The 53,935-nt window shown below is 66.3% G+C and carries 49 protein-coding genes; 25 read left to right on the top strand and 24 right to left on the bottom strand.

All coding sequences use genetic code 11. The annotated features are described in order from the left end of the window. The 4 genes from VSR71_RS32465 to VSR71_RS32480 form a co-directional block, all read left to right on the top strand. Positions 1–180, top strand: a 180-nt coding sequence (locus VSR71_RS32465) for a hypothetical protein (protein WP_342917662.1), incomplete at its 5' end; no start/stop codon positions are given. A gap of 434 nt (positions 181–614) precedes the next feature. Further along, the gene (locus tag VSR71_RS32470) at positions 615–1,076 is read left to right on the top strand and encodes a tripartite tricarboxylate transporter TctB family protein (RefSeq protein WP_209755666.1); all 462 of its coding nucleotides are present in this window, start codon (positions 615–617) and stop codon (positions 1,074–1,076) included. 11 nt (positions 1,077–1,087) lie between these two features. Further along, positions 1,088–2,590 carry a tripartite tricarboxylate transporter permease gene (locus VSR71_RS32475; protein WP_342917663.1) on the top strand — a complete coding sequence of 501 codons (1,503 nt, stop codon included), beginning with the start codon at positions 1,088–1,090 and terminating at the stop codon, positions 2,588–2,590. Positions 2,591–2,807: 217 nt separating this feature from the next. Continuing rightward, positions 2,808–3,116: a transcriptional regulator gene (locus VSR71_RS32480; protein WP_342917664.1), complete on the top strand. Its 309-nt coding sequence runs from the start codon at positions 2,808–2,810 to the stop codon at positions 3,114–3,116. Positions 3,117–3,119: 3 nt separating this feature from the next. On the opposite strand, the gene VSR71_RS32485 is transcribed toward VSR71_RS32480, so the two are convergent. From VSR71_RS32485 to VSR71_RS32525, 9 genes are all read right to left on the bottom strand, one after another. Then, a complete protein-coding gene (locus VSR71_RS32485) occupies positions 3,120–3,488 on the bottom strand; it encodes a VOC family protein (RefSeq protein ID WP_342917665.1) in 369 nt (122 codons plus the stop codon). 202 nt (positions 3,489–3,690) lie between these two features. Further along, positions 3,691–4,470 carry a DUF4397 domain-containing protein gene (locus tag VSR71_RS32490; RefSeq protein WP_342917666.1) on the bottom strand — a complete coding sequence of 260 codons (780 nt, stop codon included), beginning with the start codon at positions 4,468–4,470 and terminating at the stop codon, positions 3,691–3,693. A gap of 379 nt (positions 4,471–4,849) precedes the next feature. Then, positions 4,850–5,866, bottom strand: a complete 1,017-nt coding sequence (locus VSR71_RS32495) for a diguanylate cyclase (protein ID WP_342917667.1) — start codon at positions 5,864–5,866, stop codon at positions 4,850–4,852. 67 nt (positions 5,867–5,933) lie between these two features. Further along, on the bottom strand, positions 5,934–6,965 hold the full coding sequence (locus VSR71_RS32500) for a chemotaxis response regulator protein-glutamate methylesterase (RefSeq protein WP_342917668.1): 1,032 nt from the start codon (positions 6,963–6,965) through the stop codon (positions 5,934–5,936). Next, positions 6,962–9,277 carry a hybrid sensor histidine kinase/response regulator gene (locus VSR71_RS32505; protein ID WP_342917669.1) on the bottom strand — a complete coding sequence of 772 codons (2,316 nt, stop codon included), beginning with the start codon at positions 9,275–9,277 and terminating at the stop codon, positions 6,962–6,964. Before VSR71_RS32505 ends, VSR71_RS32500 begins: the two co-directional genes overlap by 4 nt. Further along, a complete protein-coding gene (locus tag VSR71_RS32510) occupies positions 9,274–10,020 on the bottom strand; it encodes a chemotaxis protein CheW (protein WP_342917670.1) in 747 nt (248 codons plus the stop codon). The genes VSR71_RS32505 and VSR71_RS32510 overlap by 4 nt, the downstream gene beginning before the upstream one ends. Then, positions 10,013–11,287 (bottom strand): CheR family methyltransferase, encoded by a 1,275-nt coding sequence (locus VSR71_RS32515; RefSeq protein ID WP_342917671.1) that lies wholly within the window; start codon positions 11,285–11,287, stop codon positions 10,013–10,015. The genes VSR71_RS32510 and VSR71_RS32515 overlap by 8 nt, the downstream gene beginning before the upstream one ends. Next, positions 11,284–11,757, bottom strand: coding sequence for a chemotaxis protein CheW (locus VSR71_RS32520; RefSeq protein WP_342917672.1), 474 nt, complete (start codon positions 11,755–11,757; stop codon positions 11,284–11,286). Before VSR71_RS32520 ends, VSR71_RS32515 begins: the two co-directional genes overlap by 4 nt. A gap of 65 nt (positions 11,758–11,822) precedes the next feature. Next, positions 11,823–13,439, bottom strand: coding sequence for a methyl-accepting chemotaxis protein (locus VSR71_RS32525; RefSeq protein ID WP_342917673.1), 1,617 nt, complete (start codon positions 13,437–13,439; stop codon positions 11,823–11,825). 331 nt (positions 13,440–13,770) lie between these two features. On the opposite strand from VSR71_RS32525, the gene VSR71_RS32530 reads away from it, so the two are divergent. From VSR71_RS32530 to VSR71_RS32540, 3 genes are all read left to right on the top strand, one after another. Then, on the top strand, positions 13,771–15,099 hold the full coding sequence (locus VSR71_RS32530; protein WP_342917705.1) for a bifunctional diguanylate cyclase/phosphodiesterase: 1,329 nt from the start codon (positions 13,771–13,773) through the stop codon (positions 15,097–15,099). Positions 15,100–15,387: 288 nt separating this feature from the next. Next, the gene (locus tag VSR71_RS32535) at positions 15,388–18,327 is read left to right on the top strand and encodes a DUF6600 domain-containing protein (RefSeq protein WP_342917674.1); all 2,940 of its coding nucleotides are present in this window, start codon (positions 15,388–15,390) and stop codon (positions 18,325–18,327) included. Positions 18,328–18,397: 70 nt separating this feature from the next. Next, positions 18,398–18,994, top strand: a complete 597-nt coding sequence (locus VSR71_RS32540; RefSeq protein ID WP_342917675.1) for a J domain-containing protein — start codon at positions 18,398–18,400, stop codon at positions 18,992–18,994. 17 nt (positions 18,995–19,011) lie between these two features. Here the strand turns inward: VSR71_RS32540 and VSR71_RS32545 are convergent, their stop codons facing one another. From VSR71_RS32545 to VSR71_RS32605, 13 genes are all read right to left on the bottom strand, one after another. Continuing rightward, positions 19,012–19,482 carry a DUF1801 domain-containing protein gene (locus VSR71_RS32545; protein WP_342917676.1) on the bottom strand — a complete coding sequence of 157 codons (471 nt, stop codon included), beginning with the start codon at positions 19,480–19,482 and terminating at the stop codon, positions 19,012–19,014. A gap of 116 nt (positions 19,483–19,598) precedes the next feature. Then, on the bottom strand, positions 19,599–20,771 hold the full coding sequence (locus VSR71_RS32550; RefSeq protein WP_342917677.1) for an ABC transporter substrate-binding protein: 1,173 nt from the start codon (positions 20,769–20,771) through the stop codon (positions 19,599–19,601). Between the two features lie 219 nt (positions 20,772–20,990). Further along, on the bottom strand, positions 20,991–21,698 hold the full coding sequence (locus tag VSR71_RS32555; RefSeq protein WP_342917678.1) for an ABC transporter ATP-binding protein: 708 nt from the start codon (positions 21,696–21,698) through the stop codon (positions 20,991–20,993). Further along, entirely contained in the window at positions 21,685–22,449 is a 765-nt protein-coding gene (locus tag VSR71_RS32560; RefSeq protein WP_342917679.1) for an ABC transporter ATP-binding protein, read from the bottom strand. The genes VSR71_RS32555 and VSR71_RS32560 overlap by 14 nt, the downstream gene beginning before the upstream one ends. After that, the gene (locus VSR71_RS32565) at positions 22,442–23,473 is read right to left on the bottom strand and encodes a branched-chain amino acid ABC transporter permease (protein ID WP_342917680.1); all 1,032 of its coding nucleotides are present in this window, start codon (positions 23,471–23,473) and stop codon (positions 22,442–22,444) included. Before VSR71_RS32565 ends, VSR71_RS32560 begins: the two co-directional genes overlap by 8 nt. A 10-nt stretch (positions 23,474–23,483) precedes the next feature. Beyond that, entirely contained in the window at positions 23,484–24,347 is an 864-nt protein-coding gene (locus tag VSR71_RS32570) for a branched-chain amino acid ABC transporter permease (protein ID WP_209755638.1), read from the bottom strand. A 118-nt stretch (positions 24,348–24,465) separates the two neighbouring features. After that, entirely contained in the window at positions 24,466–24,594 is a 129-nt protein-coding gene (locus tag VSR71_RS32575) for a hypothetical protein (RefSeq protein WP_342917681.1), read from the bottom strand. Positions 24,595–25,051: 457 nt separating this feature from the next. After that, positions 25,052–26,044, bottom strand: a complete 993-nt coding sequence (locus tag VSR71_RS32580) for a tripartite tricarboxylate transporter substrate binding protein (RefSeq protein WP_342917706.1) — start codon at positions 26,042–26,044, stop codon at positions 25,052–25,054. A gap of 109 nt (positions 26,045–26,153) precedes the next feature. After that, positions 26,154–29,759: an indolepyruvate ferredoxin oxidoreductase family protein gene (locus tag VSR71_RS32585; RefSeq protein WP_342917682.1), complete on the bottom strand. Its 3,606-nt coding sequence runs from the start codon at positions 29,757–29,759 to the stop codon at positions 26,154–26,156. Positions 29,760–29,849: 90 nt separating this feature from the next. Beyond that, entirely contained in the window at positions 29,850–30,893 is a 1,044-nt protein-coding gene (locus VSR71_RS32590) for an Ldh family oxidoreductase (protein ID WP_342917683.1), read from the bottom strand. Continuing rightward, positions 30,890–31,594 carry a GntR family transcriptional regulator gene (locus VSR71_RS32595; protein ID WP_342917684.1) on the bottom strand — a complete coding sequence of 235 codons (705 nt, stop codon included), beginning with the start codon at positions 31,592–31,594 and terminating at the stop codon, positions 30,890–30,892. The genes VSR71_RS32590 and VSR71_RS32595 overlap by 4 nt, the downstream gene beginning before the upstream one ends. Positions 31,595–31,600: 6 nt before the next feature. Then, positions 31,601–32,755: a UxaA family hydrolase gene (locus tag VSR71_RS32600; protein WP_342917685.1), complete on the bottom strand. Its 1,155-nt coding sequence runs from the start codon at positions 32,753–32,755 to the stop codon at positions 31,601–31,603. Positions 32,756–32,760: 5 nt separating this feature from the next. Then, a complete protein-coding gene (locus VSR71_RS32605) occupies positions 32,761–33,051 on the bottom strand; it encodes a UxaA family hydrolase (protein ID WP_342917686.1) in 291 nt (96 codons plus the stop codon). 218 nt (positions 33,052–33,269) lie between these two features. Here VSR71_RS32605 and VSR71_RS32610 point away from each other — a divergent pair, with 218 nt between their 5' ends. From VSR71_RS32610 to VSR71_RS32670, 13 genes are all read left to right on the top strand, one after another. Beyond that, positions 33,270–33,731 carry a hypothetical protein gene (locus VSR71_RS32610; protein WP_342917687.1) on the top strand — a complete coding sequence of 154 codons (462 nt, stop codon included), beginning with the start codon at positions 33,270–33,272 and terminating at the stop codon, positions 33,729–33,731. Next, the gene (locus VSR71_RS32615) at positions 33,721–34,086 is read left to right on the top strand and encodes a hypothetical protein (protein WP_342917688.1); all 366 of its coding nucleotides are present in this window, start codon (positions 33,721–33,723) and stop codon (positions 34,084–34,086) included. Before VSR71_RS32610 ends, VSR71_RS32615 begins: the two co-directional genes overlap by 11 nt. Before the next feature lie 79 nt (positions 34,087–34,165). Further along, the gene (locus tag VSR71_RS32620; RefSeq protein ID WP_342917689.1) at positions 34,166–35,137 is read left to right on the top strand and encodes a zinc-binding dehydrogenase; all 972 of its coding nucleotides are present in this window, start codon (positions 34,166–34,168) and stop codon (positions 35,135–35,137) included. 26 nt (positions 35,138–35,163) lie between these two features. Further along, positions 35,164–35,958, top strand: a complete 795-nt coding sequence (locus tag VSR71_RS32625) for a TauD/TfdA family dioxygenase (protein ID WP_342917690.1) — start codon at positions 35,164–35,166, stop codon at positions 35,956–35,958. 92 nt (positions 35,959–36,050) lie between these two features. After that, the gene (locus tag VSR71_RS32630; protein ID WP_342917707.1) at positions 36,051–37,169 is read left to right on the top strand and encodes a Re/Si-specific NAD(P)(+) transhydrogenase subunit alpha; all 1,119 of its coding nucleotides are present in this window, start codon (positions 36,051–36,053) and stop codon (positions 37,167–37,169) included. A 15-nt stretch (positions 37,170–37,184) separates the two neighbouring features. Next, positions 37,185–37,535 carry an NAD(P) transhydrogenase subunit alpha gene (locus tag VSR71_RS32635; RefSeq protein WP_342917691.1) on the top strand — a complete coding sequence of 117 codons (351 nt, stop codon included), beginning with the start codon at positions 37,185–37,187 and terminating at the stop codon, positions 37,533–37,535. After that, entirely contained in the window at positions 37,532–39,001 is a 1,470-nt protein-coding gene (locus VSR71_RS32640; protein ID WP_342917692.1) for an NAD(P)(+) transhydrogenase (Re/Si-specific) subunit beta, read from the top strand. The genes VSR71_RS32635 and VSR71_RS32640 overlap by 4 nt, the downstream gene beginning before the upstream one ends. A gap of 65 nt (positions 39,002–39,066) precedes the next feature. Then, complete coding sequence (locus VSR71_RS32645; protein ID WP_342917693.1) at positions 39,067–40,128, top strand: phosphotransferase family protein; 1,062 nt, start codon at positions 39,067–39,069, stop codon at positions 40,126–40,128. A 759-nt stretch (positions 40,129–40,887) separates the two neighbouring features. After that, positions 40,888–41,868 carry a quinone oxidoreductase gene (locus VSR71_RS32650; protein WP_342917694.1) on the top strand — a complete coding sequence of 327 codons (981 nt, stop codon included), beginning with the start codon at positions 40,888–40,890 and terminating at the stop codon, positions 41,866–41,868. Positions 41,869–41,942: 74 nt separating this feature from the next. After that, positions 41,943–43,010, top strand: a complete 1,068-nt coding sequence (locus VSR71_RS32655; protein ID WP_342917695.1) for a 3-keto-5-aminohexanoate cleavage protein — start codon at positions 41,943–41,945, stop codon at positions 43,008–43,010. A 231-nt stretch (positions 43,011–43,241) separates the two neighbouring features. Further along, the gene (locus VSR71_RS32660) at positions 43,242–44,234 is read left to right on the top strand and encodes a tripartite tricarboxylate transporter substrate binding protein (protein ID WP_342917696.1); all 993 of its coding nucleotides are present in this window, start codon (positions 43,242–43,244) and stop codon (positions 44,232–44,234) included. Positions 44,235–44,607: 373 nt separating this feature from the next. Then, on the top strand, positions 44,608–45,765 hold the full coding sequence (locus VSR71_RS32665; protein WP_342917697.1) for a porin: 1,158 nt from the start codon (positions 44,608–44,610) through the stop codon (positions 45,763–45,765). 289 nt (positions 45,766–46,054) lie between these two features. Then, entirely contained in the window at positions 46,055–47,209 is a 1,155-nt protein-coding gene (locus VSR71_RS32670; RefSeq protein ID WP_342917698.1) for a CoA transferase, read from the top strand. Between the two features lie 128 nt (positions 47,210–47,337). Here the strand turns inward: VSR71_RS32670 and VSR71_RS32675 are convergent, their stop codons facing one another. After that, a complete protein-coding gene (locus VSR71_RS32675) occupies positions 47,338–48,084 on the bottom strand; it encodes a glucose 1-dehydrogenase (protein WP_342917699.1) in 747 nt (248 codons plus the stop codon). A 41-nt stretch (positions 48,085–48,125) separates the two neighbouring features. After that, entirely contained in the window at positions 48,126–49,061 is a 936-nt protein-coding gene (locus VSR71_RS32680) for a 3-keto-5-aminohexanoate cleavage protein (protein ID WP_342917700.1), read from the bottom strand. Between the two features lie 215 nt (positions 49,062–49,276). On the opposite strand from VSR71_RS32680, the gene VSR71_RS32685 reads away from it, so the two are divergent. From VSR71_RS32685 to VSR71_RS32705, 5 genes are all read left to right on the top strand, one after another. Next, complete coding sequence (locus tag VSR71_RS32685) at positions 49,277–50,122, top strand: TauD/TfdA dioxygenase family protein (protein ID WP_342917701.1); 846 nt, start codon at positions 49,277–49,279, stop codon at positions 50,120–50,122. Between the two features lie 56 nt (positions 50,123–50,178). Beyond that, positions 50,179–51,174, top strand: a complete 996-nt coding sequence (locus VSR71_RS32690) for an NADPH:quinone reductase (RefSeq protein ID WP_342917702.1) — start codon at positions 50,179–50,181, stop codon at positions 51,172–51,174. 180 nt (positions 51,175–51,354) lie between these two features. Further along, positions 51,355–51,945 (top strand): RBBP9/YdeN family alpha/beta hydrolase, encoded by a 591-nt coding sequence (locus VSR71_RS32695; RefSeq protein ID WP_342917703.1) that lies wholly within the window; start codon positions 51,355–51,357, stop codon positions 51,943–51,945. Between the two features lie 139 nt (positions 51,946–52,084). Beyond that, the gene (locus VSR71_RS32700; protein WP_342917704.1) at positions 52,085–52,843 is read left to right on the top strand and encodes an SDR family oxidoreductase; all 759 of its coding nucleotides are present in this window, start codon (positions 52,085–52,087) and stop codon (positions 52,841–52,843) included. 417 nt (positions 52,844–53,260) lie between these two features. Next, positions 53,261–53,935: AraC family transcriptional regulator (locus tag VSR71_RS32705; protein ID WP_342917708.1), on the top strand; the 675-nt coding region annotated here is incomplete at its 3' end.

Consider the following 53,935-nt stretch of genomic DNA (forward strand, 5'->3'; position numbering starts at 1 on the left):
AAGCAAAGCCCCGTACGAAAACCCCGGCACACTACGATAAGAGTGGCCGCCCGCAGGGCCGTAAACGCGCTTTTTGGTGACTTTTTGTCGCTCGGACAAAAAGTTACCCGCCCTTCAGGGCGGAACCCGGGCATATCAAATATCCGCCAGATGCCAAGCCGCAACGCCAAAAGAAAATAATCCCCTTGAAAGCCATTCGAAAGATCACCCTGTCATCCTGCCACCGCTGGCACTCCCTCCCAGCACACGCGCTCGCACAATCAAGCGCGTCTTAACGGCCGCGCCTTGCCCTGACGCAAGCGCGCGCGCCGTCTTATTCGCCAGGCCAAAAGCACCCTCATACCGCCTGCGCCAGCCACAATTTCCCATGTGAACAGCAATGCGAACAAATACATCACATCATGATGTATTGAACAACTCATTCCGTCAAAAAACCCCTTATTTCAAGCCACATCGGTAAATACCCGTAAACCAGGACAGATGAAAGGCCGCTGAAAGATCACCTCTTTAAGGTTCGATCCAACCGTCGGGAACATGCCCCTGGCATGCCACGTTGCACCAGAGCCAGCGCAACCTCCCGGCCTCGCATTTCATGAACTTCGAGGAGAATCGTTTTGCGCATACGCAGCCAAAAGGACTTTGCCTCCGGCCTGATGTTTATCCTGGTCGGTCTGGGCTTTTCCTGGGTCGCACGCGGCTATTCCATGGGAACGGCGGCGAAGATGGGACCCGGATATTTCCCCTTCCTGCTGGGCCTGGTGCTCGCCGTGCTGGGCGCGGTAGTGCTGCTGGGCTCGCTCTCGTCCAGGGGCGAGGAAGACCACCTTGCCCGTTGGGACCTGAAGACCCTGCTGTGGATCCTGGGTTCGGTCGTGCTGTTCGGCCTGCTGCTCAAGCCGCTCGGCATGGTGCTGTCGGTGTTCGTGCTGGTGCTGGTGTCGTCGATGGCTAGCCATGAGTTCAGCTGGAAGGGCGCCTTGCTCAACGGCGTAGTGCTGGTGCTGATCAGCCTCGGTGCCTTCGTCTACGGCATCAACCTGCAGATGCCGGTGTGGCCGGCTTTCCTGGCTACCTGAGGAGTCACACCATGGAATTGTTTGACCATCTTGCGCTGGGCTTTTCCACGGCCCTGTCGCTGCAGAACCTGGCCTACGCCTTCCTCGGCTGCGTGCTGGGTACGCTGATCGGCGTGCTGCCGGGCCTGGGGCCGCTGGCCACCATCGCGATGCTGCTGCCGATCACCTACACGCTGCCGCCGGTGGCCGCGCTGATCATGCTGGCCGGCATCTACTACGGCGCCCAGTACGGCGGTTCGACCACCGCCATCCTGGTTAACCTGCCGGGCGAATCGTCGTCGGTGGTGACAACCATTGACGGCTACCAGATGGCAAGACGAGGACGAGCGGGGGTGGCCCTGGCCACCGCCGGCCTGGGTTCGTTCTTCGCCGGTTGCGTGGCCACGCTGATCCTGGCCGCGTTTGCCACGCCGCTGTCGGAAATCGCATTCAAGTTCGGTCCCGCCGAGTACTTCTCGCTGATGGTGCTGGGCCTGATCGGTGCCGTGGTGCTGGCTTCGGGCTCGCTGCCCAAGGCGATCTCGATGATCGTGCTGGGCCTGCTGCTGGGCCTGATCGGTACCGACGTGAATTCGGGCGCCGCACGCTTTTCGTTCGACGTGCCGGAGCTGACCGACGGCATCGACTTCGTGGCACTGGCCATGGGCATGTTCGGCTTCGCGGAAATCATTGCCAACCTGGAACAGAAGGAAGCCCGCGAAACCTTCACCAACAAGGTCACCAACCTGTTCCCGACCAGGGACGACTTCAGGCGCATGATTCCCGCGGTGCTGCGCGGCACGGCGCTGGGCTCGGCGCTGGGCATCCTGCCTGGCGGCGGTGCGGCGCTGGCATCGTTCGCGGCCTACTCGCTGGAGAAGAAGACCTCCAAGTTTGCGCACGAGTTCGGCAAGGGCGCGATCGAAGGCGTGGCCGGTCCGGAATCGGCCAACAACGCCGCGGCGCAGACCTCGTTCATCCCGCTGCTGACGCTGGGCATCCCGCCCAACGCGGTGATGGCGCTGATGGTGGGCGCGATGACGATCCACAACATCCAGCCCGGTCCGCAGGTGATGACCAGCAACCCGGCGCTGTTCTGGGGCCTGATCGCCTCGATGTGGATCGGCAACCTGATGCTGATCATCCTGAATCTGCCGATGATCGGTATCTGGGTGAAGCTGCTGACCGTGCCGTATCGCTTCCTGTACCCGGCTATCCTGACGTTCTGCTGCATCGGCGTCTACTCGGTCAACAACCAGACCTTCGACGTGTTCATGGCTGCCGGCTTCGGCATCATCGGCTACCTGTTCCTGAAGCTCAAGTGCGAGCCCGCGCCGCTGCTGCTGGGCTTCGTGCTGGGGCCGATGATGGAAGAGAACTTCCGCCGCTCGCTGCTGCTGTCGCGTGGTGACTTCACCGTGTTCGTGACGCGCCCGCTGTCGGTCGGGCTGCTGATCGCGGCTGCCGCACTGGTGGCAGTGGTGGCGCTGCCGTCGATCAAGGCCAAGCGCGAAGAGGCCTTCCAGGAAGAATAGCGCCGCGGGTGCTCCCCGGGAATGCGCCGTCGGAACGGTTCACCCCCGGCGGCGCATCACAACGCAAGCGTTCGGGGTGCCTCTGTGCACCCCGTTTTTCTTTGGCCCTTGCCGCACGGCCCGTCATCACGACAAGAGAGTGCCCGACTGCGGCAGCAGTCATGGGCCGCGCATGATGATCAGGATTCCCGCACCATCGGGTGCGCCGACAGCGCCCATGAAACCGCCAACCCTTGACCGTTTTTTTTCACGTATCTACGTCCTCAAGCTGGTGCAGTCGAGTCCGTCGACGGTGCTGAGCCTGGTCGAACGCCTGCGCGAACGGGGCATCGACAAGAACATCCGCTCGCTGCGGCCGGTGCTGCGCAGCCTGATGATGGCGCGTGCCATTACCGCCGAACTGGTCGAAGGCAGCGGCCGCGTGTACTGCATCACGGAGCGCGGGCGAGCCGAACTGGAGCAGTACATCTCGCACCTTGCGGTGCTGAAGGCGGAGTTGGCGCCGGACGAGGGCGAGCAGGCCTGAGGGTCATTCCCTGGTAAAGATCTCCAGGAAATGCTTGCTCGGGTCCTCGAAATAGACCCGGCGGCCGCCATCGTCGGTGTTGACCTCTTCCGGCCGGCGGCGGTATGGGTCAGCCCAGTACATCAGGTTGCGCGCACGGATGCGGGCAAAGCTCTGGTCGAACTCGGCGTCGCTCAGCAGGAAGGCATAGTGCTGCAGGGCAACATCGCCCTCGGCGTCCATGAAGTCCAGGGTGACGCTGTTGTCTAGCCGGACGGCGAGAAATGGCCCGAACGGCACTGCCGCGGGACGCCCCAGGATCTCGCAGAGAAAGTCCGCCGAGACCTTCTTGTCATGGGAAAACACGATGGTGTGATTGAGCTGGATAGCCATGTCCGCAATCTCCCAAAGCTGTGTGCAGGGACCAGCGCGTTGGCATGCCGCGACGGACATGCTCGCGATGCGCTTGCCACACCGGTAGCGTACAGGTTTTGGCGGCTGAACGTCGCCTGAAAGAAAAACAGGCCGGTCCAGTGGACCGGCCTGCGGCGCCCGCCCGTGCGCCTGGCACGGCAGGATCTCATGCTTGTTCGCGTTATTGCGATACCAGCTCCAGGCCGGCCTGCGATTCGTCATCGCCGCGTGCCACCAGCACCTTGATCTTGTTCGGCACGGTCGCGCCGATGCCGTCAGTCGGAATGGTGGTGATCAGCCAGTCGGCGTTGTTGGCCAGCGTCAGCGTGCCCGAATCAAAGATCACGGTCTTGGTACCCGCCGTGGTAATACGCAGGCGATAGGTGCCGCCGTCCATGTCGACCGAGTCGGATCCGGAAGCCGGCGAGGCCTGCTTGTAGCCCACGTTGCTGAAGTTCGGGCTGACCGAATTGATGTCGATCGCCGGCATGGTCAGGTAGAAGTCGACGTTCTGCGCATTGAACGAAGCGTTCAGCGTGCGCACGCGCGCCTTGTTCGACAGCAGGCCCTTTTCGAACGGATCGTCAATCTGCAGCACTTCGGCACCGGTCGAGCCCGGCAGTGCGACCACGGTGTACTTGTGGCCGGTGGCGGCCACAATGGTGGCGCGGCCGAGTTCGGTCTGCGTGCCGGCAGTGTTGAACGAGATCAGCTGGTTGCCGGTCTCGACGTTGAAGTAGGTCGAGACAAATTTGTACGGCTTGTTGGTGAAGCTGGTCAGCACGCCGTTCTGACGGATGTCGACGTTGGGGCCGCCGGTGATCGCATGGATCGCGCGGATGCTCGGCTTGCTCAGGCCGATGCGATCATCGATACCGTCATCGCCGCCGCCACAGGCCGACAGGACTGCCGTTGCGGCCAGCATGAGGCCGAGAATAAGACTGGTCTTGGATCGGAACATGGGTCACCTCTTACCGTTGGAATCAGAGACGAGCTGGCCCATGCCGCGCGGCGGGTGTGCCGCTGGCGTGGCCAGTTGGCTTTCTGCATGGTTGCAGGCGCGGCGGGCGCGCGTGCCGGGATGCAACCGCCGTGATGCAACGATAGGTATGAAGGGTGGTGCGAGACAGGCGCGCGGTTCCGAATTCCCTGTCGGAGGAATCCGACAAGACACGGTGCCCACAATGCGTCCGAAATCCGGTAAAGCGTGACCGGGTATAGGTTGGCGGCGGCCGGCCGGTGTGCGAGCCAGCGGCAATTACTGTGTAACCGGTTGTTGCAGCCGGCGTGTCGCCGCCATTGACGCCGTTACTAAGGCAATGGTTTTGGCGCGATCGGGCTCATCCCTGCGGCAACGACATCATGACCTGGTTGCGCCCGTTGCGCTTGGCCTGGTACAGCCCCGCATCGGCGACTTCCACCAGCCGGCTCGCCGGCTCGCCGGCCTGCGGCACCAGCAGTGCGCCGCCGATGCTGACGGTCACGCAGCTGCTGGTGGGCGAGCCGCTGTGGGCGATGGCAAGGTCCTGCACCGCGCGCCGCACTTTCTCGGCCAGCAGCCGCACGCCGCCGGGCGACGTTCCCGGCAGCACCATCGCAAACTCTTCGCCGCCGAAGCGCGCGGGCAGGTCCGACGCCCGCGTGCAGTTGTCCTTGAGTACCGCGGCCACGCGCCGCAGCACATCGTCGCCGGCGACGTGGCCGTAGGTATCGTTGTAGGCCTTGAAGGCGTCGACATCGATCATCACCAGCGCCAGCTGCGTCTGCTCGCGCTGCGCGCGGCGCCATTCCGCGCCAAGGTATTCGTCGAAGTAGCGGCGGTTGGACAGCCCGGTGAGCCCGTCCGAGTTGGTTAGCCGCTGCAGCTCCAGGTTGGTCTCGAGCAGCTGCTGCTGGCTTTGCCGCAGCGCACGGTAGGCTTCGTCGCGCTGCAGCAGGTTCAGGTACGAGCGCGAGTGGTAGCGGATGCGCGCGATCAGCTCGATGGTGTCGGGCAGCTTGACCAGGTAGTCGTTGGCGCCGGCGGCAAAAGCCGCGCTCTTCATCGAGGCCTCTTCCTTGGTCGACAGCACGATGATCGGGATATCGCGCGTGGCGGCATTCTCGCGGTAATGGCGGACCAGCGTCAGGCCGTCGACGCCCGGCATGACCAGGTCCTGCAGGATCACCGTGGGCCTGGTGCGCTGCGCCACGGCGACGGCTTCGTCGGGCAGCGAGCAATAGTGGAAATCGATGTCGGGCTCGGTGGACAGCGCACGGCGTACCGCTTCGCCGACCATGGCCTGGTCGTCCACCAGCAGCACCATGACCTGGTATTCCGGTGTGTTAGAGGCGAGGGCAGGGTGTTGGGAGTTCATGCTGTGATCCTGGGGGTGTTGCGCTTCCGGGCACTGGCCCGGACGTGTTCTCTCAGTATGGCGGTGCTCACGGCAGCGGCGCGGCCAGGCCGGTGCGCCCGCACGCCTGCACCAGCCGCGGCGCGATGCGGCCCAGCGGCAGGATCTCGGCGGCCGCGCCGAGCGCGGCCGCCGCCTTCGGCATGCCGTACACGGCGCTGGTGGCGCGGTCCTGTGCGATCGTCAGGAAGCCGCGGTCGTGCATCGCCTTCAGGCCGAGCGCGCCGTCGCGGCCCATGCCGGTCAGCAGCACGCCGACCACGTCGCCGCGCCAGTGTTCGACCACGCTTTCAAAAAAAACGTCGATGGAGGGCCGGTACAGGTAGTCGCACGGTTGTTCGGTATAGACCATGCGCGTCGGGCTGGCCAGGCGCAGGTGGTCATTGGTGCCGGCCAGCAGCACCGTGCCGGCATGCGGCGTGTCGCCGGCGCGGGCGATGCGCACCGGCAGCGCGCATTGTCCGGCGAGCCAGTCGGCCATGCCGGCGGCAAAGGCCTCGTCGACATGCTGCACGGCCACCACTGCCGCGCCGAAGTCGGCCGGCAGCGCGCCCAGCAGCGCCGCCAGCGCAGCCGGGCCGCCGGCGGAGGCGCCGATCGCCACCAGGCGCGGCGCTGCGACGGCGCGCGGCGCGGCTTGCAGCTTGTGCTGCGGGGCCACGCGGCCAGCCAGCAGCCGGCCGATATTGCGCATCTTGCGCAGCAGCGGTCCGGCAGCGAGCTGTGCATCGGCTTCTGTCAGCGTGGGCGTATCGACCGCGTCGATGGCGCCGTGTCCCATCGCGTCGAAGACCTGCGCGGCATTGCGGCCGAGATCCATGGTGACCACCACGATCGCGCAGGGCGTGGCCGCCATGATCCGGCGCGTGGCTTCCACGCCGTCCATCACCGGCATCAGCAGGTCCATCAGGATCAGGTCCGGCGTGCGGGCCGCGGCCATCTGCACGGCCTGTTCGCCGTCGACGGCAACCCAGTCGAGCTCGAAGGCCGGGTCCAGCGCGATGGCCCGCCGCAGCGCGGCGACCGCGAGCGGGGAGTCGTTGACAATGCCGACTTTCATGAGCGTGCCTCGCCGATCAGGTCCTGCACCGCGTCGAGCAGCGCGGCGTCGTGGAAACTGCCTTTCGCCAGATAGTAGTCCGCGCCGGCTTCCAGGCCGCGCTGGCGGTCCTGCTCGCGGTCCTTGTACGAGACCACCATCACCGGCAGCTGGCGCAGCGCGGCGTCATGGCGGATCCTGCTCACCAGCTCGATGCCGTCCATGCGCGGCATGTCGATATCGGTGATGACCAGGTCGAAGGGCTCGGCGCGCAGCACGTTCCAGCCGTCCATGCCATCGACCGCCACCGCGACATCGTAGCCGCGCCCGGCCAGCAGCTTGCGCTGCAGCTCGCGCACGGTGAGCGAGTCGTCGACCACCAGCACGCGTCGCGCGCGCGCTTGCACGCTGGCTTCGGCGGCGTGGCGCACGACTTCGATGCGGCCTTCGGAGACCAGCTTCTCGACCGAGCGCAGCAGGTCCTCCACGTCGAAGATCAGCACCGGCGTGCCGTCGTCGGTCAGGCTGCCGGCGGCGATGTCCTTCACCTTGCCCAGCGCCGCGGGCAAGGGCTGCACCACCAGCAGCCGCTCGCCCAGCATGCGGTCGACCGCGATGCCGTAGGTGCGCTCGCCCTCGCCGACGATGATCACCTGCACGTCGTCGCGCTCGTGCGCATGGCTCTCCGGCCGCTGCATCACCTGCGCCGCGCTGACCAGTCCGATGGCACGGCCCTCATGGCGGAAATGCTGGTGGCCTTCGGTCTGCTCGATCTGCGCGCGCCCGACCGCGGCGGCGCGCAGCACGTGTCCGAGCGGGAAGGCATAGGCCTCGCCCGCGACTTCCACCAGCAGCGTGCGCACCACCGACAGCGTCAGCGGCAGCTCGAGGTGGAAGTGCAGGCCCTGCCCGCGCTGCTGCGTCAGGCGCAGGCTGCCGCGCACGCGCCGCACCATTTCCTGGACCGCGTCGAGGCCTACGCCGCGGCCGGACACTTCCGATACCTTGTCGCGCATGCTGAAGCCGGGCAGCAGCAGGAAATCGAGCAGCTCCGCCTGCGACAGCCGCGTCGCGGTCTCTTCCGAGGCCAGGTTGCGCCGCACGATCGCGTGGCGCAATGCGTCCAGGTCGACTCCGGCGCCGTCGTCGAAGATCTCGATCACTAGCCGGCCGGCGTTGTGGCGGGCCTGCAGCGTGACCCGGCCTTCGGCGGGCTTGCCCTGTGCCTGGCGCACCGCGGGCGGCTCGATGCCGTGGTCCACCGCGTTGCGCAGCAAGTGGGCGAGCGGGGCATCGAGCGCTTCCAGGATGTCGCGGTCGACCTGCGTGCCGGCGCCGACCAGTTCCAGGTGCACGGACTTGCCGAGCGTGCGCCCCAGGTCGCGGACCATGCGCGCGTAGCCGGTCAGGCCATCCGCGAGCGGGCGCATGCGCGAGCCCAGCGCGCTGTCGTAGAGCCGGCGCGCAAGGCGCGTGGCGCGGTGGTCGTACTGGTCGAATTCATCGGCCCGCCGCGACAGCGCGCCATGGCCGTCGTCGAGCAGCTGGCGCAATTCGGCCAGCGCCGTGCGCGCGCCGGCGTTGTCCGCGAGGGCGTCCTGCAGCGCGTCCTGCAGCGCATCGGCGGCGCGCAGCGCGCGCGCCTGCTGGCGCCTGGCCTTCTGCAGCGACTGGCCGAATGGCCGCAGCCAGTGCGACTCGACCATGGCCTCGCCGGAAAGGGCCAGCAGCTGGTCGAGGGCATCGGCGCTGACGCGCAGCATGCGCTCCTGCGGCTCGCCGGCAGCGGTTGGCTGTGGTGCCGCTGCCTGCGGCTGCGGGACGGGCGCGGCTGGTGCTGGCGGTACGGCGGGCGCATCGTCTGCCAGCCCTGCCGGGAGCGCGGCCAGCGGAGCCGCCGGCGCAGCCGCGGAGGGCGGCGAGGCCGGACCGCCATCCAGCGTGCCCAGCCGCTGCACCACCGCGTCGATCTCGGCGCGGCCGGCACCGTCGGCCCAGCCCGGATCGCCGCCGGGCGGATGGCCGATGCGCAGCAGCAGGTCGGTGCCCTGCAGCAGCGCGTCGATATGCGCGGCCGTCAGCGGCATGCCGCCTTGCGCTGCGACCAGGCAGTCTTCCATCGCGTGCGCCATGCGCACGCCGGCATCGAGCCCGACAATGCGCGCCGCGCCCTTGAGCGAATGCGCCGCGCGCATGCACGCCTCCAGGTGCTCGGCGGCGGCCGGGTTGCGCTCCAGCGCCAGCAGCCCGGCGTTGAGGATCTCGGCCTGCGACTCGGCCTCGAGCGCGAACAGCTCGAGCAGCGAGGCGTCGCGCAACTGTTCGGGGTTCATGCCAGGCTCCGCGCCAGCGCCTGGCGCAGCAGGGCCGCGTCGAGCAGGCCGATGCTGCGGCCATGGTCCAGGAACAGCGCTTGCGTGTAGCGTGCCGACGCGCGGCCCAGCGTGGCCGGCAGCGGCTGCAGCGCGGGTCCCGGTACGCGCACCACGCCGGAGACTTCGGCCACCGGCAGCGCGAGCGCGGCGCGGCCCTGGCCGAGGATCAGGAAGCGGCTTCCGGCCGCCTCGCCGGCGTCGCCCTTGTTGGGCAGCGTGGGCGGCGTGGGCGGCGCGGGCGTGGAGCCGCCAGTGCCGAACAGCCGTGCCAGCGACAGGCACACCAGCAGGTTGCCGCGCACGGCCGCCAGGCCCAGCACGGCGGCATCGCGACGGTGCGGCAGCGTATGCACCGGACACGGAGCGGTGACTTCGCCCAGCGCAGCGGTCGGCAGCGCCAGCCATTCCTCGCCGACGCGGAAGACCAGGCACGACAGCGCCGTGCCGCCCCCGGCATAAGGGTTGTCTGCTTCCGCGGCAAGGGTTGCCGCATCGGGCAGTGCATCGGCGAGCTGGTCCAGCTGCTGCGCGTCCAGCAGCATGGCCGCGGCTTGCGCGTACGTCGGACAGTTGCGGCAGTGCGCATGCTCGGCCAGCGCCGGGCAGGAGCCGTCGCCGCGCACGCCGATGCGGCGCCAGCAGTCGTCCACCGCCACCGTGGGCGCGGAGATGCCGTGGAAGATGCCTTGCGGTTCAGCCATGGTGCTTGCGGGTGTGGCGCTGTGCGCGCTGGCGCAGGCGCATGGCGCCGTCGTGGTCGCCTTCGGTGTCGAGCAGCGCGGCCAGGTGGTACAGGCTCTCCTGGTGCGCCGGGTCCAGGTACAGCGCCTTGCGGTAGGCGGCGTGCGCCTGCGCGGTGCGGCCGGCGGCGTCGTGCAGCACGCCGTGCATGCACCAGGCGCCGGCGGCGCCGGCATCGGTGCCGATACGGTCGAGCAGTGCCTGGCAGGCGGCGGCAGCGGCCTCCAGTTCGCCACGGTCGGCCATGCCGGCGATGCGGGCCAGTTCGCCGGCGTGCGCATGGCCGGGCATGACGGCAGCGGCCGGCGCGCCGGCCGCGGGGGCTGGCCTCGCGGGCACTGGCCTGGCCGGCACCGGCGAGCGTGGCAGGCGCGGCGGCGCAGCCATCCTTGCCACCTGCGGCGGGTGCGCGATCGCTGCCGGTGCGGCGCGCGGCGAGGGTTTGCGGAAGGCAAAGGTCAGCGGCAGGCCGACCGGCACCAGCCCCTGCGCGCTCATCACGCTGGCCTCGGCCGGGCCGACGAAAAGCAGGCCGTCGGCCATCGTCAGCCGCGCCAGCGTCTGCACCGCGCGCCGCTGGTCGGGAGCATCGAAATAGATCAGCAGATTGCGGCAGAACACGAAGTCATAGGGCGGTTCGCCGGCGAGCAGGTTGGGATCGACCAGGTTGCCCTGCAGCAGCCGCACCTGCGCGCGCACACGCGGGTCCAGCGCGTAGCCGGCGGGGCCGGCCGTGAAATAGCGGTCGCGGAAATCCAGCGGGCCGCCGCGGAAGGCATTGGCGCCATACTCGCCCTGGCGCGCGCGCGCCAGCGCACGGGCGCTGATGTCGACGGCGTCGATGCGGAAGCGCGCCGCCGGCATGCCGGCATCGAGCAGGGCCATGGCGATCGAATAGGGTTCTTCGCCGGTGGAGCACGGCAGGCTGAGCACGCGCAGCATGCGCGTGCCGTCGGCAAAGACGCGCTCGGCGGCAAAGCGGCCCAGCGCCAGCAGCGCTTCGCGATGCCGGAAGAACCAGGTCTCGGGCACCACCACGGCCTCGATCAGCGCCTGGAACTCGCCGGCGGTGCCGTGCAGCAGGTTCCAGTACGCCTGCGTATCCGCCGCCTGCACCGCCTGGCTGCGCTCGCGCACCGCGCGTTCCACCGCGCCGCTGCCGATGGCATCGGCGTCCAGGCCAATGCGGGCCTTGAGCAGGGCCTCGATGTGCGTGGCAGTGCTCATGCGGGGTCTCCGGACGTGTCGGCGAACAGCATCGCATGGATTTCATCTGGCAGCAGGGCGTCGATGCGCACCCACTGCACCAGGCCGCGCGCGTCCTGGCGCACCGGCCCCAGGTAGCGCGGGCTGGCGCCCGCGATGCCGCCATCGACGAAGGATTCGGCCGGGCAGCGCAGCATCTGCGTGGCGGACTCGAGCCGCAGGCCGAGCAGCCGCGGCGCCCCGGTGCCGCGATGGCGGTAATGGACCAGCACCGTGCGCGTGCTGGTGCGCAGCGCCGCCGGCACGCCGGTCGCAAGCGCGGGCAGGTCTATCACCGGCACCGGCTGGCCGCGGCGCTCCATCATGCCGGCCACCCATGCGGGCGCGCCGGGTACCTGCTTCAGGCGCGTCAGCGGCAGCACCTCGGCGACCTCGGCCGCATCCAGGGCGTAGTGGTCGGCGCCAAGGCGGAACAGCAGGAATAGCTTCATGGGCGCGAGGCGAAGCATGGCAAAGGCAGCATGGCAAAGGCCGCGTGGCCGTCCGACGCGGCCGCCTAGACCTTGAAGCGCGAGACGCCGCTGCGCAGGTCGTTGGCGACCAGCGTCAGCTCGTCGATGGCCTGGCCTGACTGGCGCAGCGATTCGACCGTCTGCTGGGCGGCTTCCGACAGCTGCATCAGCGCCTGGTTGATCTGCTCGGCGCCGCCGGCCTGCGCCTGCATGCCCTCGCTGACCATCACCACGCGTGGCGCCAGCGATTGCACCTGCGCGATGATCTGCGACAGCTGGTCGCCCACCTGCGTCACCTCCGACATGCCGCGGCGCACTTCCTCCGAGAACTTGTCCATGCCCATCACGCCGGCGGCAACGGCCGACTGGATCTCGCGCACCATCTGCTCGATGTCGTAGGTGGCCACCGCGGTCTGGTCGGCCAGGCGGCGGATCTCGGTGGCCACCACCGAGAAGCCGCGGCCGTACTCGCCGGCCTTCTCGGCTTCGATCGCGGCATTGAGCGACAGCAGGTTGGTCTGGTCGGCCACCTTGGCGATGGTGGTCACCACCTGGTTGATGTTGCCGGCCTTTTCATTCAGCGTGGCGAGCTTGCCGTTGACCGAGCCTGCGGCTTCCATCACGTGCTGCATGGTTCCTTCCATGCGCGACAGGCCCACCTGTCCGGTACCGGCCAGCCCGGCCGCCTGCTCGGCGGCGCTGGACACCTCATGGATGGTGCGCACCAGGTCGCGCGCGGTGGCCGAGATCTCGCGCGAGGTGGCGCCGATCTGCGTGGTGGTGGCGGCGGTCTCGGTGGCGGTGGCCTGCTGCTGGCGCGCGGTGGCGGCGATCTCGTTGACCGAGGTGGTGACCTGGATCGCGGTGCGCTGGGCCTGGCCCACCAGCGAGGTCAGCTCGCCGGTCATCTGGTTGAAACCTTCCTCGACCTCCTGGAACTCGTCCTTGCGGCGCAGCGCCATGCGCAGGCGCAGGTCGCCCCCGCGGATGCCGGTGAGCAGGCCGACGATCGACTGCATCGGCACGGTGATCGCGCGCAGCAACAGGTAGCCGCACACCACGGCCACCAGCAGCGCGACGATCAGCGCGGCCTCGATGCCGATCTTGGCGGCGTTGACGGCGTCGTCGATGCCGCGCGCGGCGCGCGAATTGACCGCGCTGTTGTCGTCGACCAGGTGCTGGGCTGCCTTGCGCGCGGCGATCCAGCGATCGTGCACGGTGCCGCGCAGCGCCGCTACCGCGGCCGCGCCGTTCCAGTCGCCGGGCTGGGCCAGTACCTGTGCGGCCTGTTCATACTGGGCGCGCAGGTCGCGGTAAGCCTGGAACGCGACGCGGTCTTCGCTGCGCGTGATCGAGGTCTCGTACTGCTGCTCCAGCTTGTCCAGGCGCGCGACCGCGTCCTTGCCCTGCTCCTGGAAACCGCGACGCTCGGCATCGTTCGAGGCATTGATGGTCTGCCAGGCGAGCACGTAGCGTTCGCCCCAGACACCGCGGATACCGGTGCTGTAGTTCAGCCCGGGCAGCGCGTCATGCAGCATCAGCGCGGTCTCGCGCTCGATCGCATTCATCCGCGTATAGGCGACCACGCCCATCAGGGCCATGACCAGCAGGATCATGGAAAAGCTGGCCAGGATTCGGTTGCGGATGGTCCAAGCGTTCACGGTGAAGGTCCCGGTTATGTTCTTGTTCAGGGATGAGCAGGGCGATGGAGCGCAAGACTACCGGGGGCGGCCGTTGCCCGCATCGCCGCGTCCAGGGCGGCTGTCCGGCGGCTGTCTGTCGGAGCGGAGGCCAGCACGGCCCTGGTGCGCGGTAGGGTACTGTAAGCCGCAAGCCGATTCAACGCGCAACAGCGCGGCAGGCTCGCCAGCGTTGCATTGCCGCATTGGGGTTACGGCTGCCGGCGGGAACTTCTTGATTTTTTCCAAGTTTTCGTCACACTTGCTAAATTGCTAGCGGGTAACAATGTCGACAATTACAGATGGGGCAGGGATGGTGGCCAAGTCCGGCGCGAAGGCGGCTGGTGCCTCGCCAGGCTCGGATCTCGATCCGCTGACCGGCGTTGACAATCGCCAGGGGTTTCTGAAGCGGCTGGAGGCGCGCCTGCAGGCTGAGGCGGTGCCCCGCTGCGCATTGCTGCTGATCGGCATCGACGATTTCCGTGCCTTCAACGATATGCATGGGCATGTCGAGGGCGACATCATCCTGCAGCGTGTGGCGCGGCGCCTGCGCGATGCATCGCCGCGCGATGCCACCATCGGCCGTATCGGCAGCGATGAGTTCGGCGTGCTGCTGCCTTCCATTTCCGATCCCACGCTGGTCCGGCATGTCGGCGCGGCGATCCTGTCAATGCTGTCTTCCCCGCATGAGCACGCCGGGCGCCGCCACCATGTGCTGGCCAGCATCGGCGCGTGCGTGATCCCCGCCGCCGGCGAACTAGGCTCCGACGTACTCGCCGCCGCCAGCCTGGCGCTGGCCCGTGCCAAGCACGACGGCGGCCGCACCATCCGCTTCTTCAAGCCGCAGATGCGCTCGGACGTGACCGCGCGGCTGTCGCTGGTCCAGGCCCTGCACGAAGCCTACGCGCAGCGCCAGTTCGAGTTGCTGTACCAGCCGCAGGTCGACCTGCGCGACGGCCGCATCCGCGGCGCCGAGGCGCTGATGCGCTGGCGTCATCCGACCCGCGGCCTGGTCGTGCCGGCACTGTTTATCGACGCGCTGGCTGCCAGCAGCATTGCCAGCGACGTCGGCATGTGGCTGCTGCAGACCGCGTGCGCGCAGGCGCGCGCGTGGTCGCTGGCATTTGCGCAGCCGCCCCGCGTCGCCATCAACCTGTTCGCCGCGCAACTGTCCGAAAGCCGCCTGCTGACCGAGGTGCGCCACGTGCTGCGCGCGCTGGAGCTGGCGCCCGATTGCCTGGAAATCGAGATCACCGAGACCATCGCGCTGCAGCAGGGCGACGAGGTCGCGGACCAGCTGCAGGCGCTGCGCCGCGACGGCGTGACGCTGACCTGCGACGATTTCGGCACCGGCTATGCGTCGCTGAGCTTCCTCAAGTCGTTCCCGGTCGACCGGCTCAAGATCGACCAGTCCTTTATCCGCAATGTCACCCAGGATCCGGTCGACGCCGCGATCGTGCGCTCGGTGATCAACGTGGGCAAGAGCCTGCGCATCGGCGTGGTCGCCGAGGGCGTCGAGACCCCCGAGCAGCGCGACTTCCTGCTGGCCAACGACTGCCACGAGGCCCAAGGCTACCTGTACGGCCGGCCGATGCCGGCCGACCGGCTGACCGAACTGCTGCGCCAGCAGCAAGGCGGCTAGCCGCCGCCCGGCCGCGCGCACCGGCAGCGGCTTGCCGGCCCGATTTGCCCAAGAGTTGTTTCCACCTTTGACGGCCGCCGCGCCCTTGCGCACCCCCTGGCGGGCGCCAGCTGCCCGCCCGCCCGCGCCGCGCCTGCCTCGTGCCCGTTTACCCGCCGCGCGCCCTTGCCGCATGGCGAAATACAAGCTTACAAAGTGCGACGGCCCGGCCATGCCACCGACGGTCCGGGCAATGTATGGTGACAATTGGATGGCGCGCCGCCATTGGCTTTTTTTACGCATGAGTCCATGCCAGATTCCGTTCACCCCCAAGATCCCCGCCCGGCTGCTGCCGGCCCGCGCCGGCTTGCCCTGACCGCGCTCGCCGCCGCGGCGGCCCTGGCGGTGGCGGCTGCTGCACTGGCCCAGGTGCCGGCACCCGGCCAGCCCTACCTGGACGCGCCGGTGGTCGATGCCTCGGTCGCGCAGGCCGACCCGTCCGCGCGCATTGCCACGCTCACCGCGGTCGACGGCAACCTGAGCTTTGCGCCGGCTGGCTCGGACCAGTGGGCCGCCACTGGCTTGAACCGCCCGGTCACGACCGGCGACCGGCTGTGGATGGACGCCGGCGGCCGCGCCGAGCTGCATGCCGGCAACGTCGCCATGCGCATGGGCGGCGCCACCGCGGCCAGCATCCTGAACCTGGACGACGACACCACGCAGGTCAAGCTGACGCAGGGCACGCTGCAGGTGCGCGTGCGCGCGCTGCCGCAGGACCAGACCGTCGAGATCGATACCCCCAACCTGGCCTTCGTGCCGCGCGAGCCGGGCGACTACCGGCTCGACGTGGCCCCGGACGGCAGCACCACCACGGTGACGATGCGGCATGGCAGCGCCGTGGTCTATGGCGACAGCCGCTCGATCGAGCTGCAGCGCGGCGATCGCATGCGCTTTGCCGGCACCGACCTGGCCGACGCCGGCGGCGGTCCCGTTGCCGAAGACAGCTTCGACCGCTGGACCGCGGCACGCGACGCGCGCGAAGACGCGTCGCCGTCGGCGCGCTACCTGCCGCGCGAAATGCCCGGCTACGCGGCGCTGGACGACTACGGCGACTGGCAGGAAGAACCGGCCTACGGCGCGGTCTGGTTCCCGCGCGTCGTCAGCGCCGGCTGGGCACCCTACAGCGTCGGCCACTGGGCGTGGATTGCGCCGTGGGGCTGGACCTGGATCGACGACGCTCCATGGGGCTTCGCTCCGTCGCACTATGGGCGCTGGGCCTACGTGGGCACGCGCTGGGGCTGGGTGCCGGGCCCGCGTGTGCGGCCGTGCTATTCGCCGGCCGTGGTCGCCTTTGTCGGTGGCGGCGGTGGTGGACACAGCTGGAGCAGCGTGCATGTGGGCGGCGGTCCCGGCGTGGCGTGGTACCCGCTGGGTCCGCGCGATGCCTACCGGCCGGCGTACCGCGCCAGTCCCAGCTATGTCGCGCGCATCAACCGCGTCACCGTCAACAACATTGTGATGGGCGACCGCGGGCGGCCCGCGCCGTATGCCAACCGCAACGTGCCTGGCGCTATCACCGGCATGCCGGCGCGCAATTTCGTCGAGGGTCGCCCGGTGCGCGGCATGCACCGCGCCGAATGGCGCAACCTGCCGGCCGGCGAGGCACGCGGAGGCCCGCCGGTGGCGCCGGTCAAGAACAGCCTGGTCGGCGCCGCGCCCGTGCGGCAGCTGCCGCCGCAGGCGCGCCCCGGCTTCGAGCGCCAGGCGATCGCGGCGCACCCGCCGGGACGGCCGGCTACCGACGACCTGGCTCGACGCTTCGCCCGCGAGGGCGGTGTCGTCCCGGGGGCGGGTCCTGCATGGCGCGGCAGCTCTGAGCCACGGCCGGGACGCCCCGGGCGCGCGGGGCGCGAGGCGCAGCCCATGCCGGACGTGCGCATGAGCCAGGCAGCCCTTGCCGCGCGCGAGCAGCAGCCGCGCGCCGGTCGCCCGGACCCGGCTCAGGGTCCGGACGGCTGGCGTGGCAATGGCCGTGGGCAGGGCTCGCGCCCCGACGACGGGCGCGGCTTTGCCGGCCAGCCCGATGCGCAGCGCCAGGCGCAGGCCATGCAGCGCGAACAGCAGGAGGCGCGCGAACTGCAGCGGCAGCAACAGGAAGCGATGGATCGTCGCCAGCAGGAGCAATCGCGTCAGTGGCAAGGCCAGCCGGGCCGCGAACAGCAGCAGGCGCGCGAACTGCAGCGGCAGCAGCAGGAAGCGATGGATCGCCGCCAGCAGGACCAGCAGCGCCAGTGGCAAGGCCAGCAAGGCCGCGAACAGCAGCAGGCGCGCGAACTGCAGCGCCAGCAGCAGGAAGCGATGGAGCGCCGCCAGCAGGACCAGCAGCGGGACCAGCAGCGCGCGCAGCAACGCCAGTGGGCAGACGGGCAGGATCGCCCCGATCCGGCGCGGCAATCGCAGGAAATGCAGCGCCAGCGCTTCGAGCAGCAACGCCAGATGCAGGAGGCGCAGCAGCGCCAGGCCCAGGACGCCCAGCAGCGCCAGATGCAGGAAGGCCGCCAGCGCCAGGCGCACGAGGCCCAGCAGCGCCAGCAGATGGAGCAGCAGCGCCAGGCTCAGGACGCGCAGCGCCAGCAGATGGAGCAGCAGCGCCAGGCTCAGGACGCCCAGCGCCAGCAGATGGACCAGCAGCGCCAGGCCGCCGAGCAGCAGCGTCAGCAGGTGGAGCGTCAGCGCCAGATGGCCGAGCAGCAGCGGCAGGGGCAGGAGATGCAGCGCCAGCGCTTCGAGCAGCAGCGTCAGATGCAAGAGGCACAGCAGCGCCAGGCGCAGGAAGCCCAGCAGCGGCAGGCGCAGGCCGCCCAGCGTCAGCAGATGGAACAGCAGCGCCAGATGCAGGAACAGCACCGGCAGGCGCAGGAACAGCAACGGCAGATGCAGGAGCAGCAACGCCAGCAGGCCATGCAGCGCCAGCAGGCAGAGCAGCAGCAACGCGCCGCGCAGGCGCAGCAGCGGCAGATGCAGGAGCAGCAGCGGGCGATGCAGGAGCAGCAGCGCCACCAGCAGGAGCAGCAGCGGGCGATGCAGGAGCAGCAGCGCCACCAGCAGGAACAGCAGCGGCAGATGCAGGACCGCCAGCGCCAGCAGATGGAGCAGCAGCGCCAGCAACAGCAACAGCAGCAGCAGCGCGCCCGGCACGACCGTGGGCAGATGGAGGCACAAAACCGCGACGGCGACCGGCGCCAGTAGCCGCAACGCCCCCGATGGGTCGGCGCCCCGTGCTAGCATGAACACCAGCCCAGCAGCGCCCCATCGCCCCATGACGACCCTCTACACGACACTAGGCGTGCAAACTGACGCCACCCTTGACGAGATCAAGAAGGCGTACCGGCGCGCCGCAATGAAATGGCACCCGGACCGTAACCTCGGCCGCGAGGCCGAGGCGCACGCGGCCTTCCAGGAAATCCGCGACGCCTACGCGATCCTGTCCGACGCTGAACAGCGCCAGATCTACGACGAGGTATTCGAGCGCGAGATGCAGCGCTGGCAAGCGGAGCAGGAGGCACAGGAAGAGCAGGAGCGCGCCGCGCAGCGCGAGGCCCAGCGCGCGGCGCAGGAACAGTACGAGAAGATGGTCACCATCGCCATGCGCTTTGCCGATGACGGCCACAACCGCGATGTCCTGTTTGGCGTGCTGCTCGGCCGGGATTGCGAGGCGGAGCTGGCGGCTCGCATCGCCGACAGCGTTTCGGCCTTGCAGGCATCGCGTCACGCCAGCGCGGCTGCCGCGCAAGCGCCCCAACCGGCGGAAGCGCCGGCAGCAGCGGCGTCAGGCCACGACACCCCGGAGCGCCACAGGCGCCATCCCGGCGCCTTCGATTCGTTCTGGCACGGCCTGTTCGGCGTTCGCTCGTAGCCGCGCGCCGAAGGGCGTCATGGGCTCCAGCCAGGCATTGCCGACGCCTGCCGGATCCAGTTCCCCAGCTGTTCCTCGTCGATGTCGTCCTGCTCGTAAATATCGAGATAGCGGGTGTCCGGATCCTTGGACTCGCCGGGCGGCAAGGGCTTCAGCGCCGCGCCTCGGAAGAACGCCACCTTGATGTATTTCGTGAAGCAATGGAAGCTGAGGAACCAGCCCTGGCCCTCGACGCCATAGAACGGCGAGTTCCAGCGCACTGCCTTGCGCACCTCGGGGACATGGCGCACGATCAGCGCGTCGAGGCGGCGGCCGGCTTTGCTTTTCCAGCCCGGCATGGCGGCGATGTAGGCCTGCACCGGGGCATCGCCGTCCGCCTTGGCGATCTGGGGATTGCCGCCGGAGAGCAGGCGGGGCTTTCCGGCGCTGTCCGTGGCAGCGGCCTTGCGTGCGACTTTCGCCGTCTTCCCTGGTGTCTGGCTGGCCATCGGCTTTCCTCCGACTGAGACGCGTAAGCCGGATCCTATCGGTTGCCTGCCAAAAGAAAAAGCCCGGCAAGGCCGTGTGGCCTGCCGGGCTTTTCAGGCCAGCCTGTCTGGCCACCTTACTTGGCCAGCTCGGACAGGCGCACCTGCGAGATCTTGCCGTTCTGCACCCAGCCCACCACGGTATCGGCCATCGAGCCGCCCTTGGCGTCGATGCCATCCACTTCATTGGGATTGACCTCCTTGGCCAGCCCCTTTACCGCGTCAGGCATCTTTGCGCGGATCGCCGCGGCATCGCCGGTGGTGCCCGCCAGCTTCATGGCGCCGGCGAGCGCATAGACCATGGTGTAGTTCAGCGACATCTCGGTGGTCGCATCGCGTCCGTCATGCAGCTTCTTGTACTTGGCATTGAACGCCTGCGCCGCCGGGCGGTTGTCGTTGACCAGCGGCAGCACGCCGATCGAGCCCTCCAGCATCGACAGCCCGTTGGTGACCTTGGCCATCTCGTCCATCTTGGCCTGGTCCATCACGATAAAGCCGCCCTTGAAGCCCAGTTCGCGCGCCTGCTTGACCACCAGCGCGGTCGGCTCGGACGGGCCGCCGACGAACATCACGTCCGGCTTCTCGCTGATGGCGCGCGACACGCCGCTGTAGAAGTCGGTGGCCTTGGTGTACGACATCGGGTTGTTGGCCACCACCTTGCCGCCGGCCGATTCCCAGGCCGGCACAAAAGCCTGCACCCAGGCCTTGGCATAGTCGTGGTCGGCCGGCGTCAGCGCCACGTTCTTGCCATAGCGCTTCATCTGCGCCTTGATGAACGGCTCGATATAGCCGGTATAGGCCGGCGGGATGCGGATGGTCAGCTTGTTGCCGGCATCGGTGATGCGCGGCACGCTGGAATAGGCCATCACCAGGAATTTCTCCTGCTCGTTGAAGGCCTGCAGCGCGAAGATGCCGCCCGAATGCGGCACGAAGATGGCTGCGGTCTTGTGCTGCTGCACCAGCCGGCGGCCGTTGATGGCGGCCTCGGCGGGCGAGTATTTGTCGTCCAGCGCCACCACTTCCAGCTTGACCTTCTTGCCCTTGACTTCCAGCCCGGCGGCGTTGATTTCATCCACCGCCATTTGCACGCCCGACAGCACGTTCTTGCCATACAGCGCGGCGCCGCCGGACAGCGGGCCGGTATAGCCGATCTTGACGACTTCCTGCGCCAGCGCGGCGCCCGAGGCCAGCATCGCGGCCACGGCGGTGGCGGCCAGCGGGAAGATACGGCGCATGAATTTGCGTTGCATTGTGATGTCTCCTGAAAGTACTACGCTTGTCTGGTCTGCGGCCCGTGATTGACCGCTTGTTTTCTCCCCTCTCCCGCTTGCGGGAGAGGGGCAGGGGGTGAGGGCAGGACGTCGCTATGCCAACGCCTCAACTTCGTTGCCACGGCGGCCCTCACCCCAACCCTCTCCCGCAAGCGGGAGAGGGAGCACACAGTCGGACTTGGTGGAGGCTTGTGAGCCTTAACCACCGATATACGCCTTCCGAATCCCCTCATCCCTCAGCAACGTATCCCTGTCCCCCTCCATCACGATCCGCCCGCTCTCGATCACATAGGCGCGATGCGCAATCCCCAGCGCCGCATAAGCGTTCTGCTCGGCGAGCAGCACCGTCGTGCCCGCGCGGTTGATGCGCTGGATGATCTCGAACATCTGCTTGACCACCAGCGGCGCCAGCCCCAGCGACGGCTCGTCCAGCAGCAGCGCGCGCGGCCGGCTCATCAGCGCGCGCCCCAGCGCCACCATCTGCTGCTGCCCGCCGGATAGCGAGCCTGCGGGGTCGTCCTTCTTCTGCCGCAGGATCGGGAAGAGTTCATAGACCTCCTCCAGCGTCTTGTGAATCCCCGCCCCGTCGCGCCGATGCACATACGCTCCCAGCACCAGGTTCTTCTCCACACTCATCGCCGGAAAGAGCTTGCGGCCTTCCGGGCAATGCACCAGCCCGGCCTGCACGATCTGCGACGGTTTCATGCCCGACAGCTCGCGCCCGTCGAAGCGCATGCTGCCGCCGCTGATGCGATGGATCGCGCTCATCGCCAGGAAGATCGAACTCTTGCCGGCACCATTGGCGCCCAGCAGCACCACCAGTTCACCGGCACCGGCATGCAGCGTGATGTTGTCGAGGGCACGGAAGCTGCCGTACGACAGCGAGACGCGTTCAAGCTGCAACATGGTCGGCTCCCAGGTAGGCCTCGATGACATGCGGATCCTGCTGGATCTGCGCGGGCGTGCCTTCGGCGATCTTCTCGCCGTAGTTCAGCACCATGATCTTGTCGGCCAGCCGCATGATCATGTCCATCTTGTGTTCGATCAGGCAGACCGTCTTGCCATGGCGCACCATCTTGCGGATCAGCTCGGCCAGGCCAACGGTTTCCTCGGGATTCACGCCGCCCGCCGGCTCGTCGAGCAGCAGCAGCTCCGGGTCCGTCGCCAGCGCCAGCGCAAAGGCCACGCGCTTGCGCGCTTCCTGCGTGATATCGGCGGCGACTTCATGCGCCAGGTGCGACAGGCCGACGAAGTCGAGCGCGGCTTCGGCCTTGTCGCGGCACAGGCGCTCTTCGTCGCGCAGCCGGCGCGTGTTGAACAGCACGTCGCCCAGCCCGGCGCGCGTGCGCAGCCGGTGGCCCACGATCAGGTTGTCCAGCACCGTGGCGCGGTCGAACAGCGCGGTCGCCTGGAAGGTGCGCGCCACGCCCAGGCGCGCGATCTGGTCGGCGCGCAGGCCGGCCACATCCTGGCCCTTGAACAGGATCTGCCCGGAAGAGGGCGCATGCGTGCCCGCGACCAGGTTGAAGAAGGTGGTCTTGCCGGCGCCGTTGGGGCCGATGATGGCGTTGACGTGGCCCTGCTCGAAGGTCACCGACACATCGTGCACCGCGGTCAGGCCGCCGAATTTCTTGGTCAGGTTGCGGATCTCAAGCATGGTCGGCTCCGGCGCGGGTAGTCGGGACAGAAGCGGTGTTGCTGGCGGCAGCGGGCTGTGCCTGCTTGCCGCGGCGTGCGGCGGCGGCCTTGCGCGCCTGCTTCTTCAGGTACGAACCCACGATGCCGTCCGGCACGAAGATGATCAGCAGGATCAGCACCGGGCCGAACACCAGCATGCGGTAGTCCTGCATGAACTGCAGCGACTGCGTGATCCACGGCACCAGCACCGCGCCCAGCAGCGGCCCGAAGAGGGTGCCGATGCCGCCCACCAGCATCGACATCACCATGTCGAAGGTCAGGTCGGTGCGGGCAATGTCCGGACCCAGGAAGCGCACCTGGCCGGCGTACAGTGCGCCGGCAAAACCGGCATAGCCCACCGACAGCACGAACGACAGCACCTTGGTGCGCATCAGGTTGATGCCCAGCGCTTCCGCCAGCGCATCGCTGTTGCGCACGGCCATGAAGCTGCGGCCCAGCAGCGAGGTGACGATCCGGTGCATCAGGAACGTACCCACCGCCAGGAAGAACAGCACCAGGTAGTACTGCGCCTGCACGCTGTCGAACGCGAGCGGCCCGATCGCCGCCGGCACCGGGATGCCGATCAGCCCCACGGTGCCGTGCGTCAGGCTTTCCCACTTCTCGATCACCAGGTAGATGATGTAGCCGATGCACATGGTGAAGATCGAGAAGTAATGGCCCTTCAGCCGCAGCGATACCACGCCGACCACGTAGCCCAGCACCATGCAGACCACGCCGGCCAGCATAAAGGCGAGCCAGAACGGCACCTGGTGATCCACGGTCAGGATGCCCAGCGTGTAGGCGCCGATGGCCATGAAGCCGCCGTGCGCGAGGTTGAGCTGGCCGGTGTAGCCGGTGATCAGGTTGAGGCCGAGCGTGGCGATGGCGTAGATGAAGGCCAGCGTCATCACGGTCAGGTAGTAGCTGTTGGGCGTGATCAGCGGGAACGCGATGGCCAGGGCCAGCAGCAGCATCCAGCCGGTCTTTCCTTGCAGTGCTTTCATGTCGTACTCCTCAGGCTGCCTTGCCGGCAAACAGGCCCTGCGGCCGGATCGACAGGATCACCACCAGCAGCACGAAGGCGATGATGTCCTTGTAGTCGGTGGAAACGTAGAAGCCGCCGAAGCTCTCGGCCATGCCGATGATCAGCCCGCCGACGATGGCGCCGGGGATGCTGCCCATGCCGCCCAGGATGATGATGACGAAGGCCTTGGTGATCACCAGGTTGCCCATGCTCGGGTAGACCAGGTTGATCGGCGCGTACAGCGTGGCGGCGATCGCGGCCAGCGCGCCGGAGATGGCAAAGACCAGCAGCGTGACGCGCGTGGCATCGATGCCGACCAGCGCGGCGCCGTCGCGGTTCTGCGCCATTGCCATGATGGTGGCGCCGGTCATGGTGCGCGTGAGGAACAGGTGCAGCAGCACCATCAGCGCAAAGGCGGCGCCGATGATCAGCAGGCGCTGCAGCGGCGCGGTCAGGCCGAAGACGTCGACGATCTGCCCGTACGGCGTCGGCATGCGATGGAAGTCCGCGCCCCACAGCGCCTGCGCGCCGGCCTCGAGGAACAGCAGGATGCCGATGGCCGCGATCATGTCGTGCAGCTCGGGCGAGTTGCGCAGCGGATGGAACACCAGCCGGTCGGCCAGCATCGACAGCACGGCCACCACCAGCGCGGCACCGACCATCGCCAGCCAGTAGTTCACGCCCAGCGCCGTCATCAGGTAGTACGACACGTAGGCGCCGGCCATGTAGAACGCGCCGTGCGCGAAATTGGGCACGTGCAGGATGCCGTAGACCAGCGTCAGGCCAAGCGCCACCAGGCTGTAGACGCCGCCCAGCGTCAGGCCGTTGAGTATCTGTTGAAGAAACAATGCCACGGGGTTACCTCATGCGGTTCGCGAATCGGAAATCCAGGCACGCGCTGGCAAGACGCCGCGCGTGATCCCTCGCGGCGGCGCCGGGCGCTGCCACGCAAGAATTCGGGGCGTGTGGGGATCAGGGGCGCGGCGTGCGCGCCGGATGGCGGGTGCCGGCGCCTGTCTGGCGTGGGCCGGTCGGCGTGGCGGGGATCGCGCCGTGACGGTCACGGGGCGGATGCGCGGACGCGGGGTGCGGATACTGCATGGGCTGTCTCCTGTGCGATGCGGCAACGTGGCCGCCCGGCTTGCCGGGCGCCGCTGTGCCATCGGCGGCAGCGCAAGCCCGGTGACGACGTGTCGGGAGTATTCCCGCACGGTCGTTCGTTTTCACCGACTTTTGCATAGGCTTCGCGGCATCGTCAAGGAAACCCGCTGACAATTCCGCACAGCGAAATAGCGATGGAGAAACCTTCGGGAAAGCCCCAATCGGTACGGCGCCGGAAGCGTCGCGCCGATTGCGGAGACAGGCATGATTGGGGAATGCGAGGGGGTGTGGGTCGCGGCGTGTCGCCGTCGTGGCGTCTCGGCGCGGCAGTGGATGTCCTTGCCTGGACGCTGGCGGAGCAGCGCCGACGCGGCAACCGGCCCGACCCCGCTCAGTCCGGCCGCCGCGCGGCGCTGCTTTGCTGCAACGGCTGATCGTGGAGATCGATGCTGGCCGCTTACTCCAGGCGGAACCCGGTCTGCTTGATTGCCAGCGCCCACTTCTTCTGCTCGGCGGCCATGAAGGACGCGAACTGGTCCGGCGAGCCCGGCGCGGCCGGGTCGTAGCCCTTGCTGGCCAGCTGCTGCCGCACGCCGGGGGCGTTCAGCGCCTTGTCGATTTCCTTGCCGAGCAGCGCGACGATGTCCTTGGGCGTGCCGGCAGGCGCCACCAGGCCATACCATTCGCTGGCCTCGATGCCGGGGAAGCCGGCCTCCGCCATGGTCGGCACCTCAGGGAACAGCGGCAGGCGCTGCCTGCTGGCCACGGCAATGGCCTTGAGCTGGCCGCCCTTGACGAATGGCATCACCGCCGGCACGCCGTGGAACATCATGTGGATATGCCCGCCCACCATGTCGGTCAGCGCCTGCGGGCCACCCTTGTAGGGGGCGTGCACGATGTTGATCTGGGCGCTTTCCTTGAACACCTCGCTGACCACGTTCTGCTGCGTGCCCGGCCCGACCGAGGCATAGCTGAGCTTGCCGGGCTCCGCCCTGGCCCGCGCCACCAGTTCCTTGACGGACCCGGCCACCGACGGGTTGACCACCAGCATGTAGGGCGAGCTCGCCATCAGTCCCAGCGGCGCGAAGTCCTTGTCCAGGTCGAACGGCAGGTTCTTGTGCAGGCTGGCATTGATTGCCATCGGCGCGCTGGCGACCAGCAGCGTGTAGCCGTCGGGTGCCGCCTTCGCGCCCATGCCGGCGCCGATATTGCCGGTGGCGCCGGGCCGGTTGTCGACGATCACCTGCTGGCCCAGGCTGGCGCTCATCTTTTCGGCCACCGTGCGCGTGACGGCGTCGACACCGCCGCCCGCGGGCCAGGGCACGATGATGCGGATCGGGCGGTTGGGATATCCGCCCTGTGCCAGCGCACCGGTGGCGCAGGCGGCAAATGAGGCGGCAAGTGCGATCGCACCCAGGGCACGGCCAAAGCGGTTCAGTACGGTCTTCATCATCTTTGTCTCCTCGCTGTCTCTGTGGCGGGACCCGCGGCCGCAGCGGCAGCTGCGGCCGGGACCCGTTCGCTGTCTTCAGTCTGTGGTAGATGCCGTGCGAGCTTGTCTATGCCGCCGCGCTGGTCCTGGCCGGAGCCTGCGTGCCGCCCGCGTGCCACTGCGCCATCAACCGCTCCCAGCGGGTGCGGGTGGCGGCCAGGTTGCGCGCCTTGACGTGGCCGTAGCCGCGGATCTCCTGCGGCAGCCGCGCGATTTCCAGTGCCAGTTCGAGGTTGTGCGCGGAAAGTGCCGGCAGCAAGGCTTCGATGCTGCGCCGGTACTCGCCGATCAGCGCGCGTTCCTGCTTGCGTTCCTGCGTGTAGCCGAAGGGATCGAACGGCGTGCCGCGCAGGCCCCTGAGGCGGGCCAGCACGCCGAAGGCGTGGCGCATCCATGGGCCGTAAGCGCCCTTGACCGGTTCGCCGTCCTTGTTCCTGCGCGCCAGCAGCGGCGGCGCGAGGTGGTGCACCAGGCGGACCTTGCCTTCGAACATCGACGCGATCTGCTCGCGGAAGGCGGCGCCGGTGTGCAGGCGCGCCACCTCATATTCGTCTTTATAGGCCATCAGCTTGAACAGTGAGCGGGCCACGGCTTCGCTGAGGCGGGTGCCGCCGACGACTGATTCCGCTGCGCTTACGCGGCTGACGAACGACTCGTATTGCGCCGCGTAAGCCCGGTTCTGGTAGCCGGCCAGGAACCCGGCATGCTTGCGCACCAGTTCCGCCAGCGGCACCGTGCGCACGAACTGGATCACCTGCGAGCCGTCCGGCTGCGACGGCAGCTTCGACTGCAGGTGCGACTGCAGTTGCGACATATCGTGCGCGCACAGGCGCCCCCATTCGAATGCCGCCCTGTTGCTGTCCACCTGCACGCCGTTGAGCTCGATGGCCCGCATCAGCGCCGCGTGCGACAGCGGCACCTTGCCCTGCTGCCAGGCATAGCCGAGCAGCAGCAGGTTGGCGAAGATCGACTGGCCCAGCAACTGCTTCGCGACCTGCTCGGCGTCGAAGCTGGCCAGCTGGCCCGCGCCGACGGCGCACGCGATGCGCGCGACCGCCTCGCCGGCCTGCGGATCCCAGTCGGGGTTGCGCACGAAGGCCGCGGTCGGGGTGAGGTGGCTGTTCAGCACCACATAGGTCCGCGCCGGCGACATCGCGGCAAGCGTTGCCTTGCTGGCGGCGACCACGGTGTCGCAGGCGATCACCAGGTCGGCCATGCCCAGGTCGACGCGGCTGGCGTGCAGCGCGTCGGGGCTGGCGGCGATCTGGATATGGCTCCAGGTGGCGCCGCCCATCTGCGCCATGCCGGTCGCGTCCTGCGTGATTACGCCCTTGCCTTCCAGGTGCGCGGCCATGCCGAGCACGCCGCCGATGGTGACGATGCCGGTGCCGCCGATGCCCGCCACCACGATGCGCCGCGGCTGGCTGGCATCCGGCAGCGCGGGCATCGGGACCGCCGGCGGCGTGGCCTTGCCGCCGGCCGGGTTCGCGGGCTTTTTCAGCTGGCCGCCTTCGACCGTGACAAAGCTCGGGCAGAAGCCCTTGGTGCAGGAGAAGTCCTTGTTGCAGGTGTCCTGGTTGACCTTGCGCTTGCGCCCGAAATCGGTTTCCACCGGCTGCACCGCCAGGCAATTGCTCTGCACCGAGCAGTCGCCGCAGCCTTCGCACACCAGTTCGTTGATGACCACGCGCCGCGCCGGGTCGGCCATGGTGCCGCGCTTGCGCTCGCGGCGCTTCTTGGTCGCGCAGGCCTGGTCGTAGATGATCACGGTCACGCCGGCGACCTCGCGCAGCTCGCGCTGCACGGTGTCCAGCTCGTCGCGGTGGCGCACGGTGACGCCGGCCGCGAGGTTGCCGACACCCTTGTATTTGCCCGGCTCATCCGTCACCACCACAATCCGGCGCGCGCCCTCGGCGGCCAGTTCGCGCGTCATCGCCGGGACGTCGAGCTGGCCGTCGACGGGCTGGCCGCCGGTCATGGCCACGGCACTGTTGAACAGGATCTTGTAGGTCAGGTTCACGCCGGCGTGGATCGACTGGCGCACCGCCAGCAGGCCAGAGTGGTTGTAGGTGCCGTCGCCCAGGTTGGCGAACAGGTGCGCGCGCTTGCTGAAGGGCGCCTGGCCCATCCAGTGCACGCCCTCGCCGCCCATCTGCGACCACGAGGTGGTGGACCGGTCCATCCACACCACCATGCCGTGGCAGCCGATGCCGGCCGTCGCCACCGAACCCTCCGGCACGCGCGTGCTGGTGTTGTGCGGGCAGCCGGGGCAGAACCAGGGCAGGCGGTCGGTGGCGCGGCTGTCGCCCTGCGCGGCGGCGCGTTCGCCGGCAGCGATCTCCTGCAGGCGCTGGTCCATGCGCGCGGCCACGTCGGCCGGCACGCCCAGTGCCTTCAGCCGCAGCGCGATGGCCTTGGCCACCAGCGCCGGCGACAGGTCCGCCTTGGCGCGCAGCAGCCAGTCTTCGGCGGGCTTGCGGTGGCTCCACTCGCCGCCATGGCCAGCGCTGCCGCCGTTGCCGTTACTGTGGTGATACTTGCCGAACACGGCGGGGCGCGCCGCGGCCGAGTAGTGATAAAGCTCGTCCTTGATCTGCTGCTCGATCACGGGCCGCTTTTCCTCGACCACCAGCACCTCGCGCAGGCCGCGCGCGAAATCGCGCACGCTGTCCGGCTCCAGCGGCCACACCACGCTGACCTTGTGCAGGCGGACGCCGAGGGCGCGGCAGGCGGCATCGTCCAGCCCGAGGTCCAGCAGCGCCTGGCGCGTGTCGCTGTAGGCCTTGCCGCTGGCGATGATGCCCAGGCGATCGCCGGGACCCTCGATCACGTTGCGGTTGAGGCGGTTGGCGCGCACATAGGCCAGCGCCGCCGGCCACTTGAACTCCATCATGCGCGCCTCGGCCGCGAGCGGGTCATCGGGCCAGCGGATATGCAGGCCGCCGTCCGGTTGCGTGAAATCCTCCGGCAGCACGATGCGCACGCGGTCGGCGTCGGTGACCACCGAGGCGCCCGATTCCACCACTTCCTGCACCGTCTTCATGCCCGACCACAGCCCGCTGAAGCGGCTCATGGCAAAGGCATGCACGCCAAGGTCAAGGATGTCCTGCACGTTCGCCGGGAAGAACACCGGCAGCCCGCACGCCATGAAGGTGTGGTCGCTCTGGTGCGCCAGTGTGCTGCTCTTGGACACGTGGTCGTCGCCCGCCAGCGCGATCACGCCGCCCAGCGGCGCGGTGCCGGCCAGGTTGGCGTGCTTGAGCGCGTCGCCGCTGCGGTCCACGCCGGGGCCCTTGCCATACCAGATGCCGAACACGCCATCGAACTTCTTGCTGGCGGCGTCGAACTCCAGTTGCTGCGAGCCCCAGACGGCGGTGACACCGAGTTCTTCATTGACGCCGGGCTTGAACACCACGTCGCTGGCGGCCAGGTGCCGGCGCGCCTGCCACAGCGCCTGGTCATAGCCGCCCAGCGGCGAGCCGCGATAGCCGGAGATAAAGCCGGCGGTGTTGTGGCCGGCCGCGGCATCGCGCCGGCGCTGCAGCAGCGGCAGGCGCACCAGGGCCTGCACGCCGCTCATATAGGCACGGCCGGACTCCAGCGCGTACTTGTCATCGATCGACACAGCGGCCAGCGCCTGGCGGGCCGCATCGGGGGACATGGGGGCGTTCATATTGGCGTTTTTTCAGGCTAGCAGGGTTGAACGGGGCCAGCCGGTGTGCGCGTGGCACCCGGATCTGTGGCAAAACGGGAAGGAAACCGGCTATCCGGGCAGGGGGATGCCCAGCGCGTGGCCGAGCGTGTCCAGCTCCCGCACTACGGCATCAGGCAAGGCAATGCCGTGCTGGCGCCCTTCGCGCTCGAGCACGTCGCCGCGATGGCCGGGCAGGCGCGCGTCCGCGCCGCCCGCGGCAAGGTAGTTGCCGGTCCATTGCGCCATGTAGTCAGCAAAGAGCTGCTGGCCGGCGAAGGCCTCGGGTTTGACCAGCCAGACGAAGCCGCCCTGGCGGCCGACCGCGCCGGCACCGGAGACAGTATTGCGGTCCGGCGACAGCGAGTCGGCGGTGGCGGCCATGGCGCCGGCCAGGCACTCCACCATCATGGCGATGCCGATGCCCTTGTGTCCGCCCATGGGCAGCAGCGAGCCCTCGAGCGCGCGCCGGGCATCGGTGGTGGGCTGGCCGTCGGCGTCGAGCGCCCAGCCTTCCGGGATGGGTTTGCCCTCGCGCGCGGCCAGCAGGATATGGCCGCGCGCGGCGACGCTGCAGGCCACGTCGAACACGATCGGCGCCGCGCCCGGCAGCGGGCAGCCGAAAGCGATGGGGTTGTGGCCCAGCGCCGGGCGGGCAAAGCCCTCCATGCCCAGCACCGGCGGGGTGCGCTGCCCGACCATGCAGAAGGCGCCGGCCTCTGCCGCCTGCAGCGCCGGCAGGCCCAGCGCGCCCAGGTGGCCGCACGACTGCACCGCGACCAGCACGCTGGCGCTGTGCTCGAGCGCCTGCAGGCCGAGCTGCACCGCGTGCGGCGCCGCCACCTGGCCCATGGCGCCATCGGCATCGAGCACGATCCCGCCCGGGAAGGCGCGCTGCGACATCCGCGGGCGCGGGTTGAAGTCACCCGCGCGCAGGCGGTCGACGTAGGACGGCACCCGGGTCAGGCCATGGGTCTTGTAGCCGCGCAGTTCGCTGCGCACCAGCGCGGCGGCTGCCTGGTTGGCATGGCCGGAGGCCACGCCGCACGCTTCGAAAACGGCCGCGGTCCAGTGCGTGAGCTGGTCTGCAGTACGTCGGATGGAACGGATCGTCATGCTGACTTCTCCCTGACAATCATCAGGCGCTCCGAGAACGGGGCGGCATAGACCGACTGGTAGTAGAGCGGCTGGTCGCGCAGCGTGTAGCCGCGCAGTTCCATGATGAAGGCCGGCGCGTCGGCTTCCAGCCCGATCTCGCGCGCCGCCATGGCGGGAGCCGGCCCGAAGCGGATCCACTGGTCCACGCGCAGCGTCGGCAGCGACAGGCGCTGGCCGATCAGCTCGCGCAGGTTCTTCTCCAGCGCCTCGCGGTCCAGGCCGCCGAGCTGGGCGAAGTCTTCCTCGCGCAGCCAGAACTCGCTGTACAGGTCCAGGCGCCCGCCCACGCTGATGACGCGCTCGATGCGCACGTAGCCATCGCCACCGAGGAATTCCGACCACGGCCCCTGGCGCTTGATGCGCTTGACCGAGCGGGCGTGCACATAGGACGGCAGCTCGTTGCCCTGCTCGTCGCGAAAGCGCAGGTAGCGCACGTCCGCCGGCGCCACCCGGGTGCCCGAGACAAAGGTGCCGCGGCCCTGCTCGCGCGTGATCAGCCCCGAGTGCGTCAGCCGGGCCAGCGCCTTCTGCACCGTGCCCACGCTGACCCCGTGGAAGGTGGCCAGCTCGCCCTCGGAGGGCAGCCGGTCGCCTTCGCGCAGGGCGCCGGACTCGATGGAGCGGATGATGGCGTCGGAGACGCTGCTAAGTTTGGTCATGGATGTTCACAGGCTCAGGGCGAATCGACTGATCGCGGTCTCGCGGATATCGAGCACTTCGCTGGTCAGCCGCGTGCCGGATGCGACATCGATCGCATAGCCGTACAACTGCTCGCCGAGGTATGGGATCTTGTCCCCGTGCTGCAGGACGCCGCTGACGTCGAAGTCAATGTTGTCGGCCATGGTGCGCAGGGTATTGACGTTGCCGCACACCTTGACCGTCGGTGCCACCATGCTGCCGATCGGATTGCCCACCCCCGTGCCGAAGAAGGTCAGCTGGCATCCGCCGGCAGCCAGCGCAGTGAGATTTTCCACTGCCGCGGCCGGTGCGTCCATGAAATGCAGCCCCTTCTTCTGCGGCGCCTCGCCGTAGCGCAGCACGCCCACCAGCGGGCTGGTGCCGGCCTTGGCCATCGCGCCCAGCGCCTTTTCCTCGACCGTGGTCAGGCCGCCGCGCTTGTTGTCGGGCGAGGGCTGGTCCTCGCGCATGTCCACGCCGCGCGAGATCGCCAGGTTTTCCATGTTGCGCACCGCGGTGACGAAGGCCTCGCGCACGCGGCCATCGGCGGCGCGTTCGGCAAACAGGTGCTCGGCGCCGATGAACTCGGAGGTCTCGGAGATGATCACGGTGCCGCCCTCGGAAATGACCATGTCCGCCATGCGGCCGATCACGGGGTTGCAGCTCAGCCCGGAGGTGGTGTCCGAGCCGCCGCACTCCACGCCGATCACCAGCGACGACACCGGGCACGGCACGCGCCGCGCCCTCGACGCCGCCAGCGACAGGTGCGCAGCCTTGCGCGTGCCTTCGGCAATGCATGCGACCGTGCCATCGGGCTGCAGGTGCACGCATTCGACCGGCTTGCCGGTGGCGCGGATGCGGCGCGCCACTTCTTCGGTCGACGACTCTTCCAGGCCGACCAGCAGCACCGCCGCGATATTGGGGTTGCGGCCCAGCCCGGCGAGCGACTCGAAGGCGAAGTCCAGGTCGGCGCCGAACTGCCCGCGCACGAACAGCGTCGTCACCGGGATGCAGCCGCCCACCGTGCGGGCGATGGTCCGGGTCACCGGGTTGCAGTTGTCCATCACGGAAACCACCGCGACCCAGTTGCGCACGCCGACCGCGCCGTTCTCGCGCGGATATCCGAGGAAGGTTGTTGCCATCTGCTTTACCCCTTGTGCAGGTCGCCGCGGGCGCGCGCCGACTCGATGTTGTGGACATGCATGTGTTCGCCGGCGCGCGCCGCGCGGCTGGCGCGGCCAATGACCTGGCCGTATTTCACGATGGTGGCGCCCGGCGCCGTGTCGGCAATGCAGATCTTGTGGCCGAACGGCACGTCCTGCAGCAGCACCAGCCTGCCGGCGCGCTCGCCTTCCAGCACGCAGGCTTCGCCGGCATTGCCGGCGTCCAGCAGGGTGGCCACATTGTCGGCCGGGTTCAGTACGATGGCTCGCGGCATTGATCAACTCCTGTATAGGTGTTGAGGCCAACTGTAGGGAACCGGACGGCGTATGGTCAAGAAGAAGTGCGGGATCTACGAGAAAACCACTACTCCATCCATACAAGTCCTATATAGAAGTTTGTTGACACCGGCACGGCCGCTGTCTATCGTCATGACAACGGCAGCGATGTCGGCGCCGGCATCTCGGCACAGCGAACCCACCGGAGAAGACAGGCATGAAGGTTCGGTCACACCAGGAGAAGATCGGGAGGCTGCAGGCGCTGCGTGCGCGGCTCGATCCGCAGCAGGATTTCGGCCTCTGGTTCTGGGCAGGCATGACCGCGGGCACCCATGCCGTGAACGCGGCGCTGCACCACGCGGGCGTCACGCTGGACGAGGACAGGTTCCCCACGCAGCCAGGCGTCTACCTGGTGCCGCAGCCAGATGGCAGCCTCAGGCCGGCGTTCGGTCCGCTGGGCGACGTGCTCCATGTCGGACGGCCGAAGGTCGAGTCACCGGTGCCCGCCGACATCGCGGCGATGATGGAAGCGATGGAAGAGATCGAGCATTACCGCGATCCCTGCCTGCGCGAAGGGCTTGAACCTACCCCGGCCATCGCCGAAGCCTGCGATGCGGCACTGCGCCGCTGCCTGGGACTGCTGGCGGTGCGCCTGGAAGGAGCAAGGGATGGACATTGAACGCCACATGGCGATGGCGCGCGGCATCGAGGCATCGCTGCAAAAGTGCACCAGCGCCGACTACGAGATGCTGATCGAAGGCGCGATGCTGGCCGGCACGCACTGGCTCAACGCGCTGCTGCACAAGCTCGGCACTACGCCGCCGCAGGCAGACGTGTTCCACAGCTACCTGCTGACCGTCAATGAATTCCGCCGGCTGGCGGTGGCGGCGGAAAGGCCGCTGCACGCGCTGGCCGCGATTGAAGACAGCCGCGTGCCGTTCGTGCGCGGCAACCACCCCGGCGGCGAAGCGGCCGCCGAGCGCGCACTCGAACTGCTGTCGCTGATCCGGGCGACGGCGCTGGGCTGCGCTTAGGCCGGCACATGGGGCAGCACACAGGGCAGTACAGCATCAAAGCCAAGCAACACATTGTGAGACGGGAAAGGAGACAACAGTGAAGGCAGTCCGTGTAGTGCCGGGCCCGGAGGGCGGCAAGGTAGAAGTGCAGGATATCCCGGTGCCGGTGGCGGCAGCGGGGCAGGTGCTGGTCAGGGTGCGCGCCGCCGGCCTGAACCGGGGCGAGATCAACCAGGCGAAAGAACTGCGCTCGGGCAATACCATCACCGCCGGCGTCGAGTTTGCCGGCGAGGTGGCCGACGTTGGCGCGGGCGTCAGCGGCTGGCGCAAGGGTGACCGCGTGATGGGCCATGGCCGCGGCTGCCAGGCCGAGTACGTCGTGGCCGACCCGCTGGCGCTGATGCCGGTGCCGGACGGCCTGTCGTGGATCGATGCCGCGGCGTTTCCCAATGTCTTTATCACCGCGCATGATGCCCTGGTCACCAACGGCCGGCTGGTGGCGGGCGAATCGGTGCTGGTCAACGGCGCCTCGGGTGGCGTGGCGCTGGCGGCGATCCAGATTGCCTCGCTGATGGGCGCGCGCCCCGTGATCGCGTCGTCGCGCTCGGCGGCCAAGCTCGACAAGATCAGCCAGTTCGGCGTGGACGTGGGCATCGATGCGTCGTGCGACGACCAGGTCGAGGCGATCATGGAGGCCACCGGCAACAAGGGCGTGGACATCATCATCGATACGGTAGGCGGCCCGGTGTTCGCAGCCAATATGCAAAGCCTGGCGGTCAAGGGCCGGCTGGTGAACATCGCGCGACTGGGCTCCGCGACCGCGCAGATCGACCTGACGCAGCTCTGGCTCAAGCGCCTGCAGCTGATCGGCGTGACCTTCCGCACCCGCACCGAACAGGAGCGGCTGGAGTGCATCCAGGCTTGCGCGCGCGACATGCTGCCGTTCCTGCGCGCCGGGCGCGTGCGCCTGCCGATCGATCGCACCTTCGCCATGACCGATATCGCCGCCGCGCATGCCTACATGAAGCAAGATCAGCACGTGGGCAAGATCGTCCTGCTTGCGGACTGATTCCACAGAAGAGACGAGGAGACAAGATGACCATCCAGATCCAGGCACTGACCGGCTCCGTTGGTGCCGCCGTGAGCGGCGTCGACCTGAACCAGCCGCTCGACGATGCCAGCTTCGACATCCTGCACCGCGCATTCCTGGAATATGGCGTGCTGGTATTCCGCGGCCAGCATTTGCAGCCCGCTGCGCAGGTTGCCTTCGCGCGGCGCTGGGGCAAGCCGGTGCAGGGCAACCCGCTGCTCAAGGGCCTGACCGAATTCCCGGAGCTGGCCCAGGTGACCAAGATTCCCAAGGAGACCGCGTCGACCGAGGCCTGGCATTCGGACTCGATCTACACCGAGGTACCGCCCAAGATCTCGATCCTGTCGGCGGTCACCACCCCGGTGGGCGGCGATACCATGTGGTGCAACCAGTATGTGTCCTACGAGCGGCTGTCGCCGGCGATGCAGCGCATGATCGAAGGGCTGCGCTGCCGCTTTTCCGGCGCGCGGCTGGCCAGGATGACCGGCTCCGACAAGGTTCCCAGCGCCGTGCATCCGATCGTGCGCACCCACCCGGAAACGGGTCGCAAGGCGCTGTACGTGGGCCACCCCGATACCGCGCAGTGCATCGAGGGCATGACCGGGGCGGAGAGCCGGCCGCTGCTCGATTTCCTCTACGAGCATTCGGTCTCGCCCGACAACGTCTACCGCCATATGTGGCAGCAGGGCGACGTGGTGATGTGGGACAACCGCTGCACCATGCACTACGCCGTGCACGACTACGGCAATGCCGATCGGGTATTGAACCGCGTGACGCTGGAAGGCGAAGTGCCGCGCTGAGCCAACCTGCCACCAGCCGGCGCCGCCATGCGGCGCCCGGCGCCAAAGGGTTCCCGTCCGGACGCCGGACGGGGCCAATCCGGAGAATGATGATGCTGATAGGGATCCCGACGGAGTCGCGGGCGGGGGAGGCGCGTGTTGCGGCGACGCCGGAGACCGTAAAGAAGTACTTGGCGCAGGGCCACAAGGTCATCGTGCAGGCTGGTGCCGGCGTACGCGCCAGCCAGCCCGACGGCGCGTATGAAGCGGTTGGCGCCACCATCGGCACCGCTGCCGAAGCGCTGGGAGCACAGCTGGTGCTCAAGGTGCGCGCGCCCGAGCCGGCCGAGCTTGCACAGATGAAGCCAGGGGCCGTGCTGGTTGGCATGCTCAATCCCTTCGATGCCGAGAACAACGCGCGCATGGCGGCAGCCAATGTGACCGCGTTCGCGCTCGAGGCCGCGCCGCGCACCACGCGCGCGCAGAGCATGGACGTGCTGTCGTCGCAGGCCAACATCGCCGGCTACAAGGCCGTGCTGGTGGCCGCGCACCACTACCAGCGCTTCATGCCGATGCTGATGACCGCCGCCGGCACCGTCAAGGCCGCGCGCGTGCTGATCCTGGGCGCCGGCGTCGCCGGCCTGCAGGCGATCGCCACCGCCAAGCGCCTGGGCGCGGTGATCGAGGCGTCCGACGTGCGCCCCGCGGTCAAGGAACAGATCGAATCGCTGGGCGGCAAGTTCCTCGACGTGCCGTTCCTGACCGACGAGGAGCGCGAGATCGCGCAAGGCGTGGGCGGCTATGCGCGCCCGATGCCGCCGGACTGGATGAAGCGCCAGGCCGAGCTGGTGCACCAGCGCGCGATCCAGGCCGACATCGTCATCACCACCGCGCTGATCCCGGGCCGCAAGGCGCCGGTGCTGCTGCAGGAAGCGACCGTGCAGCAGATGAAGCCGGGCTCGGTGGTGGTGGACCTGGCCGCCGCGCAGGGCGGCAACTGCCCGCTGACGGTGGCCGACGAGGTGGTCGAGCGCCATGGCGTCACCCTCATCGGCCATACCAACCTGGCCAGCATGGTGGCGGCCGACGCCTCGGCGCTCTATGCCCGCAACGTGCTGGATTTCCTCAAGCTGGTCATCGACAAGGATGGCCGGTACACGCTCGACCTCGAAGACGACATCGTCGCCGCCTGCCTGGTGGCGGGACGCAAGCAAGCGGCGCTGGCCGGATGATTCAAGGAGACTCAAATGGAAATGGTTAGCCACACGGTGATCAACCTGATCATCTTTGTCCTGGCGATCTACGTGGGCTACCACGTGGTCTGGACCGTCACGCCCGCGCTGCATACGCCGCTGATGGCGGTGACCAATGCGATCTCGGCCATCATCATCGTCGGCGCGATGCTGGCCGCCGGGCTGACCGAAGGCAATGTCGGGCGGGCCATGGGCACGCTGGCAGTGGCGCTGGCGGCGGTCAATGTGTTCGGCGGCTTCCTGGTCACGCAGCGCATGCTGGAGATGTTCCGCAAGAAAGCACCCAAGGCACAGCCGCAGGGCAGCGCACAGGCGGGCGGGAAACTGGCGGAGGTGGCGAGATGAACGGCCTGTCGATGAATCTGGTGACGCTGTCCTACCTGGGCGCGTCGGTATGCTTTATCCAGGCGTTGAAGGGGCTGTCGCACCCGACCACGGCACGGCGCGGCAATGCCTTCGGCATGGCGGGCATGCTGGTGGCCGCGCTGACGACGGTAGCGCTGATCCTGAAGCTGAAGAACGAGCTGCTGGCGGGCGCGGCCGGGGCCGGTGACTCCGGCAGCGGCCTGGCGTTGATCCTGGCGGCGCTGGTGGTCGGCGGCGGCATCGGCGCCTACGTGGCGCGCAAGGTGCAGATGACCAAGATGCCCGAACTGGTCGCGGCGATGCACTCGCTGATCGGTCTCGCGGCGGTGTTCATCGCCGTGGCGGCGGTAGCGGAGCCTGCGGCATTCGGCATCGCACCAGCCGGTTCAAGCGAAATTCCGCTGGGCAACCGGATCGAGCTGTTCATCGGCTGCTTCGTCGGCGCCATCACCTTCTCCGGTTCGGTGATCGCCTTCGGCAAGCTCGCCGGGCGCTACAAGTTCCGCCTGTTCCAGGGGGCGCCGGTGGTGTTCGCCGGCCAGCACTGGCTGAACCTGCTGCTGGCGGTGGCGATGGTCGGCTTCGGCATCGCCTTCTTCCTGACACAGGCGTGGGAGCCGTTCCTGGTCATGCTGGCCATTGCCTTCGTGCTGGGCGTGCTGATCATCATCCCGATCGGCGGCGCCGACATGCCGGTGGTGGTGTCGATGCTGAACTCGTACTCGGGCTGGGCGGCGGCGGGCATCGGCTTCTCGCTGAACAACCCGATGCTGATCATCGCCGGCTCGCTGGTGGGATCCTCCGGTGCGATCCTGTCGTACATCATGTGCCGGGCGATGAACCGCTCGTTCTTCAACGTCATCCTCGGGGGCTTTGGCAGCGACGCCACCGCCGCGAGCGGTCCGGCAGGGCAGGCGCAGCGCAACGTGAAGTCCGGCTCGGCCGATGATGCCGCCTTCCTGATGGGCAATGCCGAGACCGTGATCATCGTGCCGGGCTACGGCCTGGCCGTGGCGCGCGCGCAGCACGCCCTGAAGGAACTGACCGAAGCGCTCACGGAGAAGGGCGTGACCGTGAAGTACGCGATCCACCCGGTGGCGGGCCGCATGCCCGGCCACATGAACGTGCTGCTGGCCGAGGCCGAGGTGCCGTACGACCAGGTCTTCGAGATGGAAGACATCAACAGCGAGTTCGGCCAGGCCGACGTGGTGCTGGTGCTGGGCGCCAACGACGTGGTCAACCCCGCGGCCAAGACCGATCCCAAGTCGCCGATCGCCGGGATGCCGATCCTGGAGGCGTACAAGGCCAAGACTATCATCGTCAACAAGCGCTCGATGGCCGCCGGCTACGCGGGTCTCGACAACGAGCTGTTCTACATGGACAAGACCATGATGGTGTTCGGCGACGCCAAGAAGGTGGTCGAGGACATGGTCAAGGCCGCCTGATCCGCGAAGTCGGCGGCGGCCATATGGTCAGCTCACTCTGCAGGTGGTCCCAGGAGAATGAATCGATGCAAGCAGCTGATGCGGTAACGCCCGTCCCAGGCGCCACGGGATTCGACAGCGCCGCGCTGGCGGCTTTGCTTTACGCCGAAGGCCTGATCGCGCAGCCCCGGCTGACGGTGCAGCGCCTGGCGGGTGGCCAGTCCAACCCGACCTACCGGATTGCGTGCGGTGCGCGGCAGTACGTGCTGCGCACCAGGCCGCCGGGACAACTGCTGTCCTCGGCGCATGCCATCGACCGTGAATTCCGTGTGATGCAGGCGCTGCGCGACAGCGACGTGCCGGTGCCGCGGGTCCACCTGTACAGCGAAGACATCTCTGTCGTGGGCAGCGCGTTCTACGTGATGGACTTCCTGCAGGGCCGCGTCATCTATGACCAGTCGCTGCCGGGTGTTGGACGCGGGCAGCGCGCCGCCCACTACCGCGAGATGAACCGCGTGATCGGCGCGCTGCACCGGGTGGACTACCACGCCGCCGGCCTGCAGGATTACGGGCGCACCGGCGGCTACGTGGCGCGCCAGCTCGCGCGCTGGTCCGGCCAGTGCCGCGATGCCGGCATGGACGGCAACCCGGCACTGGCGGCGCTGGCCGAATGGCTGCCGCACCACGTTCCCGATGCTGACCGGACCTGCCTGGTGCACGGCGACTACCGCATGGACAACCTGGTATTCCACCCGACCGAGGCGCGCGTGCTGGGCGTGCTGGACTGGGAGCTGTCCACGCTGGGCGATCCGCTGGCGGACCTGGCCTATCACTGCATGAGCTGGCATATCCCGGCCGAACTGTGGCGCGGCATCGGCGGCCTGGACCTGCACGCGCTCGGCATTCCGGACGAGCCGGCCTACCTGCGCTGGTATGGCGAGAGCAACGGCACGCACGCGCTCGAACACTGGGACTTCTACCTGGCCTTCAACTTCTTCCGGCTCGCGGCGATCATGCATGGCATCGGCCAGCGCGCCCGCCAGGGCAACGCGGCCGCGGCCGATGCCGTGGAGACGGGCAGGAAGGCCGTGCCGCTGGCCGAGCTGGGCTGGCAGTTCGCGTTGCGCTACGGCGCGGCGAAGCGATAACGGAGCCAGGCGCTCGTCGAGGATGGCGGATGGCCCTTCCGTATCCACAGTGAGCGTTTCCATCCGAAGAGGGAGGTAAGGCTCACTCCAGCTGCGACGGTCCGTTATCGCATTTCTATCGACTCGAGTGGCGGCCTGGATTTGTCTCCGAGCGCATTTTGACTGCAAGGTCTTCATCTCCGGCGGACTCCCGACCCGTTGGCGCGGTTCGAGATTCACTGGCTCAGGCTGCGCTGATGCACAGCCTTGATAGCAGCAAGCTCATATCCGTTCAAGCGCAACTTATCTGCGGCGATAAGGAACTTGCCCGGGTCGATAAGACATTGGCGGGCATCCATCCTCCATCCAGTTACAGGCAAGGACGCGATTCCATAACCCTTCCTGCCTGGGATCCCTCCGTCAAAAGAACGCTTTAGCCAGTCGTCGCGCTGACGATTTCTTGGCCTTGGCAGGCCGCTGAGATGCCTCCAGCGGACGTTCACGCGCAGCGCAGGCACCTCGTTCCGAGGGCCTTCAGCGATGTCATCCCGACGCCCCGAATTCCATCCGCTGCAAGACGCGCCAGTGCGCGCTTGTGCGCTGGACGTCAACATGAGGCTGCTTCCGGGAGGACTGTCAGAAAAGGGAAAGCGCAAGACGTACACGGGAAAGCGGAAAGTCGGGGCAGGCCCGATGATTCACCACACAGGATTTCCCTCTGGCGCTCAATCGGCAGGCCGCAGGGCACTGATCAATATTCGATAAAGGACAGGAGGCAATATGGCGAAAGCCGTCAGGATCTACGAAACGGGCGGACCCGACGTCCTGCGTTATGAGAACGCCACGGTTGGCGAGCCGGGGCCGGGCGAAGTTCGCATCCGCCACGTGGCGGTGGGTCTGAATTTTGCCGACACCTATTTTCGCAGCGGTACTTATCCGGTTCCGCTGCCCAGCGGCATCGGCAACGAAGCCGCCGGCGTGGTCGAGGCCGTCGGTGCCGACGTCACCCATCTGGCGGTCGGAGATCGTGTGACCTACACGGGCTTCACCAACACACTGGGCGCATACAGCACGGAGCGGCTGATCTCCGCCGCGCCGCTGATCAAGCTGCCTGCGGCAATCAGTTGCGAAGTCGCCGCGGCGATGACGATGCGCGGCTTGTCAGCTGCCTACCTGATGCGCCGGATCTACCCGTTCAAGGCGGGCGACACCATTCTGCTGCATGCCGCCGCGGGTGGTGCCGGCCTGATCATTTCGCAATGGGCCAAATTGCTGGGGCTGACGGTGATCGGAACGGTTTCCACCGATGCCAAGGCCGAAGTGGCGCGCGCCCATGGCTGCGATCACACGATCAACTACAGCCATGAGGATGTGGCCAGGCGCGTGCGGGAACTGACGGATGGCGTGGGCGTGTCCGTGGTCTTCGACAGTGTGGGCAAGGATACCTTCATGGCCTCGCTGGACTCCCTCAAGCGCCGCGGCCTGCTGGTGTGCGTGGGGTTCGCCTCCGGCCCGGTCACCGGGTTCGATCCGGCAATCCTGGCTCGCAAAGGCTCGGCATTCCTGACGCGCCCGGGCCTGGCCGACTACATCGCCGATCCTGCCGAAAAGGCGCAACTGGTCGATGAACTGTTCGGCCACGTGGCGGCAGGCCGCATCCGCATCGAGATCAATCAGCGCTATGTCCTCGAGGATGCGGTGCAGGCACACCGTGACCTCGAGGCTCGAAAGACCACTGGCTCATCGATTTTCGTGATTTGAATTTCCCTCCCGGAAAATTCTCTTATCTGGTTCGAAGTTCTTGATAGTCACCATCATTCTGGATATCCAATACCATGCACTTCCTTGACGGCCACCTGTACCCTGAAAACCAGCAACCGCTGATCATCACTGCCGCCCCCTATGCGCCGGGCTGGATCCCTTCGGACTTCCCGGAAGATATCCCTGTCACCATGGAGGAGCAGATCCAGAAGGCGGTGGATTGCTACGAAGCCGGTGCCCGGGTGCTGCATTTGCACGTGCGGGAAGCGAACGGCAAGGGTAGCAAGCGCTTGTCCATGTTCAACGAGCTGATCGCCGGGGTGCGCAAAGCCGTGCCTGAAATGGTCATCCAGGTGGGGGGCTCTATCAGCTTCGCGCCTGAAGAAGGCCAAGGCGCAAAATGGCTCAGCGATGACACGCGTCATATGCTGGCCGAACTGGATCCGAAGCCGGACCAGGTGACGGTGACCGTCAACACCGCGCAGATGAATGTGACGGAGCATGCTGGCGTAGACGATTTCAGGGGCGTTTCGCGGGGATTCCCGGAGTTCTACAGCACCTACAAGGACATGATCGTGCCCTCGAATCCCAGCTGGTACGAGGAGCACGTCCGACGATTGACGGCGGCCGGAATCCAAAGCGAGTTCCAGTGCTACAACATCAATAGCTTTGAAACGATCGAGCGGATGATTCGCCGCGGCGTCTACAAGGGCCCGCTGGTGATGAACTGGGTGGCGATCAGCGGAGGCATGGACCAGGCGAACATCTACAACCTGGCCAACATGCTGCGTGCCGTACCGGACGGCGCGGTTGTCACGGTGGAAAGCTCGGTGCTCAATGTGCTGCCGATCAATATGATCGGCATGGCCCTTGGCCTGCATGTTCGCTGCGGCATCGAGGATGTACTCTGGAACCAGACTCGCACGGGCAAGATGAGTTCCGTCGAACAGATCAAGCAACTGGTGCGCATCGCCGGCGAATTCGGTCGCCCCATCGCGACTGCGCAGCAGACGCGAGAGATCCTGAAGCTTGGCGTCTTCTACGACACCGTCGAAGAGACGCTGCAGGCCAATGGCTTCTCGCCCAATCGAAACGGTGGCCACCAGGGCTTCCTGCGCAAGTTCGAGAATACGCGGGCCTGAAGCTAGCCGACGAATCCTGGCGCTGGCACGAGCCGGCGCCAGGAGTCGCCCTGGTTTCATGCAGTGTTTCCATCGGTTCACGCGGCCCATTTTGCGCTGAGCGTCAGCGTTGCTTCACCGCATTGGGCTGCGTAGCGGTCGTAATTGGCGTTGCTGCACTGTCAAGTCGATGCACGTGCAATGGGCGCAGGCCGAGCGATCGCTAACAGCACAATTATATGGAGGGTGACAATGGCATTTCGAATAAAAAACCTGTTTGCGATGACGCTGGGCGCGCCAGCGCTTCTGGCGTTGTGCACTTCAGCATCGGTGCGGGCGGAGGATGCCTGGCCCACGCGCCCGATTCAGATGGTCGTAGCATCGTCGGCAGGATCGGGAACCGATGCCCTGGCACGCCTGATGGCGCAGCGGCTGTCGGTAGCCTTGAAGCAACCGGTCGTCGTTGAGAACCGGCCCGGTGGAAGTGGTGTCGTCGGGACAAGCTCTGTTGTCAAGGCGCCGGCCGACGGGTACACGCTCCTCTACACCACGGCATCGAATATGGTCATCGCTCCAGCCATACTGAAGACCATCCCGTACGATCCGAAGAAGAGCCTTGTGCCGATCGCCGAGACGGCCGAGGGTGGGGTGGTGCTGCTCGTGAGCACCGATCTGCCGGTTCACAACTTGCCGGAGCTTATCCAATTCCTGAAGGCGAACCCGGACAAGTATGGCTACGCCACCTGGTCCACGGGATCATCAGGGCAGTTGATGATGGAATGGCTCAAGAAGCGGACCGGCATGAAGACCGATCACGTTCCCTATCGGACCTCCAATCAGCTATTGACCGATCTGTCCTCTGGTGTCGTGAAAATCGGCTGGACCGATCCGAGCGCGCCAGTCCCATTCCTGCGTTCCGGGAAGGTCCGCGCCATTGCGGTGGCAGGCAATGTGCGCGCACCGCAGATGCCCGATGTCAAGACCATGGGTGAGCAAGGCCACAAGTTCGATGCGGTGGGCTGGTTCGGCGTCTTCGCGCCAGCCGGGACCAACCCTGCGATTGTGAAGAGGCTGGCCACTGAGATCAATAAGGTCCAGGCGTCCCCCGATCTCGCGACCACGATGAAAGCCATGAACTTCGGGCCGCCACCGGTGAAGACCTCGGAGCAATTTGGCGAGATCGTCAGTCACGATCTGCAAACCTGGTCGAAGATCGCAGCCGATGCAGGGATTCAGATCGATTAGTGAACAGGCTGCGCAACAGGGTGCTGCCACCTTGCCGGTAGCGAGGCGTAAGAGACCGGAAGTGACCTGACAGTGGTTGGGCTCAGCACCTTGAGCCACTGACACTGTCGGGAAATCTCTGAACTCTGACCTCGGATTCAGATACTGGATCTGCTACCCCCGGCAGACCTGCAGCAAATTCAAGCTCTAAAACCGGACGAAGCGCAAACACTCACCCGAAGGGCGAGGGGCCGCGCTCGCCCATGCCATCTGCGCGGCTGTACTGCGCAAGGGGAAATCGAAGATCAATTCATCCCCTGGCAACGCTTCGACTTCGTGGCCAACCGATTGGCACAAGGTGGGAGACGACAACAATGAACGTGGAGGAGTTTTGGTGAAGAGAACGATTCTTGCCCTGGCCGCTGTTTGTGCATGTGGGGCAGCGAGTGCGCAATCCGGTGTGACCTTGTACGGGGTGGCCGATGTCAACGTGGAGTACGTCAACCGCGTCGGCGCCGTGCCGTCCGCCGCTAACGGTTTCAATTCCGGCGCTGGCCATAGCGTTGTCCGCGAGAACTCCGGTGGGTACTCCGGCTCGCGTTGGGGTCTTCGCGGCACGGAAGATCTGGGCAGCGGTATGAAATCCATCTTCGTTCTGGAAAGCGGCTTCAATCTCGATACGGGAACGTCGCAGCAAGGCGGCCGCCTGTTTGGTCGCCAGGCCTTTGTCGGTCTTGGCTCGGCTTATGGGCAGCTCACCTTCGGTCGGCAATACCATTCGTTGTTCTCTACGCTGGCCAACTTTGTCCCGGCTCGATATGCAACCCAGTATGAACCGGTCGGAGTGATCGCCGGCGGCAACTTCCGACAGGACAATGCGCTGAAATACATCGGCGTGTTCGGCGGCCTCACGGCACAGGCCAACATGTCGTTCGGCGTAGGTACGGTGCTGCCGCAAGTCATCGCCAGCGTGCCAAGTGCCGGTGGCAATGGTGAGGTGCCCGGACAGTTCCGCCGCGACAAGGCTTATGGCGCGGGACTGAGCTATATCTCGGGGCCGTTCGGCGTAGGCGTTGGCTATGATCAATGGAATCCGACGATGGGCACTGGCAGCGGCACCTTCAGGAAGGCGGCCGTCATGGGCAGCTACGCCCTCAATGCCACGGCGAAAGTCATGGGCGGCTATCGCTGGGGCCAGAACAAGAACCAGAACGGTGCCCTGACGATGCGTGACGATTTCTATTGGGTAGGCGGTCAGTACAGGTTCTCTCCTGCACTCGACTTCACGCTCGAGTATGACTATCAGAACGTGAAGAGCCTCGGCGGCAACACGAACGTTGCCAATCCCTGGCAGATTTCCCTGATTGCCGACTACTCATTCTCCAAGCGGACCGATATCTATCTGACCATGGCCTATGCAAAGAACGCTGGCCTGGCCATGGAGTCGCCAGCGAGCAATTTCGCCACCAGTCTTACGACCAATAACTACGCGCTTTCGACTGGCCAAAGCTCGATGTTTGGCGCTGCTGTGGGGATCCGCCATGTGTTCTGATGACGGGGGAGCGATCTGCACGACGAGAGGGAACACCGCCGAGCGGATCCAATCGCAAGGCGGCTGCGGCGGTCAATCCGTATAGGCTCCACTGGGAATGCTGACCTCTGCCAGGCTGGCTCTCTCCTCGGCATTTCCGGTTTCGAAGGTTCGACAGGCAAGCCCTGTGGAACCTTTGTTTTTTTGACACGGCAAATATTCATAGAGTGCACAATCGGATACCCATGCGGGAGGTCGATTGGTTTTGGCTCATCGAGCGACGACCAGCGCCATCAGCAAAGGAGGAACAATGCTCAATTTCATGCCAGGCTCGCTTGCGGGTCTTCGAGTCGTCGATCTGTCACGGGTGCTCGGCGGCCCATACTGCACGCAAATCCTCGCCGATCACGGTGCGCAGGTCATCAAGATCGAGCCGCCTGGTGGCGACGAGACTCGTCAGTGGGGCCCGCCGTTCGAAGGTGATACCGCCGCATACTTCCTTGGCGTCAATCGCAACAAACTAGGCGTCGCGCTGGATCTTTCGCAGGACACTGACCGCATAAAGCTGCTCGATCTCCTGGCGCGGGCAGATGTGCTTGTCGAAAACTTCAAGATCGGTACGATGGAGCGTTGGGGAATTGGCTACGAGACGCTGAAGGAGCGCTTTCCGGGCCTCATCCATTGTCGGGTCTCTGGCTTTGGCGCAGATGGTCCACTGGGTGCGCTACCCGGATACGACGCCGCGGTGCAGGCGCTCTGTGGACTGATGAGTGTGAATGGTGAAGCCGAAGGTGAGCCGCTGCGAATTGGCGTGCCCATCGTCGATCTCGTGACCGGTATGAATGCGGCGCTCGGGATCCTGATGGCGTTGCGTGAGCGCGAGATGAGCGGGCGCGGCCAGTTCGTTGAAAGCACGTTGTTCGACAGCGCGCTGTCGATGCTGCATCCACATACCCCGAACTGGTTCTGTTCTGGCGAGGATCCGCAGCGCAGCGGAAATGCACACCCGAACATCACGCCTTACGACAAATTCCGCACCGGCAGCGTTGACATCTTTCTCGCCGTGGGCAACAACGGCCAGTTCGCCAACCTGTGCAGCGTGATCGATGCTCCCGCCCTTGCTGCTCATCCGCACTTTGAGAGCAACGGCGCGCGGAGCGCTCACCGCAGCGAACTACGCGCCGAGTTGGAACAGCGCTTTGCTGCCTGGGATGGCGAGCAATTGGCCGACACCCTGATCCGGAACGGCGTGCCGTGCGCACCCGTGCTCGGTCTGGGCGCGGCGCTCGGTCATCCGCATACCGCGCACCGGGAAATGCTTGTCGAACTGGATGGTTATCGGGGCATCGCGTCCCCGATCAAGCTCAGCCGCACGCCTGCTACCTACCGCAGCACGCCTCCGGCGCTGAATCAGCATGAGCGTGAGCTATTCGGCGAGGGGGACAGCGCAGATCGACGCGCCTAAGAGACAGAGGGGGCCGGCAGGCCACCCAGGAGATCCAGGCGGGGGATGGAAGAGGCGCAGTAGTGATTGTAGTGATTGCGCCTCTCCTCGATACTCTGGCAGGGTGAGGGTGCCCTATGAAACGCAGCTTACGCGGCGGTTTTCCCACCGTTCACATGAAGGATCTGTCCCGTGATGTAGGTGGATTGGTCAGATGCCAGGAAGATAATCGCATCAGCGACTTCCTCCGGCGTACCGACGCGTCCGGCGGGGATGGTTGCGGCGACAGACGCGACCCGGTCCTCGCCACCGGCAATGCGCCCGAGCATGGCCGTTTCAATCGGGCCTGGCGCCACGGCGTTGACGCGCACATTCGATTTGATGGCGTCGAGCGCCGCCGACTTGGTAAGGCCTTCGATCGCGTGCTTGCTAGCCGCATACATCGGATTTCGCGGGTTGCCGCGGCTGCCCATGGTGGAGGAGAGATTGACAATCGCCCCGCGTTCTTGCGCGAGCATTGCTTGAAGCTCGTGCTTCATGCACAGGAACGTTCCAAGGACATTCGCATCGAAAGTCGCCGTGTACGACTCGACCGTCTGCTCGACGATCGATCCCGGTGTTCCTTCCGTTCCGGCACTGTTCACTGCGATATCAAGGCATCCAAAGCGCTCGATGGCATGCCTGACAAGCCGGATGACATCGTCTTCACGGCTGATGTCGGCCGCCAGGAAGTCTGCTTCCGCGCCCATCTGCCGCAGTTCCGAGATGAGGGCCTCTCCGGCAGCAGCATTCCGCCCGGAGCAGACAAGTCTTGCGCCTTTGGCCGCAAACGCAAGCGCTGTCGCGCGGCCGATGCCAGCGGTCGCACCGGTAATCAGGACAACAGGATGAGACATGAGAATTTCCTTGACTGTGTGAAGAGAAGCTATTCGACCGATCAGAACGCCACAGCATCCCGGCCCTTCAGCTGAAGCATGTCGCGGGCCTCGCCCGGCGTAGCGACTTCGAGGTTCAGTGATCGAAGAACGCCAACAATGCGCTTGACCTGGTCAGCGTTGCTGGTGGACAGCCGGCCCCGATCTTCCCAAAGCGAATCCTCCAGGCCGACGCGGACGTTTCCGCCCATGGCAGCCGCCATCGATGCAATCGGCATCTGGCTGCGGCCGGCCCCGAGCACGGACCAGTAGTAGTCCTTGCCAAACAGGCGTTCCGCGGTGCGGCGCATATGCATGACATCATCGGGGTGCGTGCCGATGCCGCCGAGCAGGCCGAACACGGACTGGATGAAGAAGGGCGGCTTGAGGATGCCGCGGTCAATGAAATGCGCCGCGGTATAGAGATGGCTGGTGTCGTAGCACTCGATTTCGAAGCGCGTGCCGTTGTCGGCACAGGATTCCAGAATGTAGCGGATCTCCTTGAACGTGTTGCGGAAGACGCGGTCCTCGGAGCCTTGGAGGTAAGGGCGTTCCCAATCGTGTTTGAACGTCTTGTGCCGGGCGAGCATCGGATAAAGGCCGAAGTTCATGGACCCCATGTTCAACGAGGCAAGCTCCGGCTTGAACTGCAGCGCCGGTTGCAGGCGTTCCTCAACGAGCATGTTGGGGGCGCCACCAGTCGTGAGATTGATCACGACGTCAGAACGCGCTGCGATCCGGGGAAGGAACTCGCGGAAAAGGGCGGGATCCTGTGATGGCTGGCCATTCTCCGGCTTGCGCGCATGGAGATGGACGATTGACGCGCCGGCCTCTGCAGCGGCAACTGCCTCCTCTTCGATCTCCTTCGCGGTAATGGGGAGATAAGGCGACATCGTCGGGGTATGAATACCGCCTGTCACGGCGCACGTGACGATAACCTTGCTCTGTGGTGCTGCCATTGTCCTTCGCTCGCTGGTTGGGGAATGCACTGCTTCGTGCGACGTCACCATGCTACGAAACATTGCCGTCGCTTGCCGCGATCGAGCGCGCAATGTCGCAAATTGGCAAGTAAATGTCCTGACCAAGTAAGCATGAAAGCCGGGCACGCCAGCTACACTTTTCCATCAGAAGGCCGGACACTGACCAGATCCACCAGACTGCAGGAGACATAGCAATGAAGATCAGGCAAATTACCCCCGCCATCGGGGCCGAGATATCTGGCGTCAATCTCGGCGAGGCGGCGCGCGATCCGGCGCTGTTCGCCGAGATCAGGGCGGCGCTGCTCAAGCACAGGGTTCTCTTCTTTCGCAAGCAGGAGATCACGCGCGCCGATCACGTGGCCTTCGCGAGCGGCTTCGGCAAGCTCGAAGACCATCCGGTCGTCGGCAGCGTTCCCGATTACCCGGGTCTTGTGAAGGTCTACCGGAGCGACAACCCGCACAGCTTCGAGAACAGCTATCACTGCGATGGCCTGTGGCGCCCCAATCCGGCCATGGGGGCAGTGCTGCGCTGCCTCGAATGTCCCGAGATCGGCGGTGACACCATCTGGGTAAACATGGTGAAGGCGTACGAGGAGCTGCCCGAGGAGATCAAGTCGAAGATCGACGGCCTGCGCGCCCGGGCCAGCATCGAGCACAGTTTCGGCGCGGTCATGACGCCGGAAGACCGCGCAAAGCTGGCCCAGGATCATCCGCCGGTGGAGCATCCGGTGGTACGCACCCATCCAGAAACCGGGGAGAAAATCCTGTTCGTCGGCGCCTCGTTCACGACACACTTCACCAACTACAGCACGCCGGCAAACGTGCGCTACGGCATCGACAAGTCGCCCGGCGCCTCTCTGCTGCTCAACTACCTGACCAGCCGCGCCACCATTCCCGAATACCAGGTGCGCTGGGCATGGCAGGAGGGCGACGTTGCGGTCTGGGACAACCGCAGCACGCAGCACTATGCCGTCAACGACTACTATCCGGCGCCGCGCAAGATGGAGCGCGCTGGCATCGTCGGAGACGTCCCCTACTGATTCGCAGGGACGGCAGAATCACTTGCTGCTCTCTATGCTCATGGGACAAGGGCATCATGAAGGCGATCTGGTATGAAAAGCAGGGGCGGGCCGAGGAAGTATTGGCATTCGGCGATCTGCCCACGCCGCAACCGGCACCCGGTGAAGTACGCGTGCGACTCCATGCGTCCGCGGTTAACCCGGCAGATGCAAACCGGCGAGCGGGGCGCATGCATGGTGGCATGGAGTTCCCGCGCATCATTCCGCATAGCGATGGAGCGGGTGTGGTCGACAGGCTTGGGCACGGCGTCGACCACAGGTTGCTCGGGTCGCGAGTCTGGCTGCATTTCGGACAGCGAGGACGCCCTTTTGGTACGGCGGCGGAGTACATCTGCCTTCCACACGAGTTGACCTCACCATTGCCGGAGCACCTGGACTTCTCGCAGGGTGCATGCCTGGGCATTCCGGCGATGACTGCCTATACCAGCCTGTTTCAGCGTGGAGCGATCAGAGGCAAGTACGTCCTGATTACCGGCGGTGCGGGAGCCGTTGGGCACTACGCGGTGCAGCTCGCCAAGTGGGGAGGCGCCTATGTCATTGCCACCACCAGCTCCGAACGCAAGGCGGCCCACGCCGCAGCGGGCGGTGCGGATACGGTGATCGATTACCTTGCACCGGATGCCGCGCAGCAGATTCTCGATGCCACCCACGGGCAAGGCGTTGACCACATTGTCGATGTCAATGCCATCGACAATTCAAGGCTTTGCCTTCAGGTAGCCGCAAATCATGCGCTGTGGGTCTCGTATGCCAACAGCGCTGGCCGCGAGCAAGCCCTTCCTCTGGTCACGCTGATTCGCAAGAACATCTGCCTGCAGGGAATATACCTGCCGGGCTTGCCCTACGAGATGCGCTGGTTAGCGCAGGAGGGCTTGTCGCGGTGGATGAATGACGTCCCGGATGCCATTCACGCTGTCGACAGTGTCTTCGACTTGCGAGACACAGCGAAGGCTCACCTCGCTGTCGAAGCAGGCACCAAGCAGGGCACCATTGTTGTTCGGTGTGATTCCGAATAGCGCACGCAGTCGGCCCTTGGCAGGCTGTTCAAAAACGCGCTGGCATCTCCAAAGGGGACAGGCGCAAGTGACAAACCAAAACGCTCGGCCAGGCGCGAGTGTGCGGGATATCGATCGTCGGTCGTACTCGCCGAAGGACAAGCTGGGCTGGGGAAACTCTAAGCAAGGAGACCGAATCTCATGACACACGGAAATCAGCCAACAATAGTGATTGTTCCCGGTTTTCGCGATCACATGCCGGAGCACTGGCAATCGCTGCTTGCGGAGCGTTTGAAGCAGCAGGGACGAGCAGTGCGCATCGTGCCTCAGGTTGATCAGGACAAGAGGCTGCGCAGCGCCAGGGTGGCGAACCTTGACCGCGTCGTGAGTAGCATTGCAGGGCCGGTCATCCTCGTCGCACATAGTGTGGGCTGCCTGATCACGGTCCACTGGGCACAGGAGACAGGGCGTACCGTGCAGGGCGCACTGCTTGCCGCGCCGACCGATTATGACAGCCCGTTGCCTGCCGGATACAAGGACCCGCAGGCGCTGGCAGCCGAGGGATGGACACCGATTCCGAAGCGGCATCTGCCATTCCCGAGCATCGTGGTGGGGAGCCGCAATGATGCGTTCGGGAAGTTCGAACGAATCCGGGAACTGGCGCAAGCCTGGGGCAGCCAGTTCGTCGATGCCGGGGAAGTGGGGCATCTCGGACCGGCAGACGGATACGGAACGTGGCCGCTGGCAGAGGACCTGCTTCAGCAACTCTGGGCGGGGAGCGTGGACCGATGAAAGCAATGGCGCCCTTCCCTTCACCGGACACGCGCATAGCAGGTGATGGCGACGATGTTGTTTGACGCCAGTCGCACCTGCGTAGTCCCTCCCTTTGCCTAATCCGGCTTGCTGATTCCCTCATTGGCGTACAGAAAAAATGGACCTGAGATTGAAAGGAAAGCGCGCGATCGTGACTGGCGCCAGTCGTGGTATTGGCAAGGTGATCGCGCGAACGTTGGCGGAAGAAGGCGTGGACATCGTGATTGCAGCACGCGGGCGTGCGAAGTTGGAGGAAACTGCATCAGAACTGGCGTTAATGACCGGCCGGCGGATTGTGCCGATAGTGGCAAACACGGCGGAGCAAGAGTCCGTAGACGCGATGGCCGAGCAAGCTGTGGCAACGCTTGGCAGTATTGATATCCTCATCAACGCTGCCGCGTTGCCGGGGGGCATTTCGTCTGCAAGAGCGCTAGATCAGATCGTTGACTCGGAAGCCTTGGAGGACATCAACATCAAGGTTATCGGCTACTTGCGCACGGCACGTGCCGTCGCGCCGCACATGATCGCGAACGGCTGGGGCCGGATCATCAACATCGGGGGCCTGGCGCTCTACACTACCGGCCGGCCAGTAGCGACGCTCCGCAACGTAGGCGTGGCGGCCATCACAAAGAACCTGGCTGACGAACTGGGGCCCAAGGGGATCAACGTGACGGCGGTGCACCCAGGCATGACTCGGACCGAAGCGACCAGCGCTGAAATGGAAACCATTGCTATTGGAAGGAACACAATTGGCCGCATGGTTGAGGCGCAGGACATCGCTCGCGTGGTTACTTTCCTCGCATCACCGTTGAGTGTGGCCATCAACGGCGACGCCATTGAAGCCGGGGGCGGTAGTCCGGGCATCATCCGCTACTAGGAAACGCTCTCCGGAAGTGCCTCTTGGTCCCCGCCGTTTCATCCTTCGGGGACGAGCGCGCCCGATGGACAACTATTGAGTGGGCCTCCTCCAATATTCGTAATCGGCACCTGATGATGACGCGGCAACCCAGCAAGGCGACGGCCTGCGCCCCGCGACTTTGCAGCGCTATCGATGCCAGAAGGCAATGCAAGAAGAGGCTGCTGCGTGGACGGGTGCGGACGGGTGCACCACGATCGACATGATGATTTGAGAGACTTCCCATCTCAGATCATCCTGATGAACATATATCTCTCATTCCACGAAAATAAGGGCGTTCGGGATCCGAGCCTTGAGCGATAGCCGTCGCGGGTTACTCCCGCTTGACAATGCATGACCGCTATTTACCATGAGCTGTCATTTCCTGGTCAGTCCCCGATGTCGTTACTTGTCCGCGCCGCAGCCCTCACCAACTACAGCGAAGTCGCGCGTGCCGCTGGGCTCGATCCGCTGCGGATGATGTATGAAGCAGGAATAAATCCGAGCGTACTTCGTGAGCCGGATCTCATGATTCCAGTCGAGCGTTTCGGACGCCTGCTCCAGGCCTCCGCAACCATGTCAGGCAACGAGAGTTTCGGTTTGAGCATGGCGGAATCGCGCCTGTTGTCCAATCTTGGGCCGGTCGGAATGCTGATCCGCGACCAGGCAACGCTGCGCGACTCCCTCGGCATGCTGATGCGCTACCAATCGATTCTCAACGGCGCGAAGTCGCTGGCGGTTGAGGAATGTGGTGGACAAGTCATCATTCGCGAGGTGCTGATAGCTGGCAGCGCGCATCAGCCAACTCGCCAAAGGGTTGAGCTGGCGATAGGGGTAATGGTGCGATTGATACGCCAACTCATCAAGGCCGACTGGCAACCCCTGCATGTATGCTTCGAGCACCCGGCGCCGCGCGACCTGAGTACGCACCAGCGGTTCTTTGGCCCTAAGGATGGTGTTCAAAACAACGTCCGCAGCGCCGAGTTGACCGTGAGAGCGTGGCCAAGTGAGTTCAATGAGCGATTCCCCTCGACTTCGATGCGAGATTCGGTGCGCGCTTGGGCGTTATCGCCC

Origin of the sequence: Cupriavidus oxalaticus (assembly GCF_038900635.1) — a bacterium.
Taxonomy (GTDB): domain Bacteria; phylum Pseudomonadota; class Gammaproteobacteria; order Burkholderiales; family Burkholderiaceae; genus Cupriavidus; species Cupriavidus oxalaticus_B.

Coding starts and splice junctions, on each gene's coding strand:
- VSR71_RS32475 (WP_342917663.1), top strand. CDS start 1,088: ATGGAATTGTTTGACCATCTTGCGCTGGGCTTTTCCACGGCCCTGTCG.
- VSR71_RS32480 (WP_342917664.1), top strand. CDS start 2,808: ATGAAACCGCCAACCCTTGACCGTTTTTTTTCACGTATCTACGTCCTC.
- VSR71_RS32485 (WP_342917665.1), bottom strand. CDS start 3,488: ATGGCTATCCAGCTCAATCACACCATCGTGTTTTCCCATGACAAGAAG.
- VSR71_RS32490 (WP_342917666.1), bottom strand. CDS start 4,470: ATGTTCCGATCCAAGACCAGTCTTATTCTCGGCCTCATGCTGGCCGCA.
- VSR71_RS32495 (WP_342917667.1), bottom strand. CDS start 5,866: ATGAACTCCCAACACCCTGCCCTCGCCTCTAACACACCGGAATACCAG.
- VSR71_RS32500 (WP_342917668.1), bottom strand. CDS start 6,965: ATGAAAGTCGGCATTGTCAACGACTCCCCGCTCGCGGTCGCCGCGCTG.
- VSR71_RS32505 (WP_342917669.1), bottom strand. CDS start 9,277: ATGAACCCCGAACAGTTGCGCGACGCCTCGCTGCTCGAGCTGTTCGCG.
- VSR71_RS32510 (WP_342917670.1), bottom strand. CDS start 10,020: ATGGCTGAACCGCAAGGCATCTTCCACGGCATCTCCGCGCCCACGGTG.
- VSR71_RS32515 (WP_342917671.1), bottom strand. CDS start 11,287: ATGAGCACTGCCACGCACATCGAGGCCCTGCTCAAGGCCCGCATTGGC.
- VSR71_RS32520 (WP_342917672.1), bottom strand. CDS start 11,757: ATGAAGCTATTCCTGCTGTTCCGCCTTGGCGCCGACCACTACGCCCTG.
- VSR71_RS32530 (WP_342917705.1), top strand. CDS start 13,771: ATGGTGGCCAAGTCCGGCGCGAAGGCGGCTGGTGCCTCGCCAGGCTCG.
- VSR71_RS32535 (WP_342917674.1), top strand. CDS start 15,388: ATGCCAGATTCCGTTCACCCCCAAGATCCCCGCCCGGCTGCTGCCGGC.
- VSR71_RS32540 (WP_342917675.1), top strand. CDS start 18,398: ATGACGACCCTCTACACGACACTAGGCGTGCAAACTGACGCCACCCTT.
- VSR71_RS32545 (WP_342917676.1), bottom strand. CDS start 19,482: ATGGCCAGCCAGACACCAGGGAAGACGGCGAAAGTCGCACGCAAGGCC.
- VSR71_RS32550 (WP_342917677.1), bottom strand. CDS start 20,771: ATGCAACGCAAATTCATGCGCCGTATCTTCCCGCTGGCCGCCACCGCC.
- VSR71_RS32555 (WP_342917678.1), bottom strand. CDS start 21,698: ATGTTGCAGCTTGAACGCGTCTCGCTGTCGTACGGCAGCTTCCGTGCC.
- VSR71_RS32560 (WP_342917679.1), bottom strand. CDS start 22,449: ATGCTTGAGATCCGCAACCTGACCAAGAAATTCGGCGGCCTGACCGCG.
- VSR71_RS32565 (WP_342917680.1), bottom strand. CDS start 23,473: ATGAAAGCACTGCAAGGAAAGACCGGCTGGATGCTGCTGCTGGCCCTG.
- VSR71_RS32575 (WP_342917681.1), bottom strand. CDS start 24,594: ATGCAGTATCCGCACCCCGCGTCCGCGCATCCGCCCCGTGACCGTCAC.
- VSR71_RS32580 (WP_342917706.1), bottom strand. CDS start 26,044: ATGAAGACCGTACTGAACCGCTTTGGCCGTGCCCTGGGTGCGATCGCA.
- VSR71_RS32585 (WP_342917682.1), bottom strand. CDS start 29,759: ATGAACGCCCCCATGTCCCCCGATGCGGCCCGCCAGGCGCTGGCCGCT.
- VSR71_RS32590 (WP_342917683.1), bottom strand. CDS start 30,893: ATGACGATCCGTTCCATCCGACGTACTGCAGACCAGCTCACGCACTGG.
- VSR71_RS32595 (WP_342917684.1), bottom strand. CDS start 31,594: ATGACCAAACTTAGCAGCGTCTCCGACGCCATCATCCGCTCCATCGAG.
- VSR71_RS32600 (WP_342917685.1), bottom strand. CDS start 32,755: ATGGCAACAACCTTCCTCGGATATCCGCGCGAGAACGGCGCGGTCGGC.
- VSR71_RS32605 (WP_342917686.1), bottom strand. CDS start 33,051: ATGCCGCGAGCCATCGTACTGAACCCGGCCGACAATGTGGCCACCCTG.
- VSR71_RS32610 (WP_342917687.1), top strand. CDS start 33,270: ATGAAGGTTCGGTCACACCAGGAGAAGATCGGGAGGCTGCAGGCGCTG.
- VSR71_RS32615 (WP_342917688.1), top strand. CDS start 33,721: ATGGACATTGAACGCCACATGGCGATGGCGCGCGGCATCGAGGCATCG.
- VSR71_RS32625 (WP_342917690.1), top strand. CDS start 35,164: ATGACCATCCAGATCCAGGCACTGACCGGCTCCGTTGGTGCCGCCGTG.
- VSR71_RS32630 (WP_342917707.1), top strand. CDS start 36,051: ATGCTGATAGGGATCCCGACGGAGTCGCGGGCGGGGGAGGCGCGTGTT.
- VSR71_RS32635 (WP_342917691.1), top strand. CDS start 37,185: ATGGAAATGGTTAGCCACACGGTGATCAACCTGATCATCTTTGTCCTG.
- VSR71_RS32640 (WP_342917692.1), top strand. CDS start 37,532: ATGAACGGCCTGTCGATGAATCTGGTGACGCTGTCCTACCTGGGCGCG.
- VSR71_RS32645 (WP_342917693.1), top strand. CDS start 39,067: ATGCAAGCAGCTGATGCGGTAACGCCCGTCCCAGGCGCCACGGGATTC.
- VSR71_RS32650 (WP_342917694.1), top strand. CDS start 40,888: ATGGCGAAAGCCGTCAGGATCTACGAAACGGGCGGACCCGACGTCCTG.
- VSR71_RS32655 (WP_342917695.1), top strand. CDS start 41,943: ATGCACTTCCTTGACGGCCACCTGTACCCTGAAAACCAGCAACCGCTG.
- VSR71_RS32660 (WP_342917696.1), top strand. CDS start 43,242: ATGGCATTTCGAATAAAAAACCTGTTTGCGATGACGCTGGGCGCGCCA.
- VSR71_RS32670 (WP_342917698.1), top strand. CDS start 46,055: ATGCTCAATTTCATGCCAGGCTCGCTTGCGGGTCTTCGAGTCGTCGAT.
- VSR71_RS32675 (WP_342917699.1), bottom strand. CDS start 48,084: ATGTCTCATCCTGTTGTCCTGATTACCGGTGCGACCGCTGGCATCGGC.
- VSR71_RS32680 (WP_342917700.1), bottom strand. CDS start 49,061: ATGGCAGCACCACAGAGCAAGGTTATCGTCACGTGCGCCGTGACAGGC.
- VSR71_RS32685 (WP_342917701.1), top strand. CDS start 49,277: ATGAAGATCAGGCAAATTACCCCCGCCATCGGGGCCGAGATATCTGGC.
- VSR71_RS32690 (WP_342917702.1), top strand. CDS start 50,179: ATGAAGGCGATCTGGTATGAAAAGCAGGGGCGGGCCGAGGAAGTATTG.
- VSR71_RS32695 (WP_342917703.1), top strand. CDS start 51,355: ATGACACACGGAAATCAGCCAACAATAGTGATTGTTCCCGGTTTTCGC.
- VSR71_RS32700 (WP_342917704.1), top strand. CDS start 52,085: ATGGACCTGAGATTGAAAGGAAAGCGCGCGATCGTGACTGGCGCCAGT.